This window comes from Thioalkalivibrio sp. (assembly GCF_007692535.1).
Lineage (GTDB): Bacteria > Pseudomonadota > Gammaproteobacteria > Ectothiorhodospirales > Ectothiorhodospiraceae > Thioalkalivibrio.
In genome coordinates this window covers 1-56628 of the sequence record NZ_REBW01000075.1, presented here as the reverse complement: position 1 = coordinate 56628, position 56628 = coordinate 1, and the positions used below count along the sequence as shown (strand labels likewise).

Sequence of the window (56628 nt, the reverse complement as noted above, 5' to 3'; positions counted from 1 at the left end):
TCCCAGATATCGCTGAAGGAGGCATCGACATCGGCCTCGATCCCGCGGGCACCAACGGTCCCGTTCAGCCCCGAGGCGAAGAGATAGGGCGTGACTTCGAACTCCCAGCTGCTCGGTGATGTCGCAGTATTTGCAGACCGCATCGGCATGTTTGTGATCAAGTTTGACCTAAGTATTATCGGAACTTTCCCGGCGGCAACGCACAACGTCATCCGCAGGTTACCCGGATGCGTGTCATCCGGGCGCGCTGTCGATTAATGGACTGTCTGGACCGCCCGGGCCTCAGACCCGTTGAGTTTAATGCTCCGCGCCCCGAAGATTGTTCGACTCCGCACAATATCGTGAGAAAGTTCGCGCATGCCCAAGATCCCGATGGCTGAACGCATTGCGGTGCTGACCCGCAACGAGGGATGGTTCGGGCGTGCCCCGAAGGAGTTCCAGGACGCCATCCTCTCGCGCTGCGAATGGAGAGTGCACCCCGCCGGGCAGACGATCTATCAGGCCACCGATGATCACGCGGATTTTTGCGGCGTCGCCGACGGAACGGTCGACTTCTACTCGCGGTTCGGCGCCGGGGACAACCCCCTGCTGCACATCGCGCACGAAGGCTTCTGGATGGGGTATGGAACGGTCGTGGCCGGGGAACGACCGCGATCGAGTCGGGCAGATGACAGGCCGAGGCTGAGGAGTTGATTCTCGCCTTCCGTCCCGGCTAGTGGCACGCCAGGTTCGTGCTACTTGAAACAGCTCAAGCTAACGCTGATCCAGGTCGATACCTTCAGTCGGAGATGCAGACTCTGACGCGGCCCAGCCTAAGGCAATGTCGATGATATGCGAAATCGCCGGGGGGTCGGGATCGCCCGCAAAGAAGCGCGCGAGCATTCCACGGTGCGACGCCGGAACGAGGATCGGTGGTGGTACGTCCTGAAGCGTCAACGATGCGACTGGAACCACCCCATCGCCCAGCCCGTCACCGATATCCGCCCACCAGCTGCGCAAGGCGGTATCCAGTTCGGGGGAGACCAGATCGTCACCGATCGATTCCAGTCCGGCGGTCATTGCGGGCGGAGGTTCCAGCAAAACACCCCCGATGATATGCACGGGAACCCGGGTCGGCCACTGCCGCTCGCCCAACTCCCGCAGGAAAGCGCTGCCGGGCCGCAGATCGATCTTGGCTGCGCCGGTTCCGTCTCTCAGGCCCGCAAACAACGAGAAACGCCCGTCCGCGCCCGGGGCCAGTTGTTCCCGGAGCTCGAGCCAGACTCGCAGCCGGGCCCATTCCGAGCCCTGGTTGGGTGTGCCGACGAGAATCACCCCAGCAACGGCCGGACCATGGACAGCTGGGGCTGCGCCTTCCGGGTGGCGCAGGCGTGACACGAAGTCCCGCACGACCAGGCCTCCCATGCTGTGCCCGATCAGCATCACCGGATGGTCGGTTTCCAGTTGCGGCCAATGCTCGGCCAGCAGATCGGCACTCCGGTCGATGCCCTGATCATTCGGGTAGCGGAATTCCCAGACTTCGAAACCCGCTTCTCCCAGGGCGGGAACGAGGTCGTCCCAGATATTCCCCGGTTCATCCAGGCCGTGTACCAGGACGGCCCGGGGAGCCGCGCCATCAGACGCCTTCGCGGATCGCAGAAAAAGCCCGTACACACCGGAAGCCGGGCCCATCTCTTCCGGGAACCATTCGTGCAGCTGGTCCTGTACCAGTACGCGCAGTTCCCGTTCCCCCTGGGGGTCGCTCTCCGCCCACCAGGTCCAGGACACGGCGAGCAGAACGGATAGAAACACGAGCGAAGCGGCAAGCCTGAACCACGTTTGTGCGCGGGAGCCCTTAGGGTTCATTGGCATGAACACACGGAAGTCGGTTCATGACACAGCGCGACGGGCTGCAGGCAAGCGCCGTGCCTTCGATACGGGTCTGCCGCTCTCCTTTCCCTCCGGGTCCCGTTGGCACGGGATGGCTCACCGGGACACCGCACGTTCGATCCCCTCGCGCATCACCTCCACTAGAAAGTCGATCTGGTCCTCTGTGATCACATACGGCGGCATCAGGTAGCTGACATTTCCCAGTGGCCGCAGCAATGCGCCGCGTTCAAGACCGTGGCGGTAGATCGCCAGTCCGCGGCGTTCCTGCCAGGGGAAAGGTGTGCGCGTGGCCTTGTCCTGCACCAGTTCGACCGCAGCGATCATCCCGGTTTGCCGTACCTCGGCGACGTGCGGGTGCTCCTGCAGCGGCGCCAGTGCTCGCCCCATGTGCCGCGCGAGTTCCCGGTTGCGCTCGAGCACCGGCTCGTCTTCGAAGATGTCCAGCGTCGCCAGTGCCGCGCGGCAGGCCAGCGGGTTGCCGGTGTAGGAATGCGAGTGCAGAAACGCGTTCAGCTTTTCGTAATCGTCGTAGAACGCGTCGTAGACGTCATCGGTGGTCAGTACCACGGCCAAAGGCAGGTAGCCCCCGGTCAGGCCCTTCGACAGGCACAGGAAGTCCGGGCTGATCGGACCCTGCTCGCAGGCGAACATCGTTCCGGTACGCCCGAAGCCGACCGCGATCTCGTCGGCAATCAGGTGCACGCCATAACGGTTGCAGGCCGCACGCAGCAGGCGCAGATACTCGGGGTCGTACATGCGCATCCCGCCTGCGCACTGCACCAGCGGTTCGACGATCACTGCGCAGGTCTCGTGCGCGTGCTCGGCCAGCGTGGCCTCCATCAGCGCGAACCGGCGCCTGGCCACGTCAGCGCAGGTCTCGCCCTGCTCGCGCTCGAAGCAGTCCGGTCCCGGTACCGTGATCACCGGCATCATCAGCGGTGCGTAGGTCTTGCGATACAACTCGACGTCGCCCACCGCGAGCGCACCCAGCGTCTCGCCGTGGTAGCTGTTGCTCAGGCAGATGAAGCGCTGCTTCTCCGGGTGCCCGCGGTTTTTCCAGAAGTGGAAGCTCATCTTCAATGCCACCTCGACGGCGGCGCTGCCGTTGTCGGCGAAGAAGCAGCGTTTCAGGGGCTCGGGGGTCAGTGCGATCAGGCGTTCGGAGAGCTGCACCACCGGCTCGTGGGTGCAGCCGGCAAGGATCACGTGTTCCAGCTGGTCGAGCTGGTCGCGGATCGCGGCATTGATCGTGGGGTTCGCGTGCCCGAACAGGTTCACCCACCAGGAGCTGATCGCATCCAGGTACCGGTTTCCGTCGAAGTCCTCCAGCCAGACCCCCGCACCCCGGCGGATGGCCAGCATCGGCAGGGTGCCCTCCTCCCCGTAGTCCTTCATCTGGGTACAGGGGTGCCAGAGGGCGGCGAGATCGCGGCGTTTCAGCGTGAGCGCATCCATGCGCGGATTGTAACGCCCCCGCTCAGGCCGCGGGGAGCATCGATGCGTATTCGTCCTCGAAGAAGAACCGTTCTTCGCCGAAGGCGGGCCGCAGCTGGTCCAGCCAGGTCGCCTCGGGATCGAAGCGGGCAAAGAACGGCCGCTGCACCCAGTCCGGGTTGCGCCCTTGGAGGAAGCGCAGGGCGAAGACCTTCTCGCCCTGGATTTCCGTCACGCCCTGCACCTCGACCTTGCCCGGCCCCGCGCTCATCGACGGCCCCCGCGCCGTGCGCGACAAACCGGAGACGGACTGCATGGCGTCGCGGTAGATTTCCCAGGCCCGCGCCAGCGGCACCTCGAAATACCTTCTCGCCCCGGTGTCGCGTTCCACGAACAGATAATAGGGATGGATGCCGACACGCACCTGTTCGCGCCAGAGCCGCGCCCAGTCCTCGGCCCGATCGTTGATGTGGGCCAGCAACGGACCCTGGGACCGGATGGTCACGCCGGTCTCCCGGAGGCGACGGATCGCTGCCCGTGCGATGGGTGTATCCATCTCCCACCAGTGATTGTAATGGGCCATCACGGCGACATTCTTGCCGGCATCGACCATGCGTTCCAGCAGCCTCAGGAGATCATCGGCGTCGTTGTCGGTCACGAACCGGTAGGGCCAGAAGCTCAGGGCCTTGGTACCGATGCGCACGGTCTGGATGTGGTCATACGCCGGGGCCAGCAGCGGTTCCAGGTATTGGGCGAGGTTCCGGGTCTTCATCACCAACGGGTCCCCGCCCGTGATCAGGAGATCCGAAACGTCGCGGTGCGCCCTGAGGTAGCCCAGCATGGTTTCTGTCTCGCTGGAGGCGATACGGAGTTCCTTGTCGCCCACGAACTGCGCCCAGCGGAAGCAGAAGGTGCAATAGCTGTGGCAGGTCTGTCCCTGGCTGGGGAAGAACAGCACCGTTTCGCGGTACTTGTGCTGCAGGCCGTCGACGATGTTGCCGGCGAAATCCCGCGGCCGGTTCATTGCCAGCTGCCCCGCGGGGTGTGGGTTGAGACCCTCTCGCAGCTGCCGGGCCAACGCCACGATCGCCCCACGCTCTGCCCCGCTCTCATGCAGCGCAGCCATGCGCGCGAAGGCCTCGGGTTCCAGCATGCCGCGCTGCGGGAACGTGAGTTGGAAAATCGGATCATCGGGCACATTGGACCAGTCGATGAGCTCTTCGATGACGTACTGGTTCACGCGAAACGGGAGCACGCTGGATACGACCTGCATCTCGAATCGCATCTCCTCGGAGATGCCGGCGAGCGCGTCGATGCGATCCAGAGTACGTTCGTTGAAGACCTTGAAACTACGGGCTTCGATCGTCCCCAGATCGGGATCACGAAAGAATCTCAGAACTGAATTCATCCAGTTCCTCCTGCATGGAAAAAAAGGTGCGCGGCGCACAGGGGCGCGGTCAGGCCCAATGCCTGAAGCCGGTCGCGGACCGGTGCCGGAACAACGTGGTCGCAAAATAGTTTTGCGAAAAAACGACAGGGCACGGTAGCAAGCGGAACCCGGCTGGGCAACCCTTCAGAACATGAACCGTTCCGGATGGTTTCAGGCCGGCATGCCGTGGCCCGCCCGAAATAGTCCCCCGGCCGGGTTCCGGCTTGACCTGCGGCCCGGATATGACAGGCTGTCTGGAAATCCACTGGAGGCCGTCATGCATCCGGAATTTCCGCATCAGGACATCATCCACCTGAACCACGCCGCAGTGGGTCCTTGGCCGTTGCGCACTGCTGAGGCGGTGACGGCCTTTGCACGGGAAAACGCGATCTCCGGTTCACGCCACTATGCGCAGTGGCTCAAGGTCGAGGCAGCGACACGCGGGCTCGCGCAAGCCCTGATCGGCGCCGACGATGCAGCCGACATCGCCTTCGTGAAGAACACCTCGGAGGCCCTGTCGATCGTCGCCTTCGGACTGCCCTGGTTAGCAGGCCGGAACATCGTCATCCCGCGTGGCGAGTTCCCCTCCAACCGTGTCGTCTGGCTGATGGCGGCGGAGCGTTTCGGACTGGAGGTGCGCGAGGTGGAACTCCCCTTTGATGCTCCGGAAGACGCGCTGCTCGCCGCCTGCGACCACCGGACCACCCTGCTCTCCTGCAGCGCGGTGCAGTTCGCCAGCGGGCTGCGCATGGACCTCCAGCGCCTGGGCACGTCCCTGCGCGGCCGGGGCATCCTGTTCTGCGTGGACGCCATTCAGCATCTGGGCGCCCTGCCCTTCGACGCCCGGGCGGTGCAGGCCGATTTCGTGATGGCGGATGCACACAAGTGGCTGCTCGCACCCGAGGGTATCGCGCTGTTCTATGTCCGTCCCGAGCTGCGGGACCGCCTCATCCTGCAGGAATTCGGCTGGCACATGCTGGCCGATTCGGGCGACTACAGCAGTGAAGCGCTCATCGTGGCCGAAGATGCGCGCCGGTTCGAACCGGGGAGCCCCAACCTGCTCGGCATCCATGCCCTGCATGCCAGCCTGTCACTGCTACTCGAGGTGGGGCCGGAACCGATCGCGGCGGCGATCGATGACCGCTGGCAGCACCTGCACGACGGGCTCCGGTCACTGGGCTGCGAGATCCTGACTCCCCCGGCCAGGCACGCGGGCATCCTCACCTTCCGCCCGACTCGCGGAGAAACGGAAGCCGTGTTCCGGCGACTCCAGGACGCCGGTGTCCTGTGCGCACAGCGGGGCGGCGGCATACGCTTCTCGCCGCACTTCTATCTGCCATTGGATGCCCTGGACGAGGCACTGGCGCTGGTGGCGGAGGGTGCGGGGTCCAAGTAGGAAGGCACGCGCGCCTTGGCAGGCCTGTTCATTCAGAGCGTGTGGGTACGCCCGGTGGACTTCAGCATGCCGCCCAGATGGGTCTCGATCAGGCGCCGCGTCGCACCCTTGTCGCTCGGGCTGAACTGAACACCGATCCCGCGGGAACGGTTGCCCTGGGCACGGGCGGGGGTGATCCAGACGACCTGACAAGGCACCGGAATCCGCTCGGACTCATCGAGCAGGGACAGCAGCACGAACACCTCGTCGCCAAGTCTGAAGGGTTTTTCAGTGGGAATAAACAGCCCACCATTGGCCACAAAGGGCATGTAGGCCGCGAACAGCGCCGATTTTTCCCGGATCGCCAGGGTCAGAATGCGGCCTCGTGTGGGTGCCGTCATCTCGTCTCCACCACATCACTGTACATTACGGTCACCAGATTGCGCCGGGACCGCTCGGTTGCGATACACCTGAACTAGCCCCAATTTATAATTATGGCCGTTTTGCTTCCCGCAGTGCCAGTCCCATCGACGGCAATGCGAAAATGCCATCAGGAGCCCCGCCGCCAGAGGCGCAGCACCATGTGCTCACAGCGCAACTGCGGGTTCAACGCGGTCGGCAGATCACGGTGCCACTGCAGCGAGTCCTGGAACAGGCGGGACAGTTCCTGCAGGCCGCGATTGCGCGCGAAGCGCTCCAGCGCCCCCCGTTCGAACAGCCGCCCGAACGCATCCGGCTGTTCGGTCAACAGGTACGCCTGAGCGGAAACCAGAAGCCGCTGCAAACGGGGCAGTAGCGAGCCGAGATCACAGGCCTGGAAACGCGTGGCCACGGGAAACGGCGATGCACTCTCCAGCAGCATCCCGAGTGCCTCGCGATCCTGGCGCCAGATGTCGATTGCGACCGGATCATCGAGCAGCGCCCGCGCCGCCATCGGCCGATTCAGGCTGGCCGCCAGCGCCTCGTCCACCGTGAGTCCCTGCCCCGCCATCGGCGCGAGCCACTGGCGCACCAGTGCGGGATCCGGCGATGGAATACGCAGGCGCTGGCAGCGGCTGCGTATCGTTGGCGCAAGCCGCGCCGGACGCGCCGCGGCCAGCACAACCATCGCTCCTTCCGGCGGTTCCTCCAGGGTCTTCAGCAAGGCATTGGCGGCGTTCACGTTCATCGACTCGGCCGGCTCGATGAACACCAAACGCGCCGGGCCGCTGCGACTGAGCGAGAGGAAATCGATCACGCTGCGGACCCGGTCGACGAGGATTTCCTTGCCGGGCTCCTCCGGAGTGACTTCCAGGATTTCAGCGTGGCTGCCGCTTAGAAAACTGCGACAGCCATTGCAGCTTCCGCAGGGGAAGACGTCTTCGGACGCCTTCTTGCAGGCGACTCGTTGCAGGAAGGTCCGGACCAGCAGGCCCTTGCCCACGCCGTCGGGGCCCGCCACGAGCAGCCCCGGGGGCGGCTGTCGCGTCTGCACCAGCGCGACCAGGCCAGCCAGCGGCGCGCGTAGCCAGGGTGGGAAAGCAAGCGGTCCGCCGTCGGATGAGAGGTTGTTCATGGTTAGGCTCTTATCCGTCCATTCCCCGCCGCCAGGTGTCCCAAACCCGGTCGACCTGGGCACCCACCGTTTCCAGTTCAGCGGCACCGTCGATGACCCGGTAACGTCCCGCGTCCGCCCGGGCCCGCTGCAGATAGGCGCTACGGGCACGTTCGAAGAACGCCATATCCTCACTTTCGATGCGATCCCGTTTGCCGCGGGTCAGAGCCCGCTCCAGCCCGACCTGCGGAGACACGTCGAACAGCAGCACCAGGTCGGGACGAAAATCGCCCTGCAGCCAGGTCTCCAGCACGGCGACCCGTTCGGCTCCCAGGCCCCGTCCCGCGCCCTGGTAGGCAAAACTGGCGTCGGTGAAGCGGTCACAGAGGACCCAGGCGCCCTGCGCCAACGCCGGCTCGATGACCTCGCGCAGGTGTTGGGCGCGCGCGGCGAAGATCAGCAGCAGTTCGGTCTCCGCCGCCATCGCACCGACCTCGGGATCGAGCAGCAGCCCGCGCAGCCGTTCGCCGAGCGCTGTCCCCCCGGGTTCGCGGGTCAGCACCACCCGCGTATCCTCGTCCCGCAGCCGGCGATGCAGGCGTTCAAGCTGCGTGGATTTTCCGGCGCCCTCGATGCCCTCGAAGGTGATGAAGCGGCCGCGCACCGACGGCTTCACCGCCGCGCCCCGTAGCGGCTCGCGTCGCCACCCAGCTGATATTTGATCACGGCGGCGCGATGTTCCGCGTAGGTCTTCGAGAACGCGTGCGTACCGTCCTTGCGGGAAACGAAGAAGAGCGCCTCAGTCTCCGCCGGATTGGCGGCAGCCCGGATCGACGCGAGGCCCGGCAGCGCGATCGGTGTCGGCGGCAGACCATCCCGGGTATAGGTGTTGTAGGGATGGTCACGACGCAGCTCCGCGCGGGTGAGGCGGGTAGCCCCCGGCTCCAGCGCATACAACAGGGTCGGATCTGTCTGCAGGCGCATCCCCCGGCGCACCCGGTTGACGAAGACACCGGCGACCAGGCCGCGTTCCTCCGCCTGGCCCGTCTCCTTCTCGATGATCGACGCGAGGATGAGCAGCTCGTACGGAGTCTCGAGCGGGTGATCCTCGACACGCGCGGTCCAGGCCTGTTCAAGCTGGCGGTTCAAGGCCTCATGAGCCATCTTCAGCACCTGAATGGCCGGTGTGTCGCGACCGAAGACGTAGGTATCGGGAAGGAACCAACCCTCCGGATGCATGTCCGGCTTGCCCAGCTCCGCCATCACCGTCTCGAGATCCGCGGGCTCGGGCATGGGTCGCAGGGCCGGATGTGCCTGAACCGCCTCCAGGAACTGACGGGCCGTCCACCCCTCGGGGGCCGTCAGCCTGTGCCGCACGACAACACCACGCGCCATGTTGTCGAGAAGCGTCGCCAGCGTCATGTCGGCAGGCACTTCGTACTCGCCGGCCTGCAGGCGACCCGCGATCCCGTGGTAGCGGGCGTGGATCTCGAGCATCCATGGGTGCCTTACCCAACCCCGGTCGACGAGTTCCCGGTTGATCTGGCGGAAGCCCTGCCCCGGGCGCACCACCAGGATCTCATCGCGCTCGAGTTCCAGGGGCTGAAACACCTGTTTCTGATAGGTGTTCGCCAGGTGGGCGCCCGCGAGCGTGGCGATGATCAGCAGAACAAGGAAGATAAGACTAAGCCAACGCATTCAATTCCGCTCCGAGCGCAGAAACCATGGCCAGGGCAGGCGACGCCTGCCCGCCGCCGGCCACCCTATCACGCTGCCCGACCAGGAGGGCCCGTCTCAGCCCGATCCGGCTGTTGCTGAGGAAGATGCCCTCCGCAGCCTGCACCCGTTCCAGGGACAGTCTTGCCTCCTGGACCACCAGCCCGGCGCGCGACGCGTGTTCCAGCAACCAGCCCCGCCGCGTTCCCGCGACACCAAACTCGTCCACGCGCGGGGTCAGCAGGCAACCGCCCTCCAGGATGAAGACATTGCTCTGGGTGGCACAGCTAGCGTTGCCGCCCCCGTCCAGCATCAGACCTTCATCCCAGTCCGCACCCCACTCGCGCCGCGCCAGCACATTCTCCAGACGATTCAGATGCTTGCAGCCCGGAAGGGGACTGCGACCCGTTCGTGTGCTGCAAACCCCAAGGCGCAGTATGTGCCCCTCGTCGGGAACCGCCAACGGGGCTCCCCCCATCGCGATCCGCGTGGGCTGGACCCGCTCCGGTATCGCATAGCCGCGCGGACCGGGCCCACGCGTAACGATGAGCTTTGCCAGGGCCCTGGGCGATCCGGCCACCGCCCGAAGGTCATCGAGGCAGTCCTGCTCGCGCGGCCGCGGGATCCCCAGGCCCTCGAGGCCCCGGCACAGCCTCGCCCAGTGACGCTCCCACAGCACGGGGCGGCCGGCCTCGAGGCGCAGCGTCTCGAACACCCCGTCCCCGAACTGGAGGCCACGATCACTCGGATCGATCCGATTGCCACGCTCGCCGTTGACCAGGATCGTCATCGCCGCAGTGCATCCAGGAGTCCGTGCGCCTTGTGTCGGGTCTCCTGGAGTTCTGCCTCGGGGTCCGAGTCGGCGACGATACCCGCCCCGGTGCGGAAGCGGATCTCTCCATCGCGGACGACCAGAGTGCGGATCAGGATATTGGTGTCCATCGCCCCGTGCCGGCTGATGTAGCCGCAGGAACCGGTGTAGGCGCCCCGTGCCGCGCCGCCCTCCAACTCATGGATGATCTGCATGCTGCGGATCTTCGGACAGCCGGTGATGGTGCCGCCGGGAAAGGTGGCACGGATCAGATCCGCCGGCGTGGCCCCGGCGCGCAGACGCCCACGGACCGCGGACACGATGTGATGGACCCGCCGATAGCTCTCGATCGTCATGAACTCGGGGACGCTGACCGTCCCGGGCTGACAGACCCGGCCGAGGTCATTCCGCTCCAGATCGACCAGCATCACGTGCTCGGCCTTTTCCTTCGCATTGATTCTGAGGTCGTTCACCAATTCCTGATCCTTGATCACTTCCCGGTCTCTGCGCCGCGTGCCCGCGATCGGTCGCGTCTCGGCGACGCCCCCTCGAACACTGACCAGCCGCTCGGGCGACGAACTCATGATCTCCGCCCCGGGCAGGCGCAGCCAGGCTGCGAATGGCGCCGGATTGGCGCGCCGGAGCCGCTGATAGAGGTCCGGCGTATCGATGCTGTCAACTGCGTGGATGCGCCACTCGCGCGACAGATTGGCCTGGAAACAATCACCGTCGCGGATGTACCGCAGGGCACGCCGTACTGCAGCGAGATAGCGCTCCGGATCCTCCTCCGTCACGCTCAGCCCGGGCTGAGGCCCCGGTTCCAGGGGTTCGCTCAGAGCGGCCAGATCCTGATGGAGATGCTCCCAGCGTCCGGGTGCAGAACCATCGTCAACGAAGAAGCTGCGATGTTCCCTGTGGTCCTCGATTACCGCGGCCGGAAAATATGTTGCCAGGGCCGTCGGAAGCCAGGGATCCTGCGTGCACTGCCCCAACGTGGGTTCGATGTCCCACGCCAGTTCGTACCCCAGGTAGATGAACCATCCACCCAGAAACGGTAATTCCAGGTGCCCCGTCTCCGCCTGCATCACGTCGAACGGACCGAGTTGTTGCAGGTGGTCCAGAACGGTCGCCCCGCTGCCGACGATGGTCGAGCCTGGGAACGCAAACAGGATGGAGAATCGCGCCGGCGCCTGGCCGATCAGCGCAGTATCCAGGAAGTGCGGATAACGCTCCGGATAGGCCCGGGCCAGGGCAAGGAGATCCACGCCCGCCGCGAGGGGCCGGACGGACATGGTTGCCCTTACAGCGAGCGGAACAGCAGGGTCCCGTTGGTACCCCCGAACCCGAAGGAGTTGGACAGCGCCACCCTGGTATCCATGTCGCGCGCCTCGTGCGCAACGTAGTCCAGATCACAACCCTCGCCTGGATTGTCGAGATTGATCGTGGGAGGCGAAATCTTGTGATAAAGGGCCAGCACCGAAAACAGCCCCTCGATCCCGCCCGCAGCCCCAAGCAGGTGACCGGTCATCGACTTGGTGGAATTCACGAAGACCTTCTTCGCGTGGTCACCCATTGCCAGTTTCGTTGCGTGGGTCTCCGCGAGGTCCCCGGCTGGCGTGGAGGTCCCGTGGGCATTGATGTAACCGACCTCGGTTGGATCCACCCCGGCGTCCTTCATGGCCTTCACCATGCAGGCCGCCGCACCCTCGCCGTTCTGCGACGGCGAAGTCATGTGATAGGCATCCGAGTTCCAGGCGAAACCCGCAAGCTCCGCGTAAATCCGTGCACCGCGGGCCTTGGCGTGTTCGTACTCCTCCAGCATCATCACCCCGGCACCGTCGCTGAGCACGAATCCGTCCCGATCGCGATCCCAGGGACGCGAGGCACGTTCGGGATCGTCATTGCGGGTCGACAGCGCGCGGGCCGCGGCAAAGCCGCCGATCCCCAGGGGGGTCGTTGCCATCTCGGCACCGCCGGCGAGCATCGCGTCCACGTCGCCGTAGGCGATCATGCGCGCGGCGTCCCCGATATTGTGGGTCCCCGTGGCGCAGGCCGAAACGATCGAGATGTTCGGACCCTTGAGCCCGCGCATGATGGACAGATTGCCTGCCACCATGTTGATGATGGCACTGGGCACAAAGAACGGAGAGATCTTGCGCGGCCCCCCCTTCAGGTAGGCCGCGTAGGAACGTTCGATGTAAGGCAGGCCGCCGATACCGGAGCCCAGCGCCACCCCGATGCGCTCGGCATTGGCCTCCGTGACCTCCAACCCGGAGTCGTCCAGTGCCTGGATACCCGCCCCCAGGCCGTAGAGCACGAAGGTGTCCATCTTCTTCTGCTCTTTCGTGGGGACGTAATCGTCGGCATTGAAGTCCCGCACCGCGCCGGAAATGCGGACCGGCATGGCCGAGGCATCGAAGACATCGATCGGCGTGATGCCGCTCTTGCCGGCGACAATATTCTCCCAGGCCGTCTTCACCGTGGAGCCCACCGGGGAAACGATACCCAGCCCTGTAACCACCACACGACGCTTAGACAATTGAATTCTCCCTCAAAACGCAACAAAGCAAGGGCCACCGCGGTCGGACGCGAGCGGCCCTGGCCTTTCAGCCCACTGGAACGGCCGGGGGCCGGCGTTCCTCAGTCCTTCATGTTCGCCTGGATGTAATCGATGGCCTGCTGGACGGTGGTGATCTTTTCCGCCTGTTCGTCCGGTATTTCGGTTTCGAATTCCTCCTCGAGGGCCATGACCAGCTCGACGGTGTCCAGCGAATCGGCGCCGAGGTCATCGACGAAAGAGGCCGTGTTGGTGACGTCCTCTTCCTTGGCACCCAACTGTTCAACGACGATCTTCTTGACGCGTTCTTCAATGCTACTCATGTACGACATCCCCTTTGGGTGTGTGGCGGTCAATTTGCGAGCGCCATTCTAGTGAAAAGAACCGGTTCGATCCAGTGCGGCCCAGGACCGGCCCGCAACCCACCCGGGCGACGGTCGATTCCGGTGCCAAACCGGCCCGAAAATCCCCCGGACGGCCATCAATGCATGAACATGCCCCCGTTGACGTGCAGGGTCTCGCCCGTGATGTAACCGGCTTCAGGAGAGGCAAGAAACGACACGGCCGCCGCAATCTCCCCGGGCTGTCCCAGGCGTCCCAGCGGAATGCCCTCCAGCAGTTTGGCCCGCGTTGCCTCGGCCAACTCCTTCGTCATGTCGGTATCGATGAATCCCGGTGCCACGGTGTTCACGGTGATGTTGCGGCTGCCCACCTCACGCGCAAGGGCGCGCGCGAACCCGGCCAGACCCGCCTTGGCGGCCGCATAGTTGGCCTGGCCGGCATTGCCGCTGGAACCGACCACCGAGCCGATCAGAATGATGCGTCCCCGCCGGGCCTTCATCATGCCCTTGAGGAGGCGCTGGGTGAGCCGTGCCGCTGCGGAGAGATTGGTTTCGATGACGCTGTCCCACTCATCGTCCTTCATCCGCATCAACAGGTTGTCGCGGGTAATGCCCGCGTTGTTGACCAGCACCTCGATCGCGCCTTCGTGCCCCTGGATGTCCTCCAGGGCCCGCTGCACCGAGTCGGAATCGGTCACGTTCAGAACGATTCCACGACCGCCGACATCGCCCAGTGCGGACGAGATGATCTCAGCGCCCTTGGCCGACGTGGCGGTTCCGACGACCTTCCAGCCGTCGTCGGCCAGGCGTCGGGCAATGGCGGCACCGATGCCGCGGCTCGCGCCGGTGACCAGGGCTGCACCTCTCGTTTCAGACATCTGTCGCCTTCCTTCTCGCTTTGCGTCGTCGGTTGATCTTTGGCACGCCGGCGCCCATCAGGTGTTCAGCACATCAAGGGTCTTCGCCAGGCTGGCTTCGTCACTGACCTCGAGCAACAGCAGGTCCCGGTCGATGCGCTTGGCCAGCCCCGTCAGCACGCGTCCCGGCCCGGCCTCCACCAGCACCTCAACCGCACCCGCGCGCATCGCCTGGATCGTTTCGACCCAGCGCACCGGACGGAACAGCTGCTCGGCCAGGATCGCGCGCAGTTCGGTGGTGGAATCGACCGGCCCGGCGCTGACATTGTGCAGCACCGGAATCCTCGGCAGGCGCAGTTCTGTCGCTTCGAGCTTGGCCATCAGCCGCTCTGCAGCGGGCCGCATCAATGCGCAGTGCGAGGGCACCGAGACCGGGAGACGCAGGGCCCGCTTGGCGCCGGCGCCCGGTGCGGCGGCAATGGCACGCTCGACCGCGGCGGCCGAACCGGCGATGACCACCTGTCCCGGCGAATTGAAGTTCACTGCCTCGAGGACGTCGGGTCCCGATTCAGAGGCGCACAGGGCCAGCACGGCGGCATCATCCATGCCCAGGATGGCCGCCATCGCGCCGTGGCCCTCGGGTACGGCTCCCTGCATCGCCGCAGCGCGCTCGGCGACAAGGCCCACGGCAGCGGAGAAATCCAGCGCGTCCGCCGCCACCAGGGCGCTGTACTCGCCGAGGCTGTGACCCGCCAGCATGCCGGGACGGGCCTGCGTTGCCCCAGTCAGCACGCGCCAGGCAGCGACTCCGGCCGCAAGCATCGCGGGCTGGGTGTATTCCGTGCGGTTGAGGGTTTCCACGGGTCCGTTCTGGCACAGATCCCAGAGATCCATGCCGAGGACCTCGGAGGCCTCCGCGAACGTCTCGCGAACGATGGAATGCTTCGAGCCCAGTTCGCCCAGCATGCCCACCGACTGCGATCCCTGACCCGGGAACATGACTGCCCACTGTGATTCCATGGCTGACCTGATCCATCCAAGACTGGCGTAGTGTATGCCGATCAATTCCCGAGCGGCAAACACCGGTCATTCGCTCGACGGCTGATGCGCCCGAAGGGAAGACGCAACGCGTCCGCGGCACTGCCGCGACGGGTGCGAATCCCCGCAAATACCGCGCTACAGGGGCGTCGCGCTTGAGTTCCCGCCACGCATCCGCATAATGTCGCCTCCTGTGTCACATCTAAGAGGAACTGCATGGCGAAGGAAGACGAGATCGAACTCGAAGGGACCATTGTCGAGACGCTGCCCAACACGATGTTTCGCGTCGAACTGGAAAACGGTCACGTGATCACCGCGCACATCTCGGGAAAGATGCGCAAGCACTACATCCGTATCCTTCGGGGCGACAAGGTGATTGTGCAGATGACCCCCTACGATCTCAGCAAGGGACGCATCGTCTACCGCAACAAGTAAAGCGGATCCGGTTCCCCGGACCCGCTTCCGCATCAGGAGACGGCCGGCTCCCGGATGTCCAGCACCAGCCCGTCCTCGCCCAGCCGGACGACCACTTCTCCGCCGCCCTTCATCAGCCGCCCGAACAGGATCTCCTCGGCCAGCGGCTTCTTGATGTATTCCTGCAGGGTCCGCGCCATGGGACGCGCGCCCATCTTGGCATCGTACCCGTGCTCCGCCAGCCAGGCGCGGCCTTCCGGCGTCACCGTGAGCACCACTTTCTTCTCGTCCAACTGGGCCTGCAGCTGCACCAGGAACTTGTCCACGACACCGAGGATGGTGGCCTCGTCCAGCGCTGCAAACTGGATGATCCCGTCCAGGCGGTTGCGGAACTCGGGACTGAAGGTGCGTTTCAGGACCTCCATTGCGTCGGTCGAATGGTCCTGCTGGGTGAACCCCATCGAAGGACGGCTGGCCATTTCCGCACCGACGTTGCTGGTCATCACCACGATGACGTTACGGAAGTCGACCTTGCGGCCGTTGGTGTCGGTCAACGTCCCGTGGTCCATCACCTGCAGCAGCAGGTTGAACACATCGGGATGGGCCTTCTCGACCTCATCGAGCAGCAGAACGGCGTGGGGATGCTTCAGGATGGAGTCGGTCAGCAAGCCGCCCTCGTCATAACCGACGTAGCCCGGAGGCGCGCCGATCAGCCGTGAGACCGTGTGCCGTTCCATGTACTCCGACATGTCGAAGCGCACCAATTCGATCCCCAGGACACGCGCCAGCTGCTTGGTCACCTCGGTCTTGCCGACGCCCGTCGGGCCGGTGAACAGGAACGAGCCGATCGGCTTTCCCTGGTCCGCCAGACCTGAGCGCGCCATCTTGATCGCGGTACCGAGGCTCTCGATGGCCGGATCCTGGCCGAACACGACCATCTTCAGGTCGCGCTCGAGGTTGCGCAGGATTTCGACATCGCTGGTGGAAACCGACTTCGGCGGAATGCGCGCGATCTTGGCTACGATGGCCTCGATATCCTGCACGCTGATGGTCTTCTTCCGCTGGGCCGACGGCTGCAGCTGCCGGTGTGCACCGGCCTCGTCGATCAGGTCGATCGCCTTGTCCGGCAGGAAACGGTCGGTGATGTAGCGATCTGCCAGTTCGGCGGCCGCCCGCAGCGCCGGCCGGGTGAAGCGCACGTTGTGGTGCGCCTCGAAGCGCGACTTCAGGCCGGCAAGGATCTGGAACGTCTCGTCCACCGAGGGTTCGGGGACGTCGATCTTCTGAAAGCGCCGGGCCAGCGCGCGGTCCTTTTCGAAGATGCCGCGGTATTCCTGGTAGGTGGTGGAACCGATGCACTTCAACTCGCCGCTGGCCAGCATCGGCTTGATCAGGTTGGACGCGTCCATCACCCCACCCGATGCCGCCCCCGCACCGATGATGGTATGGATCTCGTCGATGAAGAGCACCGCGCCGGGCTGCCGCTTCAGCTGCGCCAGCACGCCCTTCAGCCGCTTCTCGAAATCGCCGCGGTACTTGGTTCCGGCCACCAGGGCACCGAGGTCCAGGGCGAACACCGTCGCCTTCTCGATGGCCTCGGGGACCTCGTGATCGACGATCCGCTTGGCGAGACCCTCGGCGATCGCGGTCTTCCCCACTCCGGCCTCGCCGACCAGCAGCGGGTTGTTCTTGCGCCGCCTGCACAGGATCTGGATGGTGCGCTCGATCTCGTGCTCGCGCCCGATCAGGGGGTCGATCTCGTCGCGGGCGGCCCGGGCGTTCAGATTCGTTGCATACAAGGTCAGAGCGTTCTGCTTGCCCTCGCCTTCCTCGCCGCCCGCACCCGCCTGGCTACCCCCGGGATCGGCGGGACCCGGCTGGACCTGACCGGGATCCTCGTCCGCGACCTTGGAGATCCCGTGAGACAGGAAATTAACCACGTCGAGCCGCTGGATGTCCTGCTGGGACAACAGGTGCAGCGCATGGCTGTCCTGCTCGCCGAAGAGCGCAACCAGCACATTGGCCCCGCTGACCTCCTTGCGGCCGCTGGATTGGACGTGAAAGACCGCCCGCTGCAGCACACGCTGGAATCCGAGCGTCGGCTGCGTCTCGCGGCCGTCGCGCGGCGGGATGCGCGGCGTATTCGCATCCAGCCAGGCATCCAGTTCCGCCCGGATTCGATCCAGGTCGGCGCCACAGGCACGCAGGACCATCGCCGCGCTGGGGTTGGAGATCAAGGCCACCAGAAGGTGTTCGACGGTCACGAATTCGTGCCGTTTTTCCCGGGCGTCCTTGAACACCAGGTTGAGACTGAATTCGAGTTCGCGGTCAAGCATGGCGGTCAGGCCTCCTCCATCGAACATAGCAGCGGATGCTGGCGGTGACGAGCGTAATCGTTGACCTGGGCCACTTTGGTCTCGGCAACGTCGCGGCTGAAGATGCCACAGACGCCCTTGCCCCGGGTGTGCACATGCAGCATCACCCGTGTGGCCTTCTCCCGGTCCATCGAGAAGAAGGTTTCCAGGACCTCCACCACGAATTCCATCGGGGTGTAATCGTCGTTCATCAATACCACCTTGAACCTTCGCGGCGGCTTGAGTTCCGGACGGGACTCGTCCACAGCGACGGATTCATCCTGTCCTGTCTTGTGCTTCGTATCACTCATGGGTCGCTCGGTTCACCGGCCAGGTCCACCTGACCGTCTCGACAGTGTCACGAGTTCCTCTGCATAGACAAAGAGACCGCAATTCCTATCCCCCTTCGTTGTTCATGTGCTCGATCAGGGCCGCGCCGAAGCCGGAGCATGAGACCGGCTCGACGTCCGGCATTAGTCGCGCGAAGTCGTACGTCACCGTCCGCGCGCTGATGGCCCCGGCCATTCCCTTGACGATCAGATCCGCGGCCTCGACCCAGCCCATATGCCGCAGCATCATTTCCGCAGACAGAATCAGCGAGCCAGGGTTCACCTTGTCCTGCCCGGCGTAGCGCGGCGCGGTACCGTGCGTGGCCTCGAACATCGCCACGGTGTCCGACAGATTGGCACCCGGGGCGATCCCGATGCCGCCCACCTGCGCCGCCAGCGCATCGGAGATGTAGTCGCCGTTCAGGTTCAGCGTCGCGATCACATCATACTCATCGGGTCGCAGCAGGATCTGCTGCAGGAAGGCGTCGGCAATCACGTCCTTGATCACGATCTCCCTGCCTGTGCGGGGATTGTCGAAGCTGCACCAGGGACCGCCGTCGATCTCCTCGGCGCCGAACTCCTCCTGCGCCAGTTCGTAGCCCCAGTTCTTGAAGGCCCCTTCGGTGAATTTCATGATATTGCCCTTGTGCACCAGCGTCACCGAGGCGCGGTCATTGTCGATCGCGTACTGGATCGCCTTGCGGACCAACCGCTTGGTGCCCTCGCTGGAAACCGGCTTGATCCCGATGCCGGCGGTATCCGGGAACCGGATCTTGGTCACGCCCATTTCCTTTTGTAGGAATTCGATGACCTTGCGCACCTCGTCGCTGCCGGCCTCGTACTCGATCCCGGCATAGATGTCCTCCGAGTTCTCGCGGAAGATCACCATGTCGGTCTTTTCCGGTTCCTTGAGGGGGCTTGGGGTCCCAGCGTAGTAGCGGATCGGGCGCAGGCAGACGAAGAGATCGAGCTGCTGCCGCAACGCGACGTTCAGCGACCGGATGCCGCCGCCGACCGGGGTGGTGAGGGGACCCTTGATCGAGACGACAAAATGCTTCACCGCGTCGAGCGTCTCCTCCGGCAGCCAGGTATTGGCGCCATAGACGGTGTTTGCCTTCTCGCCCGCATAGACCTCCATCCAGGCAAGTTCACGCTTGCCGCCGTAGGCTTTGGCGACAGCGGCGTCGACCACCTTCCGCATCACCGGCGTGATATCGACCCCGATACCGTCGCCTTCGATGAATGGAATGATCGGGCGATCCGGAACCTGCAGTACACCCTCGGAATCGACAGCAATCGTTTCGGCGCCGGAAGGAATCTTGATGTGGTCGTAGGCCATGGGAGCTCCAGTGGTCGCGAAGGGGGTGACGGACGTCCGGATTATACAAGAACGGCCGCGGGCTACACGGCAGCCGATTTCGACCCGCGTTATCATCGTGACCATGGCTTTCCTCCAAACCCAAACGGACCCTGCATGCCCGGCCGCCTGCGCTGCCACGTAACCGTCGCCGCCGTGATCACCGAGCGCGGCCGTCATCTCTTCGTCGAGGAACGGATCGACGGGCACCGGGTGCTGAATCAACCCGCAGGTCACCTCGAGGCCGGTGAGAATCTCCTGGAGGCGGTGGTCCGCGAGGTGCGCGAGGAGACCGGCCTCGACTTCCTGCCCACGGCCTGGCTGGGCTGCGACCTCCTGCCGCTGCCGAACGGCGCCGTCACCCTGCGGGTCGCGTTTACCGGCGATACCCGACCACTCCCTCCGCCCTGGGAGCAGGATCCAGCCATCCTGGCGACCCACTGGCTCACTCCCGGGGAGGCCGCCACGCACTGGCGGCTGCGCAGCCCGCTGGTGGAACGTTCCATACTCCGTTTCGAGAACGGGATACGGCTTCCGCTGGAAAGCGTGGGCACGCTGGTCCCCAACCCGTCATGACGGACACCGCCAGAGTCATTCTGGGTCTGTCCGGCGGGGTGGACTCTGCGGTGGCGGGCGCCCGCCTCCTCGCGGCGGGCTACCGGGTCGAGGGCCTGTTCATGAAGAACTGGGAGGAGGACGACGAACCCGGCTACTGCGCTGCCGAAGCCGATCTGGCCATGGCGCGCGAGGTGGCCACGGTGCTCGGCATCCCGCTGCACAAGGCCAATTATTCGGCCGATTACTGGGATCGGGTCTTCACCCACTTCCTCTCCGAATACCGGGCGGGACGAACACCGAACCCGGACATTCTCTGTAATCGCGAGGTCAAGTTCCCCGCTCTGCTTGATCACGCCCGGAGGCTGGGTGCCAGCCACGTCGCCAGCGGGCACTACGCGGACACGCTGCATCAAACCGATGGCTCACGCCTGCTCCGCGCGGCCGACGAAAACAAGGATCAGACCTACTTCCTCTGCCGCCTGACCCAGGAACAGCTGCGACCGGCGCTGTTTCCCCTGGGTCCGCTGCAGAAGACGGAGGTCCGCCGCCTGGCCCTCGAAATGGGGCTCCCCAACCACGCGCGCAGGGACAGCACCGGCATCTGCTTCATCGGCGAGCGGCGTTTCCGGGATTTCCTCGCGCGCTACCTGCGCGCGCCCGAAGGCGACATCTGCACCCCCGAAGGTAGCGTCATCGGCCGGCATCGGGGACTGATGTTCTATACCCTGGGCCAACGCCAGGGCCTCGGCATCGGCGGCGTCGCGGGGGCCGGGGAGTCGCCCTGGTACGTGGTGGCCAAGGACACGGACCGCAACCGGCTGATCGCCGCGCAGAAAAGCGACCATCCGCTGCTGCTCAGCGGCAGCCTGGTGACCGAGGCACCGCACTGGATCCTGCACCCGCCTGCAGCCGGAGAACCCCTGCAGGCGCGCATCCGGCATCGTCAGCCCCTGCAGCCGGTCCGCATCGCGGCATCCGGCCCTGATTCCCTCTCGGTGCACTTCGCCACCCCGCAACGGGCCGTCACCCCAGGGCAGTCCATCGTCTTTTACCGCGACCGCGAGTGCTTGGGCGGAGCCGTCATCGCCGCCGGGGATACGGGGCCCGGGGCCGTTCTTCCGGTATAGTAGCCTCCCGATCCCCTGGCCCAGACGCGAGAATCGCCACTCTTGGAGCGCACCGACTACAACCGAACCCTGGCCCTGGCCGCGATCTTCCAGGCCGCGTCCATTGTGAAGGATCTCGCCTGGCGGGGGCACTGCGACGAACACGAGTTCGAGATCCTCATCGGCAGCCTGTTCGCGTTCGACGTGGAGGCGCCCCAGGACATCTTCCGCGGAGAGGCCAACCTGCGCACCGGCCTGGAACGGATCGAGGTGCAACTCAAGTCCGGCGGAAAGCCCCCGGACATGGAGATCACCCGGTACGCGATCGGCCTGATTTTCCTTGAACGCAAGCTGCAGGCACGTCCCGACATGCTAGAGGCCCTGGGTGACGGGCTGAAGGCAGCCGAGCGTCAGGTCGAATACTTCAACATGACCCATGAGAGTGTCATCGCCCGCCTGGCCGACGTCTACCAGGAGTCGATCTCCAAGCTCGGGCCTCGCATCATCGTACAGGGCGAACAGACCCACCTCTCCAATCCCAACGTGGCCGCACGCATCCGGGCGACACTGCTCGCCGGCATTCGTGCCGCGGTACTCTGGCGCCAGGCCGGGGGCTCTCGCTGGAAGCTGCTCCTCGGACGCAACCGCCTGATCCATGAGGCCCGCGATCTGCTGCATCGACTCAACAACTGAAACCTGGAGCCGACCCCATGAGCGCAACCTCCGACAAGTACACCCAGACCGTGAAGGCAGGCGGCCGCGAGTGCGGTATCGTGCCGATCACCGACGATCCCCGGGCGGCGAGTCTCCCCTACTCGCTCAAGATCCTGCTGGAAAACCTGCTGCGCTTCGAGGACGGCCGCACGGTCCGCGCCGGCGACATCGAGGCCCTGCTCGACTGGGACCCGCAGGCTGAGCCGACACAGGAGATCGCGTTCCGCCCCGCGCGTGTGCTGCTGCAGGACTTCACCGGCGTACCGGCGGTCGTCGACCTCGCCGCGATGCGCGACGCGATGGTGGCCCTCGGTGGAGATCCGGAGAAGATCAACCCCCTGCAACCCGCCGAACTCGTCATCGATCACTCGGTGCAGGTGGATTCCTACGGCAACGTGAACGCCGTGAACCTGAATGCCGAACTCGAGTACTCGCGCAACCGCGAACGCTACAGCTTTCTGAAGTGGGGCCAGCAGGCCTTCGCCACCTTCAAGGTCGTACCGCCGGACACCGGCATCGTGCACCAGGTGAATCTCGAGTTTCTCGCCCGTACCGTGTTCATGGAGGAAGGGCCCGACGGAAGCTGCCGCGCATATCCCGACACGCTGGTCGGTACCGACTCCCACACCACGATGATCAACGGCCTCGGCGTGCTCGGCTGGGGCGTGGGCGGCATCGAAGCCGAGGCCGCGATGCTCGGCCAGCCGATTTCCATGCTGATCCCGCAGGTGGTCGGTTTCCGGCTGACCGGAAAGCTGTCCGAGGGCGCCACCGCCACGGACCTGGTGCTGGTGATCGTCGAGATCCTGCGCAAGCACGGCGTGGTCGGGAAGTTCGTCGAGTTCTTCGGTTCCGGTCTGGCCGACCTGCCGCTGGCGGACCGCGCGACCATCGCCAACATGGCGCCGGAATACGGCGCCACCTGCGGCATCTTCCCCATCGACGGCGAAACGCTGGAATACCTGCGCCTGACCGGCCGCGATGAAGCCCAGATCGACCTGGTCGAGGTTTACGCCCGCGCACAGGGCCTGTGGCGCGAGGACGATGCCCCCGACGCCCGCTACACCGACGTCCTCGAACTCGATCTCTCCAGCGTGGAGCCCAGCCTGGCCGGACCCCGTCGTCCGCAGGACCGGCTCCGCCTCAGCGAGGCCGGCGTTCGCGTCAGCACCATGATCGATACCCTGCTGAAGGAGCGTGCCAGCGCCCTGTCCGAGCCGGTCGAGGCCGAACGCTTCGAGGCCGAGGGCGGGCACACCGCCGTGGGCGTGGAACAACAGGCGCAGGATATGCCGCGGCGGACCCGGGTCAGCATGGGCGGGCAGGAGTTCTCCCTGGACCATGGCGATATCGTGATCGCGGCGATCACCTCCTGCACCAACACCTCCAACCCCTCGGTGATGCTGGCCGCCGGCCTGGTGGCGCGCAAGGCGCGCGAACGCGGCCTGAAGGTCAAGCCCTGGGTGAAGACCTCGCTGGCTCCTGGCTCCAAGGTGGTCACCGAATACCTCGAGCAATCCGGACTCCTGACCGATCTGGAGGCCATGGGCTTCCACGTGGTCGGCTACGGCTGCACCACCTGCATTGGCAACTCCGGTCCGTTGCCGGAATCGATCAGCCAGGCGGTCCTGAAGGACGACCTGATCGTCAGTTCCGTGCTCTCCGGCAACCGCAACTTCGAGGGGCGCATCCACTCCGAGGTGCGCATGAACTTTCTCGCCTCGCCGCCCCTGGTGGTCGCCTATGCGCTCGCGGGCACCATGACCAAGGACCTGTTGAACGACCCGATCGGCGAGGACAGCATGGGCCAGCCCGTGTACCTCAAGGACATCTGGCCCAGCAATGCCGAGATCCAGGCCGTCGTCACCAGCAGCGTCACCGCCAAGAGCTTCAAGAGCAGTTATGAAGACGTCTACCGCGGGGAGGACCGCTGGATGCGCCTGACCTCGCCCGAAGGCGATCGTTTCGACTGGAAGGACGACTCCACCTACGTACGCAATCCGCCCTACTTCGACGGCATGACCATGACGCCGGCACCGCTGACCGAAATCAAGGGCGCGCGCGTGCTGGCCCTGCTCGGCGACTCGGTGACGACCGACCACATCTCCCCGGCCGGCGCCATCCGCCCCGACAGTCCCGCCGGCCGCTACCTGGCCAGCAAGGGCGTGAAGCCAGTCGACTTCAACTCCTATGGCTCACGCCGCGGCAACCACGAGGTGATGATGCGCGGCACCTTCGCCAACGTGCGCCTGCGCAACCTGCTCGCGCCGGGCACCGAAGGCGGCGTGACAGTGCACCTGCCCGACGGCGAGGCCATGTCCATCTACGATGCGGCGATGCGCTACAAGGAAGAGGGAACCCCGCTGGTGGTGATCGCCGGCCAGGAATACGGTACCGGCTCCTCGCGCGACTGGGCGGCCAAGGGCACGCTGCTGCTGGGCGTCAAGGCCGTGATCGTCGAGAGCTACGAGCGCATCCACCGTTCCAACCTGATCGGCATGGGCGTCTTACCGCTGCAGTTCCTGCCCGGAGACAATGCGGCATCGCTGGGCCTGACCGGCCGCGAGGTCTTCGCCATCGAGGGCCTCGACGAAGGCCGGGCCAGCCAGGTCAACGTGCGCGCCACCCGCGAGGACGGCTCGGAACTCGAGTTCCAGGCCCGCGTCCGCATCGACACCCCGCAGGAAATCGACTACTTCCGCCATGGCGGCATCCTCCCCTACGTACTCCGCCAGCTCGCCGCCTGACCAACCCGGCTGACGGACCGCCCCATCTCTCCCTTCATCGGGAGAGTGGGGATGGGCGTCAGACCTTCAGCGCGGCCCGGTGAGGCGTGCAGGGTCCAGCATCTCCGCCAGGCGCTGCCGTTCGATCCCCGTTTCCTCGGCGGCCACGTCCAGGATCGGACGCCCCGACGCATACGCCATCTTGGCGATGCGGGCTCCGGCCTCGTAGCCGATTTCGTCATTCAGCGCGGTCACCAGGATCGGGTTGCGGCTCAGCGCCTCCTCGATGTGCCCGCGGTTCACGGTGAAGCCTTCGATCGCCTTGTCCGCGAGATGTCGCATCGCACCGGAGAGCAACTGGATCTGCGTCAGCAGATTGTCGGCGATCAGGGGCAGCATCACGTTCAGCTGAAAACTGCCTGACTGCGCGGCCAGGCTGTTCGCCGCGTCCAGACCGGTCACCTGCACGCAAGCCATCATTGCCGCCTCGGGGATCACCGGGTTCACCTTGCCGGGCATGATCGAGCTGCCGGGCTGCAGTGCCGGAAGCGCGATCTCGGCGATGCCGGCCAGTGGCCCGGAATTCATCCAGCGCAGGTCGTTCGCCACCTTGAGCACGGCGGTGCCCAACGTGCGAAGCTGGCCCGAGAGCTCGGCCGCGGTGTCCTGGCTCGATAAAGCGGCGAACCCGTTGTCCTGGCGTGAGAACGGCAATTCCAGACGCTGCGCGAGGCGCTTCGCAACCTTCTCGCCAAACGAATCCGGGGCGTTGATGCCGGTGCCGACTGCGGTTGCACCGATCGCGAGTTTGCACAGGCGGCGCTCGGTGTCGGTCAGCCGTGCATCGGCCAGCTCCAGCTGGGTGCGCCAGCCGGAAAGTTCCTGGTCCATCCGCAGCGGCATCGCGTCCATCAGATGCGTGCGCCCGGTCTTCACCACGCCCGACAGTTCCCGCTCCCGCCCGGCGATCGCCGCGATCAGGTGCCGCAGCGCCGGGCGCAGGTCCCGCTCCAGCGCCTGTGCAGCGGCCACGTGGATTGCGGTGGGGATCACGTCATTCGAGCTCTGCCCCCGGTTCACGTGATCGTTCGGATGCACCGTCGCGCCTGCCTGGGCGGCGAGGTGACTGATCACCTCGTTCATGTTCATGTTCGTGCTGGTACCGGATCCGGTCTGGTAGACGTCCACCGGGAAGGCGTCCGCGCGATGTCCCAGGGTGATGGTGTCGGCGGCAGCAACGATGGCCTCTGCCTGTTCCGGCGCCAGGTGGCCCAGTTCCAGGTTCACCTCCGCGCAGGCCGCCTTGACCTGGGCCAGGGCCTCGATGAATGCGGCGGGAAGCGGGCGACCCGCGATCCTGAAGTTGTCGACCGCGCGCTGGGTCTGCGCGCCCCAGGGGGCCTCGGCGGGAATCGCCACGGGCCCCATGCTGTCCTGCTCGATTCGCTGTGCGGGTTTCGACACGTGCCTGCTCCGGCTGAGAACTGGCCCTGTATTATACTGCGGCACCCCGAAGACCAAGGCCCGTCCGATGCCCATGTCACTCTCGTCACTTACCGCCGTCAGCCCGGTCGATGGGCGTTATGCCCGCCACACCGAGGCGCTGCGCGCCCATTTCAGCGAGCAGGGCCTGATGCAGGCGCGGGTACGGGTCGAGATCGCCTGGCTGAAGGCCCTCGCCACCGAGCCGCATATCGCCGAGGTTCCAGCGCTGGCGGCAGATGCCGAAGCCTTCCTCGATGGCATCGCCGCGGAATTCGACACCGCTGCCGCCGAACAGGTCAAGGCCATCGAGGCCACCACCAACCACGACGTGAAGGCGATCGAGTACTACATCAAGAAGCGCATGGCCGAGCACCCTGCCCTGTCGGCGCAGATCGAGTTCGTGCATTTCGCCTGTACCTCCGAGGACATCAACAACCTGGCCTACGCACTGATGGTCAAGGAGGCCCGCGACGCGGTGCTGCTGCCCGCACTACGGGACCTGCTGGGGCCACTGGCCGCGCTGGCCAGGACTCTCGGCGAGCAACCCATGCTGGCGCGCACCCATGGGCAGCCCGCCTCACCGACCACCATGGGCAAGGAACTCGCGAACGTCGTGGCCCGGCTGCAGCGCCAGTTTCACCAGCTCGAATCGGCACCGGTACTGGGCAAGATCAACGGTGCTGTCGGCAATTTCAACGCCCATCTGATCACCTATCCCGAGGTCGACTGGCCGGCATTGTCGGGGCGGATGATCGTGGGCCTGGGGCTGGAGCCCAATCCCTACACGACGCAGATCGAGCCGCATGACTTCCTGGCCGAGCTGTTTCACGCCCTGATGCGCCTGAACACGGTGCTCATCGACAGCAGCCGGGACATCTGGGGCTACATCTCCAACGGCTATTTCCGTCAGCGGGTGGTCGCCGGGGAAGTCGGCTCCTCGACCATGCCACACAAGGTCAACCCGATCGATTTCGAGAACGCCGAGGGCAATCTGGGCCTGGCCAACGCCCTGCTCGATCATCTCGCCGGAAAGCTGCCGATTTCGCGCTTCCAGCGCGACCTGACCGATTCCACCGTGCTGCGCAACATCGGCGTCGGCTTCGCCTGGTCCCTGATCGCCTACCGCTCCTTCATCCGGGGCCTGGGCAAACTCGAGGCGGACCCGGTCCGGATGCAGGCGGACCTGGACGCCAACTGGGAAGTGCTCGCCGAAGCGGTACAGACGGTCATGCGCCGCCACGGCGTCGAGGCGCCGTACGAGAAGCTGAAGCAACTGACCCGCGGCCAGCGCGTGTCGGCCGAACGGATGCGCGAGTTCATCGATGGGCTGGAGATTCCGGAAGAGGCTCGCGCCCGCCTGCGCGATTTGACGCCCGGGCGCTATATCGGTCTGGCCGCGGAACTGACCGCGCAGCTGCCCGACAGCTGAGCCGAGCCGGTGCCGCGCCAACCGGACCCACTGCTCGGAGGGCTGACCCCTGCGGAGTTTCTGCGCGACTATTGGCAGCAACGGCCGCTGCTCGTCCGTGCGGCAGTGCCGGATTTCGTCAATCCCATCCCGGCCGACGAACTGGCCGGCCTCGCCTGCGAACCGGGTGTCCGCTCGCGTCTGGTGCTCGGCCATCCCGAGCAGAGGGATTGGCGCGTCGAATACGGCCCCTTCGACCCGAAGCGCTTCGCCGACCTGCCCGCAACCGCCTGGACCCTGCTCGTCTCCGAAATGGAGCAATACTGGGACAACGGCCCGGACTGGCTGCGCCGATTCGATTTCATCCCGCACTGGCGCCGTGACGACCTGATGGTGTCCTATGCAGCTCGGGAAGGATCCGTCGGGCCTCACATCGACGCCTATGACGTCTTCCTGTTTCAGGCCCAGGGACGGCGGCGCTGGCAGATCCAGGAACCGCCGCCGAAGTCCCCGATCTGCCTGCCTGCCCTGCCGTTGGCCATCCTCCGCAGCTTCGACGCCAGCCGCGAATGGGTCCTCGAGCCGGGTGACATGCTCTATCTCCCGCCGGGTGTTCCGCATCTCGGCCTGTCCCTGGATGATGACTGCATGACCTGGTCCATCGGCTTCCGTGCACCGGCCTGGCGCGACCTTCTTGCGGCGCTGTTGGAGGATCGGCTCGCCGTGACCGGACCCGAACTGTTTGAAGACCCGGGTCGCAGCCCGGTCGAGCGCGCCCGTGAAATCGGCGCCGAGGACCTCGCTGCCCTGCGCGCAGGGCTGCTCACCCACCTCGGCGCGAACACGAAAGACCTGGATCGGTTTCTGGGCGAGTTCCTGACACGACCGCCGGACCGGGAGCCGGACGCGGAAGAAGCCCCCGCGACGCTGGACCCCACCCAGCGCTACCGCTTCGATCCCGCCCTCCGGCGCTTCTGGAGCGGGAACGCGGGTGACCGAACGCTGTTTCTCGGGGGACACGCCGTCCCTGCCGCGGCGCTGACGATTCCGGACGCGGACGAATTCTGCGCACTGCCGACGGTCACGCCGCGGGTGTGGATAGACCGGCTGCCGCAACTGGCTTCGACGCTTCAGGACCTGTTGACGCGCGGCTGGATCGAGGCCGATGGCGAACAGACGTTGTAAGCCACGGGGTCAGACGTCAGTGGTCGGAAGGCGCGGGGGAACGGGTTCGGCGCGGCGGAGAATGGCCGGGCCCGTCGTTCTGGGCTATCGTTCTTGACCCTGTGACCGTTTGCGGGGTAGTTTTTCTGGCTGGGCAGGGCGAGCATCGTCCTGTTCTTGCTTCCTTCCGACGGGGCGGCGTCGGGCTGCGGGGTCGATCGTGGTGCATGCGGCCTTCGACATGCCCCATCTTGACGCGTAACGGGCCGGCGCGAGGCGTGCTTTCGCCCCATGACGCGTCCAAGAAATGGCACGATTGCTGCCTCTTGAATAAGCTTGCGCGCACGCAGGAATCCGGCTGGAACGTCGGATCCCGCAGGGTCCGCCGGCGTTCGTGCCGAAAGAGGCACGATCAGCCCGCGAATCCGCAGGCGTCCCGTATCAACCAGGTACCAAACGAGGTCCAACTGATGAGCATTCGCGCCTTTCCCCCCGCGCAGGGGCTGTACGACCCTGCCCTCGAGCGTGACTCCTGCGGCGTCGGGTTCGTCTGCCACATCCGGAACGAAAAGAGCCATCGCATCGTGGCTCAGGGTCTGGAGATCCTGGAGCGCCTGCATCACCGCGGCGCCGTCGGCGCGGACCCGAAGGCCGGCGACGGCGCCGGCATCCTGGTTCAGATCCCGGATGCCTTCCTGCGCGCCGAGGTCGACTTCGAACTTCCGGAACCCGGCAAGTACGGCGTGGGAATGGTCTTCCTCCCGCGCGAGCAGGGTCCGCGGGCGGAGATGGAAGCCATCGTCAATCGCCATATCGAGGCCGGCGGCCAGACCGTCCTCGGCTGGCGCGACGTTCCGGTCGACAACAGTGACCTCGGCGACAGCGTGCGCCCCAGCGAACCCGTCGTTCGGCAGGTCTTCGTCGGCTGTGCCACGGACTGCCCCGATCAGGATCTCTTCGAGCGCAAGCTGTTCGTCATCCGCAAGCGCATGGACAACGAGATCCGTGCCGCCGGGTACGAAAAAATGGCCTACTACGTGACATCGATGTCGTCGCGGACGCTGAACTACAAGGGCATGCTGCTGGCCTATCAGGTCGGCAACTACTACCTCGACCTGCGCGACGAGCGCTTCACCAGCGCGCTGGCGCTGGTGCACCAGCGCTTCTCGACCAACACCTTCCCGACCTGGGACCTGGCGCAGCCGTTCCGCATGATCTGCCACAACGGAGAGATCAATACCCTGCGCGGCAACGTGAACTGGATGGCAGCGCGCCGCCACACGATGCGCTCGGAGGTGCTCGGCGACGACCTCGAGACCATCTGGCCGTTGATTCCCGAGGGCCAGTCGGACTCGGCCTGCTTCGACAACGCGCTGGAACTGCTGGTCATGGGCGGCTATTCCCTGGCCCACGCGATGATGATCCTGATTCCCGAGGCCTGGTCCGGCAACCGCCTGATGGACGACGAACGCCGCGCCTTCTACGAGTACCACATGGCCCTGATGGAGCCCTGGGACGGCCCGGCCGCGGTGGCCTTCACCGACGGGCGGCAGATCGGCGCCACCCTCGATCGCAACGGCCTGCGCCCCGCGCGCTATCTGGTGACCAACGACGACTTGGTGGTCATGGCCTCCGAGATGGGCGTGCTGGACATCGCCGAGGAGCGGATCATCAAGAAGTGGCGCCTGCAGCCCGGAAAGATGCTGCTGATCGATCTTGAAGAAGGCCGCATCATCGACGATACCGAAGTGAAGTCCAAGCTGGCTGCGGCCAAGCCTTATGGCGAGTGGCTGAAGAAAACCCAGATCCGGCTCGAGGAACTGCCCACGGGCGTCGGCCCGATGGCACCCGACGATGCCACCCTGCTCGACCTGCAACAGGCCTTCGGTTACAGCCAGGAGGATCTGAAGTTCCTGCTGACCCCGATGGTACTGACGGGCCAGGAGGCCATCGGGTCCATGGGCGCGGACAATCCGCCGTCGGTGCTGTCCAGCCGTCCGAAGCACCTGTCCACCTACTTCAAGCAGAACTTCGCACAGGTCACCAATCCGCCGATCGATCCGATCCGCGAGGAACTGGTGATGTCGCTGGTCTGCATCATCGGTCCCCGCCCCAACCTGCTCGGGATCAACGAGGCCGGCAAGCACTGGCGTCTGGAGACCGCACAGCCGGTGCTGACCAATCAGGATCTCGAACGGATCCGTCACATCGAATACAACTCGGGCGGCGCCTTCCGAACCCGCACGCTGCACACGGCCTACCCCGCACCGGAGGGCGCCCAGGGCATGGAAGCTGCCCTGGAACGCCTCTGCAAGGAGGCGGAGAAGGCCGTGCTCGATGGCTACAACATCCTGATCCTGTCCGATCGCAACATCGATCGCGACCACATTCCGATCCCGATGCTGCTGGCCACGTCCGCGGTGCATCATCATCTGATCCGTACCGGGCTGCGCACCAGTTCCGGGATCGTCGTGGAGACCGGCGCCGCACTCGAGGTCCATCACTTCGCAACGCTTTCGGGTTATGGCGCGGAGGCGATCAACCCCTACCTCGCCTTCGACACCATCCAGTCGATGCTGTCGCGCTTTCCCGAGCAGCTGGCGTTCGAGGAGGCCCAGAAGCGCTACATCAAGGCGGTCGGCAAGGGCCTGTTGAAGGTGATGTCGAAGATGGGGATTTCCACACTGGAGTCCTACTGTGGCGCCCAGATCTTCGATGCCGTGGGCCTGAGGAACAGCTTCCTGCAGACGTACTTCACCGGTACCCACAGCCAGGTCGAGGGGATCGGCCTGGCCGAGGTCGCCCGCGAGGCGGTTCGCTGGCACTCGCTCGCCTTTGGCGCCGAGCATATCTACCGCAAGCAGCTCGATGTCGGCGGGGACTACGCCTACCGCCTGCGCGGCGAGGATCATGTGTGGACTCCGGAGACGATCTCCAAGCTCCAGCACGCGACCCGTGCCAACGACCCCAAGACCTACGCCGAGTACTCGCAGCTGGTCAACGAGCAGAACGAGCGTCTGCTGACCTTCCGCGGCCTGATGGACTTCCGCTTCGCCGAAAATCCGGTTCCGATCGAGGAGGTCGAACCCGCCGCGGAGATCGTGAAGCGCTTTGCCACCGGGGCGATGTCCTTCGGCTCGATCTCCCACGAGGCACACTCGACGCTGGCCCGGGCGATGAATGCCATCGGCGGCAAATCCAACACCGGTGAGGGCGGTGAAGAGGCGGAACGCTTCCTGCCGCTGGCCGACGGTACCCGTAATCCCGCGCGCTCGGCAATCAAGCAGGTCGCCTCCGGCCGCTTCGGCGTGACCACCGAATACCTGGTCAACGCCGACGATATCCAGATCAAGATCGCGCAGGGCGCCAAGCCCGGCGAAGGCGGCCAGTTACCCGGACACAAGGTAAGCGCACAGATCGCTCGCGTACGCCACTCCACGCCCGGCGTCGGACTCATCTCGCCTCCCCCGCACCACGATATCTATTCGATCGAGGACCTGGCGCAGCTGATCCACGACCTGAAGAACACCAACCCGCGGGCGCGCATCTCGGTGAAGCTGGTCTCCGAGATCGGCGTCGGCACGGTGGCGGCCGGCGTTGCGAAGGCCCACGCCGACCATGTGACCATCGCCGGCTACGACGGCGGCACCGGGGCAAGTCCGTTGACGTCGATCAAGCACGCGGGGAGTCCGTGGGAGATCGGGCTGAGCGAGACCCACCAGACGCTGGTCATGAACCGGCTTCGTGGACGCATCGCGGTGCAGGTCGATGGTGGCCTGCGCACCGGCCGTGACGTCGTCATTGGCGCACTCCTCGGTGCCGACGAGTTCGGCTTCGCGACCGCGCCGCTGATCGTCGAGGGCTGCATCATGATGCGCAAGTGCCACCTGAACACCTGCCCGGTCGGCGTGGCGACACAGGACCCGGAACTGCGCAAGCGCTTCACGGGCAAGCCCGAGCACGTGATCAACTATTTCTTCTTTGTCGCCGAAGAAGTGCGGCAGTTGATGGCCAAACTGGGTTTCCGCACGCTCAACGAGATGACGGGCCAATCCGACCGTCTGGAGATGCGTCGGGCCATCGACCACTGGAAGGCCTGCGGCCTGGACTTCTCGCGCCTGCTCCGCAAGCCCGATGTCGGACCCGACGTCGCACTGTTCAACTGCGAGTCCCAGGAACACGGGCTCGACGAGGCCCTGGACCAGGAACTGATTCGCCAGGCCCAGCCTGCCCTGGAGCACGGAGAGCCGGTACGGATCGAGACCACGATCAAGAACTACAACCGCACCGTCGGCACCATGCTGTCGGGCCGTGTCGCCGAGCGCTATGGTCACGCGGGACTCCCCGACGACACGATCCACATCAAGGCACGCGGCACCGGCGGGCAGTCCCTGGGGGCCTGGCTCGCGAAGGGCGTAACCCTGGAAGTGGAGGGGGAAGCGAATGACTACGTCGGCAAAGGTCTCTCCGGCGGCAGGCTGATCGTGTACCCACCGAAGGACGCGGGCATCGCCCATGCGCAGGAGAACATCATCGTCGGCAATACCGTGCTCTACGGCGCGATCAGCGGCGAGTGCTTTTTCCGCGGCGTGGCTGGAGAGCGCTTCTGCGTTCGCAATTCCGGTGCCATTGCCGTCGTCGAGGGGGTGGGCGATCACGGCTGCGAATACATGACCGGCGGCATCATGGTCTGTCTGGGCTCCACCGGCCGCAACTTCGCGGCGGGCATGTCCGGTGGCATCGCCTATGTATTCGACGAGGACGGAACCTTCGATCAGCGCTGCAACCTGGCCATGGTGGAACTGCAGCCGATCCCCGACGAGGACGACGCGCTGGAAGCGCTGGACCACCAGGGCGGCGATCTCGAGACGAAGGGACTGGTGGATATCCGCCACGACATGACTCGCCACGACAAGATGCGCCTGCGGCTTCTGATCGAGCAACACCTGCACTACACCGATTCGGAGGTCGCCCGCAGGATCCTCGAGGACTGGGACAACCAGTTCGCACGCTTCGTCAAGGTGATGCCGTTGGACTACCGCCATGCACTGGAGCAGATGAAGGCCCGACAGAGTCGGCCACCCACTTCCCACCGGCCCTTGAAGGCCACACTGGCCATGAAGGAGAGCGCCGTTCATGGGTAAGCCAACTGGATTCATCGAATACGAGCGCCGCGACCGGCGTTACGAGCCCGCATCCGACCGGATCGTTCACTACGAGGAGTTCGTCATCCCGATGCCGGAGGGGGAAGTCCGGGAACAGGGTGCGCGTTGCATGGATTGCGGTATCCCCTATTGTCACCAGGGCTGCCCGGTCGACAACCTGATCCCCGACTGGAACGATCTGGTCTATCAGGGCGACTGGCTGCAGGCCATCGAGACGCTGCACTCGACGAACAACTTCCCCGAGTTCACCGGGCGGATCTGCCCGGCACCCTGCGAGGCTGCCTGCACTCTCAATCTCGATGACGTGCCGGTCACGATCAAGACCATCGAGTGTGCGATCGTCGACAAGGCCTGGGAGGAGAACTGGATCAAGCCCCAGGTTGCGCAGCGGCGCACGGGCAAGAAGATCGCCATCGTCGGCTCGGGCCCAGCAGGACTCGCCTGCGCGCAGCAACTCGCCCGTGTCGGCCATCAGGTGGCCATCTTCGAAAAGGCCAATCGCATCGGCGGCCTCCTCCGCTACGGCATCCCCGACTTCAAGCTGAGCAAGCACCTCATCGACCGGCGCATGGCGCAGATGCGCACCGAAGGGGTGGAGTTTCACACCAATTCCCACATCGGTACGGACATCCCCGTGTCCCGATTGCAGGAAGAATACGACGCCGTGATCCTTGCCGGGGGCTCCGAGGCGCCGCGCGACCTGCCGTTGCCCGGCCGGGACCTCAACGGCGTTCATTTCGCGATGGACTTCCTGACCCGCAACAGCAAGCGGGTCCAGGGATTGTTCGTGCCCGAGGATGAGTTCATCAGCGCCGGCGACAAGCACGTGGTCGTCATCGGCGGTGGTGATACGGGCTCGGACTGCATCGGCACGTCGAACCGCCACGGCGCACGGTCGGTCACCCAGATCGAGATCCTGGACAAGCCCCCGGCAAAGGAAGACAAGGGCCTGACCTGGCCCGAGTGGCCGAACCGACTGCGCACCTCGAGCTCCCAGGAAGAAGGCTGCGAGCGGATGTGGAACGTCGCGACCAAGGGCTTCGTGGACGACGGTCGCGGCAACGTGCGCGCACTGCGCTACGCGCTCGTGCGCTGGGACCGCGACGAGCAGGGCCGCTGGAAGATGTCCGAGGTACCCGGCAGCGAGGGAGAGATGAAAGCCGACCTGGTGCTGCTGGCCATGGGGTTCGTGCATCCGGTGCACGAAGGCATGATCGCCGAACTGCAGGGGAAGGCCAACCTGGAGCTCGATCCGCGCGGCAACATCAAGGGCAGCACCGAAGGCGCGAAGGCCTACTACACGAATGTCGACGGCCTGTTCGCCGCGGGCGACATGCGGCGCGGGCAGTCCCTCGTCGTCTGGGCCATCCGCGAGGGCCGGCAGTGCGCCCGCGCCGTCGACGAGTGGCTGATGGGCGCCTCGGACCTGCCGCGCTGACCCGGGAGGGGGGGTGGCTGCGCGCCTCGGCCCCCTCCCCCTCAACGCCCCTGCGGTGACTCAACCGTCGCTCAGGCGGATTTCTGCAGACAGGAACCCACCGCCCACTCGATCAGCTCCGGCCCGCAACCCCCGCGGCGCACTTCCTCGGTGAGTACGCGGCGCCAGTGCCGTGCCCCCGGCGTACCATGGAACAGTCCCAGGATATGCCGGGTCAGGCGCACCATCGGGATGTCCCGCGAGCACATCTCTTCCGCCAGTGCGACCAGCCCGTCGACCACCTCCGCGCGACTCGGATCCCGTTGCGCGCCGTAATAGATACGGTCCACCTGCGCGAGTTCGAGGGGACGATAATAGGCCGTCCGACCCAGCATGACCCCATCGACGGCGGGCAGGTGCCCGAGCCCTTCCTCGGCGCTCTGGATTCCACCGTTCACGATGATCTCGAGCTCCGGAAATTCCTGTTTCAGCCGATAGACGCGTTCATAGTCCAACGGCGGCACATCCCGGTTCGCGGCCGGGCTGAGCCCCTTCAGCCAGGCCTTCCTGGCATGGACGATGAAGGTCCGGCAGCCGGCCTCGGCCACACGCTTGACGAAGCGATGCAGGTCCGCCTGCGAATCCTGGTCATCGATCCCGATCCGATGCTTCACGGTCACCGGGACCGAGACGGCCGCGGTCATCGCCTCCACGCATTCCGCCACCGTATCCGGTGTGGCCATCAGGCAGGCTCCGAAGGCACCGGACTGGACGCGCTCCGAGGGGCAACCCACGTTCAGGTTGATCTCGTCATAACCGAAGCCCGCACAGATCCGCGCCGCCTCCGCAAGCAGCGGCGGCTCGGAGCCACCAAGCTGAGCGGCAACCGGGTGTTCGTGGGCGTCGTGACCGAGAAGATGCCGCCGGTCGCCGCGGACCACCGCGTTCGCGTGCAGCATCTCCGTGTACAGCAATGCCTCCCGGGTCAGAAGGCGATGGAAACGACGGCACCAGCGGTCGGTCCAGTCCATCATCGGCGCGACGCAGAAGCGGCGACTGATCGCGTCCGTCCGGGTGGAGGGAAGCTGTCTCATGCCGTCGTGACCTGAAGCTACACGCATTCTGCTGGTTCAACCTTCTTTCGTGGTTCGGCAGCGTCTTGGCTCCCGGGTGCCGAGTCGTGATACCTGCGGGAGCGCCTTTTGCTGCGCTGGTCGCAGGCGGACCCGGAGCAGGAGAGTCTGCCCGTTGACGGTAGCCGGAAGCTGCCCGGAAGCGCCCGGGATCAACAGGAACGCCGGCTGTGCCCAGCGGGAGTCTGCCACATCCGCCACCCGCCCGTGCGAGCGCGCGCGGAGCTTGCGGGAGACAGCCTCCATTAGATTGATTTTCCGGTGCTTTTTACTACACTTAGAGATAAGCATCAAGAACTTTTCCGGTAGCAGCCAGTTGTTCCCGGGAGTTTCCACCATGTCACTGACGCGCAGAACCTTTCTCAAACAGATGGCCCTGGCCGGAAGTGCCGCGTATCTCGGTGCGTGTTCGCGGACAACCACTGCCGAGCACCCACCGGGCTCCTGGCAGCCCGCGTACGCGGGCTTGCACGCCGAGGGCAGACTCGCTGAACGGGCCGAGGAGGCGTACCGTCGGTTCGAGCACTGCGAGCTATGCCCGCGCCGATGCGGGGTCAACCGCAGAGCCGGTCAGCTGGGTTTCTGCAACGCCACGGACCGGGTCAAGGTCCACAGCCACCAGCCGCATTTCGGCGAGGAACTGCCCCTGGTCGGGCGACGCGGCTCAGGCACGATCTTCTTCTCCAACTGCAACCTGCGCTGCGTGTTCTGCCAGAACTGGCCGATCGCTCATTCGGGACTCGGCCGCGAGGTCAGTGACGCCGATCTCGCCGACATGATGCTGAACCTGCAGGAACGCGGCTGCCATAACATCAACGTCGTCACACCCACTCACGTGATGCCGAACATCGTCAACGCCGTTCTCATCGCCGCGGAAAAGGGGCTCAGGTTGCCCATCTGCTACAACACGGGCGGTTACGAGCTGGTCGAGAACATCAGGCTCCTCGACGGCATCGTGGATATCTACCTCCCCGATCTCAAATTCATGGACGGCGCCGAATCGGCGCTCTACGCAACCGCCGGTGCACGCGATTATCCGGAGATGGCCCAGCAGGCGATCCTGGAAATGCATCGGCAGGTCGGCCGGGTCGTCACCGACGATCGCGGCGTGGCCCTGCGCGGGCTGATGGTTCGTCATCTCGTGATGCCCAACCGGGTCGCCGGTTCCCGGGAATTCGTCGACTGGATCGCGACGAACCTGCCCAAGGACACCTATGTGAACATCATGGCGCAGTATCGCGTGGAACACCGCGCCTTCGAATACGAACCGATCGCCCGCGCGATCACCTCGCAGGAATTCCTGGAGGCCATGGAACGGGCCCACGATGCTGGCTTGAGCAATCTCGACGAGCGTTCGCTTTCCCAGGCCGAGGTACACCGTCGCCGGCTGATGTGATTCAAGCCCAACGGCCGGGAATGGCTTCCCCGCAATGCGAACATCGGCCGCCGCTAAGATTCACCTCGTCGATAATGAACCCTACGCGCCCGATCACGATCTCCGCGCAATTCGGGCAGTAGGTGTTCTCGCCGGCATGACCCGTGACCCTGGAGACGTAGACATATCTCAGCCCTTCCTCCAGCGCCGTCTCCCTCGCCCTGTCGAGCGATGAGACGGGCGTCTGCGGCAGGTTCGCAAGCCGGTACAGTGGATAGAACCGGGCAAAATGCAGCGGGACATCCGCTCCGAGCTCGTCCCTTATCCAGGCGCACATGCGCCGGATGCTGCCGATATCATCATTCAGCGTGGGTATCAGGATGTTGGTGATCTCCAGGTGCACCCCGGCCCGTTTCAGCGACACCAGGGACTCCAGCACCGGGGCCAGCTCTCCGCCACAGATATCCCTGTAGAACGCGGCGTCGAATCCCTTCAGGTCGACATTCGCCGCATCGATCCTGGCGGCCAGTTCCTTCAGCGGAGCGGGCTGGATGTAGCCGGCTGTATGCAACAGGTTGAGGAGGCCCGCGTCCCGGGCCAATTCCGCCGTTTCGAACATGTATTCATAGAACACGACCGGCTCGCCGAAGGCATAGCTGACCGACTTCAGATGGGCCGCCGTGGCGTGGTCGATGACGGTGGCAGGCGGCATGTCATAGGCATGCACCTCGTGCGGATCGACCAATGCCATATCCCATACCTCGCAGAACTTGCAGGCGAGGTTGCACCCGGCGGTCGAGACGGAAAGCGTTCTGCTGGAGGGCAAGACGTGAAAGAACGGCAGGCGTTCGACCGGATCCTCCTGGACCAGAACAGGATTGCCGTACGCGAGCGTATGCCCGATTCCACCCTGGTTGCTCCGCACACGGCAACGCGCTGTTTCGCCGGACTCCAGCACACACTCCCAGGGACACAGCTCACAGTGGACCAGGCCCCCGGCCCCTTCCCTGAACCATCTACCGGGTCTGGGCCGAACCAGGCCCCTTGGGGCAGGGCTCGCCTGAGTGCGTATCGCCCGGCCCCCGACCCCGGCAAGGCACAATGCACACAACCCGCCGAAACCGGCTTTCAACAGTTTCCTCTTGGCCAGATCCCGTCCAGTACCATCGTTACTGTACATGGGGCCTCCTGGATACCATCAGTACTGCAAACGCCGTCGCGTTGACCGTTGCCGCCAGAAGGCAACAGGCCACAATTCCAATGATAGGCGCGACAATGGCACTTGCCAAGGCGGCCCCAACACAGGCCCCGAGCAACTCCACGCCGTACACCATGCCCGCCGATTTCTCCGCGCGACGATTCATGGATCTGAACGCCTCGGCCGCCAATGGAAAATCCAGGCCGTTCAGCAAGCCTGAAACAAAGGTCAGCAGCGAAAACAGCAGGAACACCATCGTCGCCGAATCCATGGCCGCCGAGTGGGGAAGCACGACGGCGATCAAGCCGGCAAGAATGGCAATCGAAAGTTGGACCCCGGCGAGGATGTCCGTGTTGGCCTTGTCCTTCACGAACCGGTTGGTCAGCGCCGTACCCAGCGCCAGGCCGGCCATGAAGATGGCAACGATCAGGCCCACCATTTCGTAGATGAAGCCGTAAATGCTCTGAAACGAGAACAGGAGCGCAATCTGCAGCGCCATGGTGGAAAGACCGGTGGTGAAAACGGCAAAAACCACTGCAAAATGCCGGTCCGGGCGCGTGCGCCGGATGCCTCCCAGAATCCGAAGGAAAAGCGACAGGGCGATGACAAGGGCGACTGCCGGAAGAATCCACCATCGCTCGACGTGCAACAACCGCTTCAGGGTCTCGGCGTGACCCGCCCGAGTCAGGTCGCCCCAGAACATCAGCGTGTAGAAGTACCCGATGGGCTTGAAATCGGAATTGATGAAAAACCGGGCGTTGACCGGCGGCAGGTCCCCCTCGCCCGCCTGTTGCTGGGCAACGGAAGCGACCCGGAACGGGGCTGACGGAGGTGCCGCGAGGTGCGCGTCTGCGGTGCGCCCGTGGTTGCGAAGAATCCAGTTCACCCGGCGCAACTGCGATTCCTCCAGCAGGAGGTGGAAGTGGTGGCGGGAAAAGGCCTCGGTGTCGACGCCACGCGCCAGATAGCGCCGTTGCAGCAACGCAGGATCGGCGGAGATCTGATCCGCGGCATCGGAGGCGAAATAGATCAGGAAGTGCTCGCCCACCGGCAGTACCGTGGCAAAGACGCTGCCCAGCGTATGTTGGATGGTCGCGTTGCGATTGGCGACGGCCGTTCCGCGCAGTCCCGCCGTGGAAACGGCGCCGATGACGAATACGCCGTCGGGATTGAGCAACCTGCGTACCTGTTCGAAAAACTCCCGGGTGTAATAGCGGTTCAAGACCGCGGTGGCGGGATCGGGAACATCCACGATCACCATGTCGTAGTGTTGATCCGCTTCCTTGACGAAGACGCGTCCGTCGGCGTGAACGAGCCGTACACGCGGTTCCCGCAACGCCGCCAACGTGGCCTCCGAGACATGGGCCCGGGCGGCCTTGGTCAACACCTCATCCAGTTCCACGTAGTCGACCCGGTCGACCGGGTGTCTGATGATGGCATCCAAGGTGCCACGCAAGCCACCGCCAATCAGGAGGACGCTCTTCGGGTCGACGTGCTGGGTCATGGCGAAGTGCGCGAAGACCGCCGCCTCCTGTTCCTCGAAATGGGGAACCGCGGTGTCGTGTCCTGCGGCGGCAAACATCAGGTGGCCACTGCGAAAGAAGCTGAACTGGTCCTCGCGGCGCGCGATGGCAATGTTTCCGTATTTCGATTGGTGCGTCGCGACGAGTTCATGATCCGGGGCCAGATGCCCCCACTGGATTCCATGGGCCCAGTCGTCGACCTGACCGAGAAACACGAGCGAGCCTCCGCCCGCGATCAACAGGCCCGTCAGTACGGCCCTGGTCCGCCCCCGTACCTGCTCGGTAAATCCCGCGACCCTGCGCCCGGTCCACAACACCGCCGCCCCCATCAGCATGCCGGCAAGCACCACCGACTGGAACGAGTTGAGGTAATGCACCATGACCAGCGTGAAGATGATCCCCCCGAAGATGTTGCCCACGGCTTCGCCGATGTAGGTCTTGCCGGCGCCGGAGGTGTCCTCGGCCCTGTCGCTTTGCCGCCAGAGCTTGGCCAACAGCACGAACTGCATCCCGATCAGGATGCAGGCCGGCGCCATCACGGCAAAACTGGCAACGAAGATGTCCGGCAGCGACAGGTACGCCCCCGGCACCACGTCGAAAAATCCCCGCAGGCCACGGATGAGCAGAACCGTACCCACCAGCAGGGGCAACAGAGCCGCCGCGTTCAGCATCAGGACGGCCAGCACCCGCCCCGTCCGTTCGGCGACGGCCGCCCCAAGGGCGCTTCCGACACCAACCCAGGCCATCCATGCGGAGAGAATGATGCCGATCGACAGTTCGTTGCCGTGGAACACCATCAGCAACTCGCGCAGCAAGACCACCTGCGCGATCTGGGAAACCATTCCCAGCATCAGGACCGAGAAGAATGGCGCGGGGAATCTGCGCATCATCGCCGCCGAGAGTGGAGTCGAAGCCTCTTGAGCATGGCTCAGGTACCGGCATCCCGCCACCACGCGTGACTGCGGCGGCCGACGGGCTCCCTTAGTGCCCACCCACATCCGCCCCCCCTTCTCCGGATGGGCGCGGTATCCTTCGCGGGTGCGATGCATCTCCCGAGTGCGCCCCTCGCAGGCGCTGCCATGGCTGACGATGCGCACCCCGGAACCAAAACGCCTGCCCGGAGGTTGCTGTGAGCATGACCCGCGAACATTTCGACGCCATCGTGATCGGCAGCGGCCCCGCCGGTGAAGGTGCTGCCATGAAACTGGTGAAGTCCGGGCGACGCGTGGCGATCGTCGAGTCGCACCCGAGCGTCGGGGGCGGCTGCACCCACTGGGGCACGATCCCCTCCAAGGCGCTGCGCCACAGCGTTCAGCTGGTGGCCGATTACCGCCGGGACCCTGTTCTGCGCCGCCTGTTCGGCGTCTCGCAGGTGGGTTATCCGGAGATGCTCGAATCCGCGGCCGACGTCATCAGCGAGCAGGTGCGCACCCGCAACCGCCACTACACCCGCAACCACGTGCCCATCCTCCATGGGCACGCCCGCTTCACCGACCCGCAGACGGTTGCGCTGAGCCATGGGGAAGCCACCCGAACCTTCACCGCCAACCACTTCGTGGTGGCCACCGGATCCCGGCCCTATCATCCGGACGACGTCGATTTCAGCCATCCACGAATCCTCGACAGCGACTCGGTGCTACGCCTGGGGCACTCCCCTGCCTCGATCACCATCTACGGAGCCGGCGTCATCGGCTGCGAATATGCCTCGATCTTCTGCAATCTGGGGATCAAAACGAACCTGGTCAACACCCGTGACCGACTGCTCTCCTTTCTCGACGACGAGATCACGGATGCGCTCGGCTACCATCTCCGTCACCAGGGTACGGTGATCCGGAACAACGAGGAATACGAATGCGTCGAGCCGCGTGACGACGGAGTGATCCTCCACTGCCAATCGGGGAAGAAATTCCGCAGCGATGTGCTCCTGTGGGCGAATGGCCGTTCCGGGAACACGCAGGAAATGGGATTCGAGGAAATCGGGGTTGCGGTCAACCACCGCGGTCAGATCGAGGTGAACGATCGCTTTCAGACCTCGCTACCGCACATCTACGCCGCTGGGGACGTGGTCGGCGCACCCGCATTGGCCAGCGCGAGCTACGATCAGGGCCGCTTCGTGGGTACGCTGATTGCGGATGGAGAGACCGACTGGCGCCTCATCGATGACATTCCCACCGGCATCTACACGAGCCCCGAGATCAGTTCCATCGGCCGCACCGAACGCGAGCTGACGGCCCGAAAGGTACCCTATGAAGTGGGCCAGGCGAATTTCAAGAGCATCGCCCGGGCACAAATCACCCGGCATACCGTGGGTGTGCTGAAACTGCTGTTCCACCGGGAGACCCTGGAAATCCTCGGCATCCATTGCTTCGGCGAACAGGCCTCCGAGATCATCCATATCGGGCAGGCGATCATGGCCCAGCCCGGAAAGGCCAATACGATCGAGTACTTCGTCGAGACGACCTTCAACTACCCGACCATGGCAGAGGCCTACCGCATCGCTGCGCTGAACGGGCTCAACCGGCTCTTCTGAGCCGTTGGGTGCCATCGTTTCGACTGATCCAGGAGGATTCCCATGCCGGACCCGGTTCCACACCAAGGATTTCGCGACAGCGTGGCAAGCATGGTCGAACACGCCATGTCGCTGCTGGACGTACCGGAGGGTACCGCCGATGCGCTGAAGGCCTGTTCCTCCGTGGTCCAGGTCAGCTTCCCGATTCGTTTGGGCGACCGCATCGAGGTCTTCACCGGTTGGCGTGCCGTCCACTCCGCCCATCGCCTGCCGGTCAAGGGAGGGCTGCGCTTTTCTCCCGACATGGACCAGGACCATGCCGAGGCCCTGGCCGCACTGATGACCTACAAGTGTGCCCTGCTCGACGTCCCCTTCGGCGGGTCCAAGGGCGGACTCAGGATCGATCCCCGCCAATATGACGAGGCCAGCCTCGAGCGGATCACCCGCCGGTTCGCCCGGGAACTGATCCGGCGGGGGTACATCAGCCCGGCCGAAAACGTGCCCGCCCCCGACATGGGTACATCGCAGCGGGAGATGGCCTGGATCCTGGACAGTTACAAGGATCTGCACCCCGAGGACCTGAACCATATCGCCTGCGTCACCGGCAAGCCGCTCGAACTGGGTGGTATTCCCGGACGGCTCGAGGCCACCGGTCGCGGCGTGAAATATGCCCTGGATGCCTTCTTCAGCGAGCCCGACGCGGTGCGCGAGGCCGGGCTTGAGGGGAAGCTCGGCGATCAGCGGATCGTCATCCAGGGGCTGGGCAATGTCGGCTACCACCTCGCATCGCTGCTGCAGCAAAAGGACGCGCCGCGCATCGTCGCGATCATCGAGCGGGACGGAGCCCTGTTCGACGAGACCGGCCTGGATGTCGCGGCCGTGCACGACTACATGCAGCGAACCGGGGGCGTCGAAGGCTTCCCCGGTGTGGGTTTCGAGCGCGATGGCGCGCGCATGCTCGAGGCCGACTGCGACGTGCTGATTCCCGCCGCGTTGGAGGGGGTCATCCACGCCGGCAATGCCGAGCGGATCCAGGCGCGCCTGGTGGTCGAGGCGGCCAACGGGCCCTGCACCTGGGAGGCGGACCGGATCCTCGTCTCGCGCGGCATTACCATCCTGCCGGACGTGTTCGTCAACGCCGGCGGCGTGGTGGTTTCGTATTTCGAATGGATCCGCAACATCGGCCATATCCGCCTGGGACGGCTGCACCGGCGGCACGAGGCGACGCGCGGGCAGCACGTGATCTCCGCGATCGAGATGATGACCAACCGCTCGGTACCGGATTGGCTGCGCGAGTCATTGACACGCGGCACACAGGAAATCGACCTGGTACGCTCCGCACTGGACGATTCGATGCGCCTCGCCTTCCAGGAAATACGCGAGACCCGCGAGATCGAAGGCAATGACGTACCGATGGATTACCGCACCGCCGCCTACCTGATCGCCCTGCGCAAGGTCATGCGTGCGCGCTCGGATCTGTCCTCCTTCTGAGCCAACCAGAACCGTCCCGCAGAAGGCTTCATCAAGCGGAGTAGCGCGATTCGAGGAATCCGAGCAGCGTACGCAGCGCCATGGCCTCGCCCCCCTTGGGCCGGCCGGGCCGTGCCCGGGTGTTCCAGGCCATCACGTCGAAATGCAGCCAGGGAACATTCGCGGGCGCGAACTCCTGCAGAAACAGGGCGGCTGTGATCGCGCCGGCAAATCGGCTTGCACTGCTGTTGACCATGTCGGCGATGTCGCTGTCCAGCAAGTGTCGGTAGGTCCGATGCAAGGGCAGGGGCCAGACCGGGTCGTCCCAGCGTGCCGCGTGCCCGCTGAGCGCCTCTGCGAACTCCGGCTCGGTGCAGAAGAATGCCGCGATCTCGGTCCCCACCGCCACTCTCGCGGCTCCGGTAAGCGTGGCGAAGTCGATCAACAGATCGGGCTCGATCTCGCCCGCTCGCACCAGCAGATCGGCAAGAACCAGGCGACCCTCGGCGTCGGTATTGTCGATCTCGATGGTCTTGCCGTTGCGCGCGGTCAATACGTCCCCGGGCCGGAAGGCGCGCGAGCCCACGGCGTTCTCCACCGCGCCCAACAGGAGGGTGATGCGGATCGGCAGGGAGAGCGCCATGATGAGCCGGGCGAGCCCCAGCGCAATGGCGGCGCCACCCATGTCCTTCTTCATCAGGCGCATGCTGTTGCCTGGTTTGAGATTCAGCCCGCCGGAATCGAAACAGACACCCTTGCCCGCCAGCACCACGTGGGGGCGTCCGGGTTCGCCCCAGTTCAACTCGATCACCCGCGGCCCGCACACGCTCGCGCCGCCTACCGCATGGATGCAGGGATAGCCGGCCGCAATCTCCCCTGCGTCGTGGATCACCTCGATATCAGCGCTGAACTCCGCTGCCAGCTTCTCTGCCGCCTGCGCCAGATCAAGCGGCATCATGTCCGCCGCCGGAGTATTGATCAGGTCCCGTGCCAATGCATGGGCGCCCACCACGGCCTCAACCCGGCCGCGCTCGATGCCCTCGGGCCAGATCAGTTGCGGCGATGCCTTTTGCACCTTGCGGTAGCGGTCGAAGCGATAGCTCCCCAGCCCCCATCCGATCGCGGCGAGCAGTTGCATCTCCGCACCGAGGGGCTCGCCCCCGAGGCGATACGCTCCCGGCTCCAGGACCTGTGCCGCCTGCGCCAGCATCCAGATCGGCGCGTCCGGATCGTACCCAACGAGCACCGCCTCGGTCAGGCCGTCTGCCGAGGGGATGCGCAGCAGGCTGCCGGCTCTGGCCTGGAAGCCGTGTTGTTCCGTCCATTTGCGCCAGTGATCGGGACGGGCGTCCAGCGCGCCGGACAGACGTTCTCGAGTCACCGGGATCAGCGGGACGGCAAGCTCGGCATGGGTGATGAAGACGGATTCCACGGGAGTTCCTCCGGGTGTCGGGATGGATTCAATGCGCCGGTGCGTCATTTCCAGTCGCGAAGCACGGCTGTCATGATACCGTCATGCGCCACACTGGGATCGCCCAGGAAAAGGACAAGGACCAAGGCATGATGACCGCAGCGCTGGAGATTCGAGGCCTGCACAAGACCTACCGTAACGGTTTCGAGGCCCTGAAGGGCATCGACCTGACGGTCGCACCGGGAAGCTTCTTCGCCCTGCTGGGACCGAACGGCGCGGGCAAGTCGACCACCATCGGCATCGTGACGTCGCTGATCAACAAGACCTCGGGCAGCGTGCGCGTGTTCGGACACGACCTGGACCGGGACCTGCAGGAGGTCAAGCGCAGCATCGGCCTGGTCCCGCAGGAGTTCAACTTCAACACCTTCGAGCCCGTGGGCGAAATCGTCGTCAACCAGGCCGGTTACTACGGTATTCCGCGCCGCGAGGCCTGGCGGCGCGCCCAACACTACCTCGGCGAACTCGGGCTCTGGGACAAGCGCAAGGACATGGCGCGAACGCTCTCCGGCGGAATGAAGCGGCGGCTGATGATCGCCCGCGCGCTGGTGCACGAACCGCGGCTGCTGATCCTGGATGAACCCACCGCAGGGGTCGACATCGAACTCAGGCGCTCGATGTGGGACTTCCTGCGCAACATCAACTGCGATGGCCGCAGCATCATCCTGACCACCCACTATCTCGAGGAGGCCGAGCGGCTTTGCCGGAACATCGCCATCATCGATCGCGGCCGGATCGTCGAGAACACGACGATGAAGAGCCTGCTGACCAAGCTGGATACCGAAACCGTGGTGCTGGACCTGCTCGCACCGGTGCAGCAGCTGCCGGTGCACGACAGCATCGTGCTCCGCGGCATCGACGAACTGACGGTCGAGGCCGACATCCACAGGGGAGAAAGCCTGAATACATTGTTCCATCTCCTTGACAAGGAAAAGATTCAGGTTCAGAGCATGCGCAACAAGACCAATCGCCTGGAGGAACTCTTCATCCGTATGACCCAGGCGCCGAAGACCCGCGGCCGCGACATGCAGACCTCCCAATGACGCCGCTGCATCTGCACGAGCATTGGACGGCGCTGCGCACCATCGTGACCAAGGAAGTGCTGCGCTTTGCGCGCATCTGGGTGCAGACCGTCCTCCCGCCGGTGGTGACCATGGCGCTGTACTTCATCATCTTCGGCGGGCTGATCGGATCCCGGATCGGCGAGATGGACGGCTACCGGTACATGGACTTCATCGTGCCCGGCCTGATCATGCTGGCGGTGATCACCAACAGCTACGCAAACGTCGTGTCCTCGTTCTTCAGTTCCAAGTTCCAGCGGCACATCGAGGAATTGCTGGTCTCGCCGGTACCCAACAGCCTGATCATCCTCGGTTTCGTAGGGGGCGGCGTCGCCCGTGGTCTCACGGTCGGGGTGGCCGTGACGCTGGTCTCCCTGTTCTTCAGCCCGCTCAGCGTCCACAGTATCCCGGTGACATTGTCGGTCGTCGTGATGACGTCGATCGTGTTTGCCCTTGCCGGCCTGATCAACGGGGTCTTCGCCCGCAGCTTCGACGACATTTCGATCATGCCCACCTTCGTTCTCACTCCCCTTACGTATCTGGGCGGCGTGTTCTACTCGGTCTCCCTGCTGCCCGGGTTCTGGCAGGACGTCTCGAAACTGAATCCCATCCTGTACATGGTGAACACCTTCCGCTACGGGCTGCTGGGCACAACCGACCTGTCGCTATGGGTTTCCTACGCCATCATCATCGCTTTCATCGTCGGCCTGTACGTCTTCGCATTGAATCTGCTGAACCGCGGCGTGGGGGTGCGAACCTGACGCCCGTGGCAGGCCCGAGCAGCTTCCCGGAAGCCCTCCTACGCCCTGATCCTTGCCCCGCGCCGGTCGCACCCATTTTTCATCCCAACGCAATGATGGTATAAACCGGCATTCTCGAGACGACGAGTCGTCATGCCCGTCAGAAAAACGCTTTACTCCCTCTTCGCCTTAGGCGGCCTGGGTATCACGGCGATGACCGCATCGGGCTATCTTCCCGCAGGGCATGCGTCCAACGCGGGCGTGGCCGAGCTTCTGAATACGAGCCTCGGCCCGGTTCCTCATCAACCGGGTCTTCGCCTGCGGGCGTCCCTCCTCCAGGATCTGGAATGTCGGCCCGAAGGCGGTCCCATGGAAGAGTTGCGCCAGGCGGCGCGCGCCAGGCTCGTACAGATCAACTCCCTCCCCTGGGCCGAATTCGAAGGCAGCGGAGCCAGCGAACGGATCAGTCGCGGCGAGGCATCCGATCCCCTGGATGACTTCGTAGTGGCCACCGCCGAAAACAACCTGAATCTGGAAGTGCCACCGACCCTGCCCGACCTCGACCAGGCGCTATGGTCCAGGCATACCCTGAACGAGGGCGAACACCTGGGGGCGCTTTGGAACAACGCCTGGGGGCTACAGATGCGCACGCTTTACCGCCTGCTGGAGGACTCCGAGAGCGCCAGCATCCTGAACCGCGTCTTTCCCGGGCAGAAGGTCGAGTGGCTCGTGGACTCCGATGGAATCCTGAAGCGGCTCCGGCTCTGGAGCGACCGCGCCGAAGGCAATGAGTGGGCGCGTCTGGATGGAACCGACGCGTACAGCCGGCGGCAGATCGAAAGCGCACGGGAGGTCACCCACCAGGTCGTCGCGGGTCAGATCCGGAGCGATGTCCCGGCTTCGGCGGCGGTCAACGACGCCCTGTCCCCACCCGCTGTCGCCGCGTTGCCCGCGATCCTGGACGGGTATCTCCCTGAGCCAGAAGCGGTCCGTGACGGCGACCAATACACCGTCCTCGTCGAACAGGAAACCCTGGTCGGAGACGATACGCCCTACGACGTCCGCTTGCTGGCCTTCAGCTACAGCGGGCAGCAATTCTCGGTCAGCGCCGTCCGGCATATCGACGGCCTTTTCTACACGCCCGACGGGCAGGGCCTGTTGCCGCCCTTCGATCGCAAGCCATTCTCCGGCAGCTATCGCATCACCTCCGGGTACCATTCCGGGCGCCGGCATCCGGTCACCGGCCGCGTCGCGCCGCACCTCGGCACCGACTTCGCGACACCGGTGGGCACCCCGATCATCGCGCCCGCTGACGGCAAGGTGACGCAGGTCGATAGCCATCCGCATGCAGGGCATTACCTGGTGATCGAGCACGGTCAGGGCTACACGACCCGCTACCTGCATCTGCAGAAGGCCCTCGTGCGTCCCGGGCAGAGCGTGGAGCGCGGCCAACGCATCGCCCTTTCCGGCAACAGCGGCCGTACGACCAGCGCGCATCTGCATTACGAACTGCATGTGGACGGGCGTGCGGTGGACGCCATGCGGGTGCAGCTGCCGCAGAACGAGACGCTGACCGGGGCGGAGCTGGAACGGTTTCAACGGATCGCCCAGCCCTTGATCGCTGCATTGCAGGACGCGACGCCCGCACGCGAGATCGCGATGCATCCGTTCCCGGGACAGGACTTCTGAGCTGGTCCCGCGCGCAGAACGCGCCAGCCTGCGGGTAGGGCGGTGCTGCCCTCATTGATGACGCCCCTGACTCCCGCCCACCTGGAATGGGACGGGGACCAGCCGCGCGCCGTGGATTACGAGGACCGGTACTTCAGCGCGCGGGACCCCAGGGGCGAGGTGCGCACGGTCTTCATCGAGGCGAACCGACTGCCACAGCGATTCGCGAACGCGCGCCGCTTCGCCATCGGGGAGACGGGCTTTGGTACCGGCCTCAACTTCTGCCTGACCCTGGAGACCTGGCGCGAGCATGCGCCGCCGGACGCCTTTCTCAGCTACCTGAGCGCAGAGGCCCACCCACTTGCTCCCGCAGACCTCTCACGCGCACTCCGTGCCCAGGGCATCGCGGACGGCGACATCGGTACCCTCCTCGCGCAATACCCACCCCCGCTGTCCGGGCTGCATCGGATCCATTTTCCCGCCGATCGGGTCGTGCTGACCCTCGTCTATGGCGACGCTGCGCCCGCGCTGGCACGGGTGCAGGGCCGTGTGGATGCATGGTTCCTTGACGGCTTCGCGCCCAGCCAGAACCCCGCGCTCTGGAACCTGGCGGTGTTTCGGCAACTGGGGCGTCTCTCCGGACAAGGAACGACCCTCGGCACCTTCACCGTGGCCGGGCAGGTTCGTCGCGACCTCGCAGAGGTTGGCTTTGCCTTGCAGAAGGTCCCGGGCTTCGCCGACAAACGCGAACGGCTGATCGGCGTTTTCTCGCAAGGGCAGCCATCTGCTGCGGGACCGGAGCAGGTGGCAGTGATCGGCGCCGGAATCGCCGGCCTTGCGACCGCCTGCGCCCTGCGCGAGCGTGGGCTCAACCCCACGCTGTTCGACCCTCACGGGGCCGGCAAACGGGCGTCCGGGAACCCGGCGGCACTCCTTACGCCCCACCTCAGTGCCGGGGACACCCTCCGAAATGCGTTGGCCCTCAGCGGCATGCGGGCTACACAAGCCCTTCTGGGCACCACCGGCGTGAACAGCGCCGACAGCATCGAACTCGCCCGTGGCGTGCAGCACCACGGAATCACGAGGCACGCGGCACGACGCCTGGCGCACCTCGTCGCCAGCGATCCTGGGCTCACCGGTGGCCTGTTTGCCGTGCGCTCCGGCGAACCCGACCTTCCCGTCATCTATTACCCCGATGCGCTGGGTATCGATCTCGGTCGGTACTGCCGGCATCTCGGCGCGGAACTGAAACTCCGCGATCGCCAGGTCCGGAACATCCAGTCAAAGGCGGAAGGCGTCACGGTAGACGCTGGTGAGGGCCCCGAGACCTTCGACGCTGTCGTGATCGCGACCGGCGCTGGCGATATGACCCTGGTCTCGGGTCCACCACGCCCATCCGTCGTGGGCGGTCAGATGACCCGCATACGGGCTCCGCTGGCCGCGTGGGGGGATTTCGCACTGACCGGCAAGGGATACTGCCTGCCCGAGCAGGATGGCCAGCACTGGCTCGGCGCGACCTATCGAAGGGACGCCGGGAGCGCCGGCGTACGCGACGCAGACAACGCCGAAAACCTCAATGCCTTGCGCTGGGTGGACCCGGCGCTGGAAGATCCTGCCGCAGTGGAAGTCACCGGCGCCTGGTACGGTCAGCGCGCGGTCTTTCCTGACCGCCTGCCGATGATCGGCGCAATGCCAGGGCAGACGGCAACAGGTGGCGATCCCCTCCCACGGATATTCCTGAACCTGGGCTACGGTTCGCGCGGGCTGCTCTACGCAGCGCTCGGGGCGCAATGGCTCGCGGACCGTCTCTGCGGTCTGCCCGAGCCGTTGCCGGACAACCTCGCTCAGCTTTTTTCGCCGGCCCGGTTCGAGGCAGGAAAGCGTCGCGGCCGCTGATCCCCCGTCAGCTCGCCCCGCGCCTCTTCCGAACCGCCTTACGCGGCGCAGCCGCGGCCTTCAGCCCCGTATGCTGGGTCTTGAACCGCCCTCGCCGGCCCTCCACGCCCACCGGCTTGCCCCCACGAACACCGGTTCCTGCGGGCTGGTAGTTCGGGACCAGATGCCGTTTGCCGTTACCGATCAGGTCGGCACGGCCCATCCTCTGCAGGGCCTCGCGCAGCAGCGGCCAGTTCTCCGCATCGTGGTAGCGCAGGAAGGCCTTGTGCAGCCGCCGCGCGCGGATTCCCTTTGCCGAGTGCACCCTGTCACCCCCCTCACGCCGAATCCCGCGCAGGGGGTTGCGTCCGGTATGCCACATGGCCGTGGCGAGGGCCATCGGCCCGGGCAGGAAGGCCTGGACCTGGTCTGCGCGGAACCCGTTGCGCTTCAGCCACAGCGCCAGGTTCAGCATGTCCTCGTCGGTCGTTCCCGGGTGTGCGGCAATGAAATAGGGAATCAGGTACTGCTCCTTTCCAGCCTCCCTCGAGAAGCGATCGAACATCGCCTTGAAGCGGTCATAGGTTCCCATGCCCGGCTTCATCATCCGGGAAAGTGGGCCTTCTTCCGTATGTTCCGGCGCAATCTTCAAGTAGCCCCCCACGTGGTGGGTCACCAGTTCGCGCACGTATTCGGGGGATTCCACCGCCAGGTCATAGCGCAGTCCGGACGCGATCAGCACCTTTTTGATCCCCGGCAGCGCCCGCGCCTTGCGGTACAGGCCGATCAGTGCCGAGTGATCGGTGTTCAGATTCTTGCAGATCCCCGGGTAGACACAGGACAGCCGGCGGCAACTTGACTCGATCTCCGGGTCCTTGCAGGCCAGCCGGTACATGTTGGCCGTCGGTCCGCCCAGGTCGGAGATGACGCCGGTGAAGCCCTCGACCCGGTCCCGGATCTCCTCCACCTCGCGCAGGATGGAGTCCTCCGAACGGCTCTGGATGATGCGGCCTTCGTGCTCGGTGATGGAACAGAACGAACAGCCGCCAAAGCAGCCGCGCATGATGTTCACCGAAAACCGGATCATCTCCCAGGCCGGTATCCGGGCATCGCCATAGGCGGGATGCGGCGACCGTGCGTAGGGGAGATCGAACACCGCGTCCATCTCGGCTGTGGTCAGCGGGATCGGCGGCGGGTTCAGCCAGACCTCCTTGTCGCCATGGCGCTGCACCAGGGCCCGCGCGTTGCCCGGATTGGTTTCCAGGTGCAGCACCCGCGAGGCATGGGCATAGAGCACCGGATCGGCGCGCACCTGTGCGTAGGCCGGCAGGCGGATCACGGTGCGGTCGCGCGGGTGACCGCGCGGGACATCGCGCTGCAGACGCACCACTCTGGGCCCCTCTTCTCTGGGCCCCTCTTCCGCGGCTCCCTTGGTCGCGCAACCCGCGGCACTGACCATGGCGTAGGGATCCGGCTGCGGGTCCACCGCTCCTGGCGCATCGATGTCCGTGGAATCGATCACCACCCTATCCGCCGGCACCGCATCGCGCAGGAAAACGGTGCCGCGGACGTCCCGAATCTCGCGAGGATGTTCGCCAGCCGCCACCCGGTGCGTGACCTCGACCAGGGCGCGCTCGGCGTTGCCGAACAGGAGAAGATCCGCCCGGGAGTCGAGGAGGACGGAGCGGCGTACCTTATCGGACCAGTAGTCATAGTGAGCGATGCGCCGCAGGCTGGCCTCGATGCCGCCGATCACGATCGGGACCTCCGGATAAGCCTCGCGTGCCCGCTGGGAATAGACGATCACGGCGCGGTCTGGACGCCGCCCGCCCTCGTCGTTGGGCGTGTAGGCGTCGTTCCGGCGTACCCGCCGATCCGACGTGTAGCGGTTGACCATCGAATCCATGTTCCCTGCGGTGATGCCGAAGAACAGGTTGGGCCGGCCCAGCGCCTGAAAGGGTCCCGTGGACTGCCAATCGGGCTGGCTGATGATGCCGACACGAAATCCCTGTGCCTCCAGCAGGCGCCCGATGATCGCCATGCCGAAGCTGGGATGATCGACGTAGGCGTCACCAGTGACCAGGATCACGTCACAGGAATCCCACCCCAGCTGATCCATCTCGGCACGGCTCATCGGCAGGAACGGAGCCACGCCAAAGCGCTCCGCCCAGTACTTGCGATGCGAAAACAGGGGCTTGGCAGTATCCATTCGGAGAATCTCTTGAACCTTCAGGCCATTACACGTTGATTATCGTCTTGATTCAAAATACCACGCGCCCTGCAGCACCCGGGCACCGCCTCAAAAGAGACAGGCCCGACCGCTTTCCACTCTCCCCGCCCCGCGTCACCCCGGCTTGTGCACGCCCGCGTAGGGGATGTTCGCCAGATTCAACAGTTCCCGGTTGAAGGTGATCAGGTCCTCCCGGCCAAGATCGGCAAGGCGTGCACGGCCCGCTGCGCGGGACAGGACCTTCATCAAATCCAGGGATGCATCCAGGAACCGAGCCAACCGCTCGCCTCCCTCTTGCGGATCCAGACGCCTGCGCAGTTCCGGATCCTGCGTGGCCACGCCGGTCGGACAGCGGTTGGTGTGGCAGATGCGTGCACCGACACAGCCCACCGCCTGGATCGCACTGTTCCCCAATGCAATGCCGTCGGCCCCTAGCGCCAGTGCCTTGATGCAGTCGGCCGGAGTGCGTAGCCCCCCGGTCACGATCAGCGTTACCCTGCCGCTGGCGCCGCGCAGGTCCAGGTAATGTCGGGCCCGGGCCAGCGCCGGAATCGTCGGAACGCTGATATGGTCACGCAGCAGCGCGGGCGAGGCACCGGTGCCACCGCCGCGACCATCGAGGATCACGTAATCGGCCCCGGCCTCCAGTGCAAAGGCCAGATCCTGCTCCACGTGGTTTGCGGACAGTTTGAAACCCACCGGAATCCCGCCCGTCTTCTCGCGCACACCATCGGCGAAACGGCGGAAGTCTTCGGGGGTCTCCAGGTCCGGGATCGCGGGCGGCGACACCGCGTCACGGCCGGCCTCGATCCCTCGCACCTTCGCGATCTCCTCGGAGACCTTGGCGCCGGGCAATACCCCACCGACACCGGTCTTGGCGCTTTGACCGCCCTTGAAGTGAAAGGCCTGTATCTTGTCCAGGATGTCCTCGGAATACCCGTAACGAGCCGGCCCGAGTTCGAACAGGTAACGCGAATTCTCAGCCTGCTCTTCGGGCAGCATGCCTCCCTCGCCGGAGCAGATCCCGGTCCCCGCCTGTTCCGCCCCCATCGCCAGCGCGATCTTCGCCTCGCGCGACAGCGACCCGAAACTCATGTCGGTGACCAGGAGCGGCATTTCGAGCCGCAGCGGGCGCCGGGCCTCGGGTCCGATCACCAACGCGCAGTCGACCTCGGTATCGGAAGCCAGCGGTCGCCGCGCGAACTGGGCGGTCAGCATCTGGATCTCGTCCCAGGAGGGCAGTCGGTTCCGGGGAACACCCATGGCCACGGTGGGGCCCATAGCACCGATTTTGTCCAGGCCGCCGGTCGCGAGGGCATGGATGAACTCCACATGTGGTTCCGTATCCGTGTTTTTTGGGTCAGGTGCGGCCTCCGTCGACGCCCCTTCGGCGTCTTCCCCGCTGCCGTCGAATTCCTCCCCCAGCGCCGACTCCGGCACCTGCTCGTGGCTGCCATCACAGTACGGGAAATCCTTCGACTGCTTGCACCTGCAGAGCCAGGCCTCGCCCGTTTCACGCGCGGTGAAGGCGAGCGGCTCGATTCCGGTACCTTCGTGAGAGCCATCGCAGAAGGGCTGGTTTTTCGAACGGCCGCAACGACAGAAGTAGTACTCCTTGCCCTTTTCGAGCTGCACGCCCTTGGGTTCGAGTGCCGCGACGATCGGCTTTGCCATGTGAACTCCTTGCCCTATCGGCTGTTGCTATGTGAATTCGCTGTTGCGACTGACGGCCGGATCGCGGCTGGAAGCCGCGCTCCTACGCTGTCGACTGTTGCTGTGTGAATTCGCTGTTGCGATCGCAAAAAGTGAAATACTCTCTCCCTGGATGCAAATCACGAGGCAGACCTGATGGCCCCTATCGACCACCGAGGCACACGCCGGGACTACCGCCGGGGCAGGTTGGACCTGCCTGATCTGGCCGCGGACCCGATGGAACAACTGGCCAGCTGGCTGGCCGACGCCCAGGCCGTCGACAATCCCGAGCCCACGGCCATGATCCTCGCGACCGTCGGGGAAGACGGACAACCCTCGCTGCGCGCCGTTCTGCTGAAGCACCTGGACGACGAGGGACCCTGCTGGTACACCGACTCCCGCAGCCTGAAGGGACAGCAGCTCGCATTCAACCCAAAGGCGTCCATCCTCTTTTTCTGGCCCGAACTGGAGCGGCAGGTCCGCCTCGACGGCCTCGTCGCTCCCCTTCCCCCCGAACTGGCGGATGAGTACTTCGCGACCCGCCCGCTCGGTAGCCGGCTCGCGGCGGCCGCCTCGCACCAAAGCCAACCGATCGCCAGCCGGGACGAACTGGAGCGCCGCCTGGAAGCGGTCCGCGAACGTCACCCCGATGGCGCGGTGCCAAGGCCGCCGACCTGGATCGGCTACCGGCTGGAGCCGAGCCTGTTCCAATTCTGGCAGGGACGGGAAAACCGCCTCCACGACCGCTTTCAATATACGCGCGAAGGCGGTAGCTGGACCATAACCCGCCTGATGCCCTGAGCCTTCAGCGCGGCAGGGGACTGTACCCTTACTGCCGGGACCGCGCTTCTGCTATTATTCGGCCGCTGTCGCGCCCGCGCACAGCCGCCGACGATGCCGGCGGCCGCCTGGGCCGGCCTCGACCCATTGGAGAGGTGCCGGAGTGGTCGAACGGGACGGTCTCGAAAACCGTTGTACGCTTGCGCGTACCGTGGGTTCGAATCCCACCCTCTCCGCCAACTATCATTAAGAATCAGGCACCTACGGGTGCCTTTTTCTTGGACCCATCATCCCAGAGAGCGGTAGGGCCGCCCACAAAAAACGCCTGGGACATGCCCGGCGCGGTGTGGTCAGCGCAGCGTGATCGGCGGTCACCGGGGTCGGACCAAGGGAAGCCTCTGAATTAACTCACGAAAGCGGCTGTTTCTCACCCGACTAACGCCTTAGGGGCCCTTTTTTGGCACCTAAAACGGCGTGATAAGGCTCAGGGTCGCATTTCCCGTTCTCTAGTTGGGAACAGTCAGCCGAAATGTCCAGCAGTTCTTGAAGAGCGACGCGGTGACGGCGATGGCCATTGCCGAGAGCACCGCGAACGGCAGGATCACGAAGTTCGGGTCTACCGAGACGGGCATCGGCCGGTGTGCTGTAGCACGAGCGTGCTACATTAGAGGCGCAACCCTGGAGGAGCCCTCAATGCCCACCACGACGATTCGCTTGCCTGAGGACCTGAAGGAACGCGTGTCACGCG

General features: G+C 65.1%; 43 protein-coding genes and 1 tRNA gene. 20 read left to right on the top strand and 24 right to left on the bottom strand.

Annotated features, from left to right (window positions below; genetic code table 11):
* The first annotated feature begins 357 nt into the window (after window positions 1-357).
* Complete coding sequence (locus EA346_RS02855) at window positions 358-693, top strand: hypothetical protein (RefSeq protein WP_296755391.1); 336 nt, start codon at window positions 358-360, stop codon at window positions 691-693.
* A 60-nt stretch (window positions 694-753) separates the two neighbouring features.
* On the opposite strand, the gene EA346_RS02850 is transcribed toward EA346_RS02855, so the two are convergent.
* From EA346_RS02850 to EA346_RS02840, 3 genes are all read right to left on the bottom strand, one after another.
* A complete protein-coding gene (locus EA346_RS02850) occupies window positions 754-1791 on the bottom strand; it encodes an alpha/beta hydrolase (protein WP_296755389.1) in 1038 nt (345 codons plus the stop codon).
* A 174-nt stretch (window positions 1792-1965) separates the two neighbouring features.
* On the bottom strand, window positions 1966-3324 hold the full coding sequence (locus tag EA346_RS02845; RefSeq protein ID WP_296755386.1) for an adenosylmethionine--8-amino-7-oxononanoate transaminase: 1359 nt from the start codon (window positions 3322-3324) through the stop codon (window positions 1966-1968).
* A gap of 22 nt (window positions 3325-3346) precedes the next feature.
* Entirely contained in the window at window positions 3347-4711 is a 1365-nt protein-coding gene (locus EA346_RS02840) for a lysine 2,3-aminomutase (protein WP_296755384.1), read from the bottom strand.
* A 298-nt stretch (window positions 4712-5009) separates the two neighbouring features.
* On the opposite strand from EA346_RS02840, the gene EA346_RS02835 reads away from it, so the two are divergent.
* The gene (locus EA346_RS02835; RefSeq protein WP_296755381.1) at window positions 5010-6128 is read left to right on the top strand and encodes an aminotransferase class V-fold PLP-dependent enzyme; all 1119 of its coding nucleotides are present in this window, start codon (window positions 5010-5012) and stop codon (window positions 6126-6128) included.
* A 32-nt stretch (window positions 6129-6160) separates the two neighbouring features.
* On the opposite strand, the gene EA346_RS02830 is transcribed toward EA346_RS02835, so the two are convergent.
* The 10 genes from EA346_RS02830 to fabD form a co-directional block, all read right to left on the bottom strand.
* Window positions 6161-6508 carry a PilZ domain-containing protein gene (locus tag EA346_RS02830; protein WP_296755377.1) on the bottom strand — a complete coding sequence of 116 codons (348 nt, stop codon included), beginning with the start codon at window positions 6506-6508 and terminating at the stop codon, window positions 6161-6163.
* A 149-nt stretch (window positions 6509-6657) separates the two neighbouring features.
* Entirely contained in the window at window positions 6658-7662 is a 1005-nt protein-coding gene (locus tag EA346_RS02825) for an AAA family ATPase (protein ID WP_296755374.1), read from the bottom strand.
* 10 nt (window positions 7663-7672) lie between these two features.
* Window positions 7673-8317: a dTMP kinase gene (tmk, locus tag EA346_RS02820; protein WP_296755372.1), complete on the bottom strand. Its 645-nt coding sequence runs from the start codon at window positions 8315-8317 to the stop codon at window positions 7673-7675.
* Window positions 8314-9339, bottom strand: a complete 1026-nt coding sequence (gene mltG, locus EA346_RS02815) for an endolytic transglycosylase MltG (protein ID WP_296755369.1) — start codon at window positions 9337-9339, stop codon at window positions 8314-8316. The genes tmk and mltG overlap by 4 nt, the downstream gene beginning before the upstream one ends.
* Window positions 9326-10147, bottom strand: a complete 822-nt coding sequence (locus EA346_RS02810) for an aminotransferase class IV (RefSeq protein ID WP_296755367.1) — start codon at window positions 10145-10147, stop codon at window positions 9326-9328. The genes mltG and EA346_RS02810 overlap by 14 nt, the downstream gene beginning before the upstream one ends.
* Window positions 10144-11460, bottom strand: coding sequence for an aminodeoxychorismate synthase component I (locus tag EA346_RS02805; protein WP_296755364.1), 1317 nt, complete (start codon window positions 11458-11460; stop codon window positions 10144-10146). The genes EA346_RS02810 and EA346_RS02805 overlap by 4 nt, the downstream gene beginning before the upstream one ends.
* A gap of 8 nt (window positions 11461-11468) precedes the next feature.
* Entirely contained in the window at window positions 11469-12707 is a 1239-nt protein-coding gene (fabF, locus tag EA346_RS02800; protein ID WP_296755362.1) for a beta-ketoacyl-ACP synthase II, read from the bottom strand.
* A 101-nt stretch (window positions 12708-12808) separates the two neighbouring features.
* Window positions 12809-13048 (bottom strand): acyl carrier protein, encoded by a 240-nt coding sequence (acpP, locus tag EA346_RS02795; protein WP_296748655.1) that lies wholly within the window; start codon window positions 13046-13048, stop codon window positions 12809-12811.
* Window positions 13049-13206: 158 nt separating this feature from the next.
* A complete protein-coding gene (fabG, locus tag EA346_RS02790; RefSeq protein WP_296755359.1) occupies window positions 13207-13944 on the bottom strand; it encodes a 3-oxoacyl-ACP reductase FabG in 738 nt (245 codons plus the stop codon).
* Window positions 13945-14001: 57 nt separating this feature from the next.
* Window positions 14002-14943 carry an ACP S-malonyltransferase gene (gene fabD / locus EA346_RS02785; RefSeq protein WP_296755356.1) on the bottom strand — a complete coding sequence of 314 codons (942 nt, stop codon included), beginning with the start codon at window positions 14941-14943 and terminating at the stop codon, window positions 14002-14004.
* 234 nt (window positions 14944-15177) lie between these two features.
* Between fabD and infA the strand changes: the two genes are divergently transcribed.
* The gene (gene infA / locus EA346_RS02780) at window positions 15178-15396 is read left to right on the top strand and encodes a translation initiation factor IF-1 (RefSeq protein ID WP_296748652.1); all 219 of its coding nucleotides are present in this window, start codon (window positions 15178-15180) and stop codon (window positions 15394-15396) included.
* Between the two features lie 32 nt (window positions 15397-15428).
* On the opposite strand, the gene clpA is transcribed toward infA, so the two are convergent.
* From clpA to icd, 3 genes are all read right to left on the bottom strand, one after another.
* Window positions 15429-17711, bottom strand: a complete 2283-nt coding sequence (gene clpA, locus EA346_RS02775) for an ATP-dependent Clp protease ATP-binding subunit ClpA (protein WP_296755353.1) — start codon at window positions 17709-17711, stop codon at window positions 15429-15431.
* Between the two features lie 5 nt (window positions 17712-17716).
* Entirely contained in the window at window positions 17717-18040 is a 324-nt protein-coding gene (gene clpS / locus EA346_RS02770; RefSeq protein ID WP_296755350.1) for an ATP-dependent Clp protease adapter ClpS, read from the bottom strand.
* 85 nt (window positions 18041-18125) lie between these two features.
* Window positions 18126-19397 (bottom strand): NADP-dependent isocitrate dehydrogenase, encoded by a 1272-nt coding sequence (gene icd, locus EA346_RS02765; RefSeq protein WP_296755348.1) that lies wholly within the window; start codon window positions 19395-19397, stop codon window positions 18126-18128.
* Window positions 19398-19532: 135 nt separating this feature from the next.
* Between icd and EA346_RS02760 the strand changes: the two genes are divergently transcribed.
* Genes EA346_RS02760 through acnA form a run of 4 tightly spaced genes read left to right on the top strand, consistent with a single transcriptional unit; the run spans window position 19533 to window position 24540 of the window.
* A complete protein-coding gene (locus EA346_RS02760; protein ID WP_296755345.1) occupies window positions 19533-19991 on the top strand; it encodes an NUDIX domain-containing protein in 459 nt (152 codons plus the stop codon).
* The gene (gene mnmA / locus EA346_RS02755) at window positions 19988-21100 is read left to right on the top strand and encodes a tRNA 2-thiouridine(34) synthase MnmA (protein ID WP_296755343.1); all 1113 of its coding nucleotides are present in this window, start codon (window positions 19988-19990) and stop codon (window positions 21098-21100) included. The genes EA346_RS02760 and mnmA overlap by 4 nt, the downstream gene beginning before the upstream one ends.
* Window positions 21101-21142: 42 nt before the next feature.
* Window positions 21143-21772, top strand: coding sequence for a high frequency lysogenization protein HflD (gene hflD / locus EA346_RS02750; protein ID WP_296755340.1), 630 nt, complete (start codon window positions 21143-21145; stop codon window positions 21770-21772).
* A gap of 17 nt (window positions 21773-21789) precedes the next feature.
* Window positions 21790-24540: an aconitate hydratase AcnA gene (acnA, locus tag EA346_RS02745; RefSeq protein WP_296755338.1), complete on the top strand. Its 2751-nt coding sequence runs from the start codon at window positions 21790-21792 to the stop codon at window positions 24538-24540.
* Between the two features lie 66 nt (window positions 24541-24606).
* On the opposite strand, the gene EA346_RS02740 is transcribed toward acnA, so the two are convergent.
* Window positions 24607-25983: a class II fumarate hydratase gene (locus tag EA346_RS02740; protein ID WP_296755336.1), complete on the bottom strand. Its 1377-nt coding sequence runs from the start codon at window positions 25981-25983 to the stop codon at window positions 24607-24609.
* A 73-nt stretch (window positions 25984-26056) separates the two neighbouring features.
* Between EA346_RS02740 and purB the strand changes: the two genes are divergently transcribed.
* From purB to EA346_RS02720, 4 genes are all read left to right on the top strand, one after another.
* The gene (purB, locus tag EA346_RS02735; protein ID WP_296755334.1) at window positions 26057-27433 is read left to right on the top strand and encodes an adenylosuccinate lyase; all 1377 of its coding nucleotides are present in this window, start codon (window positions 26057-26059) and stop codon (window positions 27431-27433) included.
* Between the two features lie 9 nt (window positions 27434-27442).
* Window positions 27443-28597 carry a cupin domain-containing protein gene (locus EA346_RS02730; RefSeq protein ID WP_296755331.1) on the top strand — a complete coding sequence of 385 codons (1155 nt, stop codon included), beginning with the start codon at window positions 27443-27445 and terminating at the stop codon, window positions 28595-28597.
* Between the two features lie 449 nt (window positions 28598-29046).
* Complete coding sequence (gene gltB / locus EA346_RS02725) at window positions 29047-33720, top strand: glutamate synthase large subunit (protein ID WP_296755328.1); 4674 nt, start codon at window positions 29047-29049, stop codon at window positions 33718-33720.
* Entirely contained in the window at window positions 33713-35179 is a 1467-nt protein-coding gene (locus EA346_RS02720) for a glutamate synthase subunit beta (RefSeq protein WP_296755325.1), read from the top strand. Before gltB ends, EA346_RS02720 begins: the two co-directional genes overlap by 8 nt.
* Before the next feature lie 71 nt (window positions 35180-35250).
* On the opposite strand, the gene dusA is transcribed toward EA346_RS02720, so the two are convergent.
* Entirely contained in the window at window positions 35251-36252 is a 1002-nt protein-coding gene (gene dusA / locus EA346_RS02715; RefSeq protein WP_296755321.1) for a tRNA dihydrouridine(20/20a) synthase DusA, read from the bottom strand.
* 376 nt (window positions 36253-36628) lie between these two features.
* Between dusA and EA346_RS02710 the strand changes: the two genes are divergently transcribed.
* Complete coding sequence (locus EA346_RS02710; protein WP_296755319.1) at window positions 36629-37687, top strand: radical SAM protein; 1059 nt, start codon at window positions 36629-36631, stop codon at window positions 37685-37687.
* Between the two features lies 1 nt (window position 37688).
* On the opposite strand, the gene amrS is transcribed toward EA346_RS02710, so the two are convergent.
* A complete protein-coding gene (amrS, locus tag EA346_RS02705) occupies window positions 37689-38846 on the bottom strand; it encodes an AmmeMemoRadiSam system radical SAM enzyme (protein WP_296755316.1) in 1158 nt (385 codons plus the stop codon).
* The gene (locus EA346_RS02700; protein WP_296755313.1) at window positions 38836-41277 is read right to left on the bottom strand and encodes a fused MFS/spermidine synthase; all 2442 of its coding nucleotides are present in this window, start codon (window positions 41275-41277) and stop codon (window positions 38836-38838) included. Before EA346_RS02700 ends, amrS begins: the two co-directional genes overlap by 11 nt.
* Window positions 41278-41522: 245 nt before the next feature.
* Between EA346_RS02700 and sthA the strand changes: the two genes are divergently transcribed.
* Together sthA and EA346_RS02690 are read left to right on the top strand one after the other, a co-directional pair.
* Window positions 41523-42917 carry a Si-specific NAD(P)(+) transhydrogenase gene (gene sthA / locus EA346_RS02695; protein WP_296755311.1) on the top strand — a complete coding sequence of 465 codons (1395 nt, stop codon included), beginning with the start codon at window positions 41523-41525 and terminating at the stop codon, window positions 42915-42917.
* 90 nt (window positions 42918-43007) lie between these two features.
* Window positions 43008-44387: a Glu/Leu/Phe/Val dehydrogenase gene (locus tag EA346_RS02690; protein WP_296755396.1), complete on the top strand. Its 1380-nt coding sequence runs from the start codon at window positions 43008-43010 to the stop codon at window positions 44385-44387.
* A gap of 31 nt (window positions 44388-44418) precedes the next feature.
* Here EA346_RS02690 and EA346_RS02685 read toward each other — a convergent pair whose 3' ends face one another.
* Window positions 44419-45798, bottom strand: coding sequence for a M17 family metallopeptidase (locus EA346_RS02685; protein WP_296755308.1), 1380 nt, complete (start codon window positions 45796-45798; stop codon window positions 44419-44421).
* Window positions 45799-45929: 131 nt separating this feature from the next.
* On the opposite strand from EA346_RS02685, the gene EA346_RS02680 reads away from it, so the two are divergent.
* The 4 genes from EA346_RS02680 to mnmD all read left to right on the top strand — a co-directional run bounded on the left by EA346_RS02680 (window position 45930) and on the right by mnmD (window position 51199).
* Window positions 45930-46877 (top strand): ABC transporter ATP-binding protein, encoded by a 948-nt coding sequence (locus tag EA346_RS02680; RefSeq protein WP_296755392.1) that lies wholly within the window; start codon window positions 45930-45932, stop codon window positions 46875-46877.
* Window positions 46874-47656 carry an ABC transporter permease gene (locus EA346_RS02675; RefSeq protein WP_296755306.1) on the top strand — a complete coding sequence of 261 codons (783 nt, stop codon included), beginning with the start codon at window positions 46874-46876 and terminating at the stop codon, window positions 47654-47656. Before EA346_RS02680 ends, EA346_RS02675 begins: the two co-directional genes overlap by 4 nt.
* A gap of 132 nt (window positions 47657-47788) precedes the next feature.
* On the top strand, window positions 47789-49324 hold the full coding sequence (locus EA346_RS02670) for a peptidoglycan DD-metalloendopeptidase family protein (RefSeq protein WP_296755302.1): 1536 nt from the start codon (window positions 47789-47791) through the stop codon (window positions 49322-49324).
* Between the two features lie 57 nt (window positions 49325-49381).
* The gene (mnmD, locus tag EA346_RS02665; RefSeq protein WP_296755299.1) at window positions 49382-51199 is read left to right on the top strand and encodes a tRNA (5-methylaminomethyl-2-thiouridine)(34)-methyltransferase MnmD; all 1818 of its coding nucleotides are present in this window, start codon (window positions 49382-49384) and stop codon (window positions 51197-51199) included.
* Window positions 51200-51206: 7 nt separating this feature from the next.
* On the opposite strand, the gene EA346_RS02660 is transcribed toward mnmD, so the two are convergent.
* Window positions 51207-53387, bottom strand: a complete 2181-nt coding sequence (locus EA346_RS02660) for a YgiQ family radical SAM protein (protein WP_296755297.1) — start codon at window positions 53385-53387, stop codon at window positions 51207-51209.
* Between the two features lie 135 nt (window positions 53388-53522).
* Window positions 53523-55082, bottom strand: coding sequence for a glutamate synthase-related protein (locus EA346_RS02655; protein ID WP_296755294.1), 1560 nt, complete (start codon window positions 55080-55082; stop codon window positions 53523-53525).
* 174 nt (window positions 55083-55256) lie between these two features.
* Between EA346_RS02655 and pdxH the strand changes: the two genes are divergently transcribed.
* Both pdxH and EA346_RS02645 read left to right on the top strand, forming a co-directional pair.
* Window positions 55257-55901, top strand: a complete 645-nt coding sequence (gene pdxH / locus EA346_RS02650; protein WP_296755292.1) for a pyridoxamine 5'-phosphate oxidase — start codon at window positions 55257-55259, stop codon at window positions 55899-55901.
* A gap of 128 nt (window positions 55902-56029) precedes the next feature.
* Window positions 56030-56119: transfer RNA gene (locus EA346_RS02645), tRNA-Ser, on the top strand.
* A 267-nt stretch (window positions 56120-56386) separates the two neighbouring features.
* Here EA346_RS02645 and EA346_RS02640 read toward each other — a convergent pair.
* Window positions 56387-56512, bottom strand: coding sequence for a DUF4400 domain-containing protein (locus tag EA346_RS02640; protein ID WP_296755289.1), 126 nt, complete (start codon window positions 56510-56512; stop codon window positions 56387-56389).
* Window positions 56513-56628 lie beyond the last annotated feature (116 nt).

Coding starts and splice junctions, on each gene's coding strand:
- EA346_RS02855 (WP_296755391.1), top strand. CDS start 358: ATGCCCAAGATCCCGATGGCTGAACGCATTGCGGTGCTGACCCGCAAC.
- EA346_RS02845 (WP_296755386.1), bottom strand. CDS start 3,324: ATGGATGCGCTCACGCTGAAACGCCGCGATCTCGCCGCCCTCTGGCAC.
- EA346_RS02840 (WP_296755384.1), bottom strand. CDS start 4,711: ATGAATTCAGTTCTGAGATTCTTTCGTGATCCCGATCTGGGGACGATC.
- EA346_RS02835 (WP_296755381.1), top strand. CDS start 5,010: ATGCATCCGGAATTTCCGCATCAGGACATCATCCACCTGAACCACGCC.
- EA346_RS02830 (WP_296755377.1), bottom strand. CDS start 6,508: ATGACGGCACCCACACGAGGCCGCATTCTGACCCTGGCGATCCGGGAA.
- EA346_RS02825 (WP_296755374.1), bottom strand. CDS start 7,662: ATGAACAACCTCTCATCCGACGGCGGACCGCTTGCTTTCCCACCCTGG.
- mltG (WP_296755369.1), bottom strand. CDS start 9,339: ATGCGTTGGCTTAGTCTTATCTTCCTTGTTCTGCTGATCATCGCCACG.
- EA346_RS02810 (WP_296755367.1), bottom strand. CDS start 10,147: ATGACGATCCTGGTCAACGGCGAGCGTGGCAATCGGATCGATCCGAGT.
- EA346_RS02805 (WP_296755364.1), bottom strand. CDS start 11,460: ATGTCCGTCCGGCCCCTCGCGGCGGGCGTGGATCTCCTTGCCCTGGCC.
- acpP (WP_296748655.1), bottom strand. CDS start 13,048: ATGAGTAGCATTGAAGAACGCGTCAAGAAGATCGTCGTTGAACAGTTG.
- fabG (WP_296755359.1), bottom strand. CDS start 13,944: ATGTCTGAAACGAGAGGTGCAGCCCTGGTCACCGGCGCGAGCCGCGGC.
- fabD (WP_296755356.1), bottom strand. CDS start 14,943: ATGGAATCACAGTGGGCAGTCATGTTCCCGGGTCAGGGATCGCAGTCG.
- infA (WP_296748652.1), top strand. CDS start 15,178: ATGGCGAAGGAAGACGAGATCGAACTCGAAGGGACCATTGTCGAGACG.
- clpA (WP_296755353.1), bottom strand. CDS start 17,711: ATGCTTGACCGCGAACTCGAATTCAGTCTCAACCTGGTGTTCAAGGAC.
- clpS (WP_296755350.1), bottom strand. CDS start 18,040: ATGAGTGATACGAAGCACAAGACAGGACAGGATGAATCCGTCGCTGTG.
- icd (WP_296755348.1), bottom strand. CDS start 19,397: ATGGCCTACGACCACATCAAGATTCCTTCCGGCGCCGAAACGATTGCT.
- EA346_RS02760 (WP_296755345.1), top strand. CDS start 19,533: ATGCCCGGCCGCCTGCGCTGCCACGTAACCGTCGCCGCCGTGATCACC.
- mnmA (WP_296755343.1), top strand. CDS start 19,988: ATGACGGACACCGCCAGAGTCATTCTGGGTCTGTCCGGCGGGGTGGAC.
- acnA (WP_296755338.1), top strand. CDS start 21,790: ATGAGCGCAACCTCCGACAAGTACACCCAGACCGTGAAGGCAGGCGGC.
- purB (WP_296755334.1), top strand. CDS start 26,057: ATGTCACTCTCGTCACTTACCGCCGTCAGCCCGGTCGATGGGCGTTAT.
- gltB (WP_296755328.1), top strand. CDS start 29,047: ATGAGCATTCGCGCCTTTCCCCCCGCGCAGGGGCTGTACGACCCTGCC.
- EA346_RS02720 (WP_296755325.1), top strand. CDS start 33,713: ATGGGTAAGCCAACTGGATTCATCGAATACGAGCGCCGCGACCGGCGT.
- dusA (WP_296755321.1), bottom strand. CDS start 36,252: ATGAGACAGCTTCCCTCCACCCGGACGGACGCGATCAGTCGCCGCTTC.
- EA346_RS02710 (WP_296755319.1), top strand. CDS start 36,629: ATGTCACTGACGCGCAGAACCTTTCTCAAACAGATGGCCCTGGCCGGA.
- amrS (WP_296755316.1), bottom strand. CDS start 38,846: ATGTACAGTAACGATGGTACTGGACGGGATCTGGCCAAGAGGAAACTG.
- EA346_RS02700 (WP_296755313.1), bottom strand. CDS start 41,277: ATGATGCGCAGATTCCCCGCGCCATTCTTCTCGGTCCTGATGCTGGGA.
- sthA (WP_296755311.1), top strand. CDS start 41,523: ATGACCCGCGAACATTTCGACGCCATCGTGATCGGCAGCGGCCCCGCC.
- EA346_RS02690 (WP_296755396.1), top strand. CDS start 43,008: ATGGTCGAACACGCCATGTCGCTGCTGGACGTACCGGAGGGTACCGCC.
- EA346_RS02680 (WP_296755392.1), top strand. CDS start 45,930: ATGACCGCAGCGCTGGAGATTCGAGGCCTGCACAAGACCTACCGTAAC.
- EA346_RS02675 (WP_296755306.1), top strand. CDS start 46,874: ATGACGCCGCTGCATCTGCACGAGCATTGGACGGCGCTGCGCACCATC.
- EA346_RS02670 (WP_296755302.1), top strand. CDS start 47,789: ATGCCCGTCAGAAAAACGCTTTACTCCCTCTTCGCCTTAGGCGGCCTG.
- mnmD (WP_296755299.1), top strand. CDS start 49,382: ATGACGCCCCTGACTCCCGCCCACCTGGAATGGGACGGGGACCAGCCG.
- EA346_RS02660 (WP_296755297.1), bottom strand. CDS start 53,387: ATGGATACTGCCAAGCCCCTGTTTTCGCATCGCAAGTACTGGGCGGAG.
- EA346_RS02655 (WP_296755294.1), bottom strand. CDS start 55,082: ATGGCAAAGCCGATCGTCGCGGCACTCGAACCCAAGGGCGTGCAGCTC.
- pdxH (WP_296755292.1), top strand. CDS start 55,257: ATGGCCCCTATCGACCACCGAGGCACACGCCGGGACTACCGCCGGGGC.
- EA346_RS02640 (WP_296755289.1), bottom strand. CDS start 56,512: ATGCCCGTCTCGGTAGACCCGAACTTCGTGATCCTGCCGTTCGCGGTG.